Consider the following 44,145-nt stretch of genomic DNA (forward strand, 5'->3'; position numbering starts at 1 on the left):
AGCCGTCATTCCGGCAGCAGGGCTTGGCACGCGATTCTTGCCAGCGACAAAAGCGATGCCGAAGGAGATGCTCCCTGTCGTCGACAAGCCCGCGATTCAGTACGTCGTGGAAGAGGCCGTCGCGTCCGGTCTGAGTGACATTCTGATGGTGACGGGCCGCAATAAGAACGCCCTCGAGAACCACTTCGACCGCATGACAGAGCTCGAAGCCATGCTCGAGCGCAAGGGTGACCACTCCCGCCTCGCCAAGGTACGAGAGGCCACCGAGTTGGCCGACATCCATTACGTGCGCCAGGGGGACCCGCGTGGGCTCGGCCACGCCGTTCTTCGTGCTCGCATGCACGTGAACCACGAGCCCTTTGCGGTTCTTCTCGGTGACGACATCATCGACGCCCGCGACACGCTGCTGACCACCATGATCGACGAACAGGTGAAGCGCAACACCAGCATCGTCGCCCTCATGGAGGTTGACCCGTCGATGATTCACATGTACGGCGCCGCGGCTATTGAGGCCACCGACGACCCGGATGTGGTGCGCATCACGGGGCTCGTCGAGAAGCCCAGTGCCGAGGAGGCCCCCTCCAACCTGGCGATCATCGGCCGTTACGTGTTGCGTCCCGAGATCTTCGACATTCTCGAGCACACCGAGCCGGGCAAGGGCAACGAGATCCAGCTGACGGACGCGCTTCAGGAAATGGCGGTCAACCCCGAGGAGACCGGTGGCGTGTATGGCGTGATCTTCCGTGGTCGCCGCTATGACACGGGGGACCGTCTGGACTACATCAAGGCCATCGTGCAGCTTGCCGTTGATCGTGACGACCTCGGCCCCGACCTGCGCCCGTGGCTGCACGACTTCGTGGGCACGCTCGACAAGTAAGCTTTTCTCGAACCCGTCCGGGCAACCCCGGACTCATCGGAATCTCCCAGCCCAGAAGCGGCCGGGTCAGCTCCATGCAAACAGACAGGTCATACGTGCCACTCGCCATTCCCACCCTCAGGGAGGGCCTCGTCACCCTGAGACCAGTGCGCCTGCGTGACGCGAAGGTTCTCGAGGGTGAATTGCTTGACAACCGATCGTGGCTGCGCAAGTGGGAGGCGACCAACCCCTACGCGCCGATGTCCTTCGACTCGCGGGCGAGCATCCGTGGTTTGTTGTCGCATGCGCGGGCCGGCAACGGGCTGCCGTTCATTGTGGAGTACGACGGCCAGCTGGCCGGGCAGCTCAACGTGTCATCGATCGCGTGGGGCTCCCTCTCGTCAGCGAGCGTGGGCTACTGGGTGGGGGAGCGGTTCGCCGGAAAGTCGGTCACGCCCACGGCCGTCGCCCTCGCCACCGATTACTGCTTCTACCAGCTCGGCCTGCACCGCATGGAGATCTGCATTCGCCCGGAGAACGCGCCGTCCCTGCGGGTGGTCGAGAAGCTCGGCTTCCGTTACGAGGGCCTGCGTCGCCGTTTCATCCACATCAACGGCGATTGGCGCGACCACTTCTGTTTCGGCCTCGTGGCCGAGGAGCTCGATCAGGGTGTGATGCGGCGCTGGAAGGACGGCCGGGTTCCGGCCGATGCGGCCACGGTTTCTGAGGCGGACCGGGAGCGTTCGGCGCATCCGTTGGCCGTGAAGACGCGTTAGTCGTTGTACAGATACAAATTATGTCAAATATCGAGGACACACCACCCGTAATCATGCCCGGATCGCACGCCAACTCTTACCGTTGTGAACATGACTGGTGAGGCTCTGGGTGGTGGAGTGATGGTAGCGGTGGCTGCTGTGCTCTGGGTGGCGTATCTGATGCCCACCTGGTCGCGTCGACGGGAGTACCTGGCGACAGAGCGAAATGCGGTGCGGCTGCAGCAGACGCTGCGCATTCTGGCGGAGACGGCCGAGGTTCCCCGTCAGGTTCGGCTGGAAGCGAACGCCCGCACCGTGGCCGAACAACAGAAGATTCTCGCTCAGACCGAGTCAGCGGCGCGCAGTGCCGCCCGCGCCGCAGCGCAGGCGAAGGCCAAGTCCGAAGCCGAAGCCCACGCGGCCGAAGAGGAGGCCGCGGCTGCGGCTCGCGGCGTCGCCGCGGCCATCGAGGCTGCCAATCGCGTGCCCGTGCCGGTGTCACCCGCGAAGATCATGCGTCGGCTGCGTCGCGGACGCGCCCTCAGCTCCCTCGTGCTGCTGACGGGAGTGCTGTGCCTGCTGGGCGGCATCGTGCCCGTCGTGGCGACCGGATCCTGGTTGCTGCTCGGAATGGGGGTGGCCACAATTCTGGCCGCCTTCCTCACCCTTTCCCGCCTCGCGAAGGTGGCGCGCACGGCCCGTGTCGTGCATGTGTCGGCGCCCGAACGCGTTCGTCTCACCGGTCAGCCCTTCGAGCCCGTTCACTTCGAGGAAGACGCTCCCGCTGTGGCCCAGACGTGGACCCCTCGGCCGCTCCCTCGCCCAATGCACCTCTCGCGCGGCTCGATCGCCCAGACCGCCATGGCCTCCGTCGACGCGGCGGCCCAGCTGCGTCGTGCGGCCATCGAGGCGGACATCGAGCGTCGGGCGTCGCAGATCACGGCCGGTGCCGCCCCCGGCGCCGCGCCCGCGCCCGCTCCCGGTTCCGGTCGCTGCGCCCGCCGCGGATAGCCGCTTCGCCGCGATGGGCATCGTGGGCGAGACGGAGCCGGGCATGACCGACCTTGACGCCGTGCTGCGTCGTCGTCGCGCGGTCGGCTAGACCCCCGACGGGTAGGTTGTGGTCGCATGAACGGCCTAGTGGCAACGACGAGGTGCCCGGCCGTGATATTCTGCATAGGCAGTCAGGGGCTATGGCGCAGTTGGTAGCGCGTCTCGTTCGCAATGAGAAGGTCAGGAGTTCGAATCTCCTTAGCTCCACCACTGTCACGACACCGATGGGCCGGCATCCGCGAGGATGCCGGCCCATCTGTGTATTGGAATCTGTGCGTCTGTCAGAATCTGTGCGTCCGTCAAAATCTGTGTGTCTGCCGCGATTAGTGCCGGTGCTCCGTTGTGACCGGCTCCTCAGCGCCCTGGTCGAGCCTGAACGGCGGGTACTCGTCGCGCAGCAGGCCCACGTAGGTGATCACGCGGAAGATCCAGCGGTTGATGCCGAGCACCAGGCCGAACAGTCCCGGCAGATATCGGCCCGTGAACAAAAGCGCGATGGCGGCGATCAACACGAGCAGTCCGATCAGTGACAGGTCCCAGCCTCCCCGGTACGTGTTCCAACCCCCGTACGCGGCGGCCGTGAAGGCGGAAACGATCAGCAGATGGGGGATCGCCAGCAGCCAGGACTTGACGAAGATCAGGCCACGCGACAGGTGTTCCGGATAGTCCACGTCGAAGTCGGCCGGGTAGTCGGTCTTCTCGAGTGTGAAGGGCGGGTACCGGTCCGTGCCGAGGGCAGCGTAGCCGTAGTAGCTCACGCGCCAGCTCCACCGCAGCACTCCCACCGTAAAGGCGAAGAGGGACCGGGGATAGCGTCCCGTGAAGAGGATGGCGAACCATGCGATGACCGTGACAATCCACACGGCAGTCCAGAGGAAAGCCAGGAGCAGCAGATGGGGAATCAGGAGGAACCACTTGAACAGCCACAGCCAGCGGGACAGCGTCGGATCGAGATGACCGACGAGCAGCGCGGGATAGGCTGCCACGATCGTTGGAGCGGTCCGTTCGGGAACGGTCCCTTCAACGCCGGGGCTGCCCGGTGTGTCTTTTGGCTGACGCCGTCCTAGCGAGGTCGCGGCGACCACGATGAGGGCAATCCCGATCAGCAGACCGATCAGGCCCCCGATGATGAGCGCGGCGGCGAGCGGCGCGAAGAGGTCGGATCGCAGTCCGGCATTCGCGACCACGTCAACGCCGGGGCTGGCGTCCTCGTTCATGATCACGATCGTCCAGTTGTCGGCCGTCATGCCGTCGCCGGAATCCCAGATGAGCTGCTGCGTTCCCGTGCCGGCAATCGAGATCTGCCAGAAATCCTGCTCACCGGGCGGGGCGGGTGTTTCGCTGCCCGGGAGCACGCGGTAGACCACAGACCCGGGGATGCTGTTCAGGCTCGCGACTTCCGAGTGCCGCACCGCCTCCAGGTAGCCGTTGACGTCGGACGTGCGGGCGATTCCCATAAAGATCGGTTGATCTGCTTGCAGCGATGCCGCCTGCACGCGCAGGGTCGCGAAGCCGTCGGCCGTTGCGGTCATGCCGGCGGTCTGAATGGGTTCGGAGGTGATCGCGTAGGACGCCACCGACAGCGTCGTGGAGGGGCTGTTGAGAAACCCGTTTTCGCCCTGCTGGGCGGTGACCAGAGCCGTCACCGTTCCGCCCAGGAGTGTGCCCAGGCCGATTGACGTGATCAGCGATCCCACAATGATCAGTGCGAGGAAGGCTGCTCTCGCACCGCGTGAATATCGGGGTGGCTGTGAACCTATCGTTGACATTGACATCCGCATGGCCTCGGCATTCGCTCGTGGGGAATAGCTCGTGGGTTCTAGCTTCGTGGGATTCTAGCGTCGGTGGGGATGAGCTCTGGTGGGGGGCTAGGTCGGTGTGGGCGGGGTCAGTTGGGGTTGCTCGATGGGTGAGCGCGGGCGGCGCCGTCCCGACGCGGCCATGTGCAACGATTGTGCCCCGAAACGCCCGGTTACGGGGCGGCAGACCCAGGAAATCTGAAACTTCCTACCGATTCGGGTGTTGCAGCTTCTGCGTGATCTTATGGGCCTCGTCGAGCAGCATCTGCCCCAGGTACGGCTGGCGGCCCGCGCGGAACCGTGGCTCGATTCCGGTGAGGGAGAGCGCCCAGGCGGGGCGGTTGGCGCGGTCGAAGATGGCTGCGCCCATGCCCCAGCTGCCCTCGAGGATGAGCTCGGGGTTGACCGCGTAACCGGTGGCCCTGGTCTGCTCGATATGCGCGCGGATCGCGTCGGGGGAGTGCTGCTCGCCCCAACGCTCAATGAAGGCTTCGTCTTGCACGAGCAGCTGGTCGACTTCATCGGCCGACAGGTAGGCCATGATCGCGAGGCCGGCGGATGCGACGCCCAGCGGAAACCGCACGCCCTCGTGCAGCACGAACGAGCGAATAGGAAAGCTGCCCTCCTCGCGCACAAGACAGATTGTCTCGCTTCCCCGCCTGATGGAGAGGAAGGCGCTCTCTCCGGTTTCCTCGGCCAGCCGCCGCAGGCTCGGCCGGGCCAGGTCTTCAATCGGATACGACTGTGCCGCAACGGAGCCCATGACGAAGATTTCGGGCCCGTACCGCCAGGTACCGGTGCTGGAGTCGTGGTCAAGTAGGCCTTCGCCGAGCATCGACGTGAGCAGTCTGTGAACCGTCGGCCGGGTGAGCCCGGATTCGCGCACGAGCTGAGCGAGGGGCCTGCCCGCTGGGTTCTGGCCGACGAGGCGCAGGAGAAGGGCCACTCGGCCCACGACCTGGGCGCCCTGCACGGGGCCGGGCGAGCCGGACGGTGCTGGGGTGGCCATGGATATCCGCTTTCCGCCGCTGAATCGTCTGATGTCCATCATATGGACATTTAGCACCCCGGCGACCACTCGGTGGATCATTTCCGCGAATGGCAAACGCGATGCATTGACAGGGACAAGGCGATCGCGGTTGTCTAGAGGGAGAATCAGCGTGGTCCACAAGATGGACGCGACCTGAAACCGCAGTCCACTCAAAGAGGAGATCCAGTGACCCAGGTGCACACAAGCGCGGCCGATGCCCTCGGCGGCCTACTGACAGACGGCATGGTGCTCGCGGTGGGGGGTTTCGGCATCAGCGGCATTCCGTCCGACCTCATCGACGCGGTGCGGGACTCCGGTGTCCAGAACCTCACGGTGGTCTCCAACAACCTGGGCATCGACGGCAAGGGCCTCGGTGTGCTGCTCGAGGCCGGCCAGGTGCGCAAGGTGATCGCCTCGTATGTGGGCGAGAACAAGCTATTCGCTGAGCAGTTTTTGGCCGGTGCACTCGAGGTGGAATTCAGCCCCCAAGGGACGCTCGCCGAGCGTCTGCGCGCCGGCGGCGCCGGCATCCCTGCCTTTTACACGAAGACGGGCGTGGGCACGCTGATCGCCGAGGGCAAGCCGCTCGCCGAGTTCGATGGCGTGACGTACCTGCAGGAACGCGGAATCGTGGCGGATGTCGCGCTCGTGAAGGCGTATATGGCCGACACCCGCGGCAACCTCGTGTACCGCTATACCGCGCGCAACTTCAATCCGGTCGTCGCGACGGCCGGCCTGGTGACCATCGCCGAGGCCGAGCACATCGTGCAGCCGGGCGACATTGAGCCTGACCACGTGGTGACCCCCGGCGTCTACGTGCAACGGCTTGTCCAGTCGTCCAACCGGGTCAAAGACATCGAACAACGCACCGTGCGCACCCGCCCGGCTGCGGCCATGACAGCAGCGGCATAAGGAGAAGTGACATGACCTGGACACGCGACGAAATGGCCGCGATTGCGGCCGAAGAACTGGCCGACGGCGACTACGTGAACCTGGGGATCGGAATTCCGACCCTCGTGGCGAACAACCTGCCGGAGGGTATCTCCGTGACGCTGCAGAGTGAGAACGGCCTGCTCGGCATGGGCCCGTTCCCCTTTGAGGGCGAGGAAGACGCCGACCTCATCAACGCCGGCAAGCAGACCGTCACGGTGCTGCCGGGCGGGTCCATCTTCGACTCGGCCGCCTCGTTCGGCATGATCCGGGGCGGGCACGTGAAGGTCGCCATCCTCGGGGCCATGCAGGTGGCCGGCAACGGCGACCTCGCCAACTGGACCATCCCGGGCAAGATGGTGAAGGGTATGGGCGGCGCGATGGACCTCGTGGCCGGCACCCCGCGCGTGGTCGTGCTCACCGAGCACGTGGCCCGCGACGGTTCCGCCAAGATCGTCACGGAGTGCACCCTGCCACTCACCGGCCTCGGCGTGGTCGACCGCATCATCTCCGACCTCGCCGTCTTCGACGTGACCGGGAACGGCCTCGTGCTGCAGCGCCTCGCTCCCGGCGTGAGCGTCGCCGAGATCGCCGAGAAGACCGAGGCGGCGTTCACCGTGGCCGCCGAGCTGCAGGAGGCTCTCGTATGAGCCTCCGCGAACAGTTCGGCCGGGACGTGCTGCTCACCGGCTGGGGTCACAGCCGCTTCGGCAAGCTCGCCGACGACACTCTCGAGACCCTCATCGTGCAGGTGGTCACCGAGGCCATGACGAACGCCGGCGTCGACGCATCCGCTATCGACGAGATCTATCTCGGGCAATTCAATTCCGGGCTCGTGCCGCTCGGCTTTCCGTCGTCGCTCGTGCTGCAGGCCGATGCGGGCCTCGTGAACGTGCCGGCCACCCGCGTGGAGAACGCGTGTGCCTCCGGTTCGGCCGCGCTGCAGCAGGGCGTGAAGTCGATACTGGCCGGAACCGCGCGCACCGTGCTCGTGGTCGGCGCGGAGAAGATGACGCATGCCCCGTCCGAGCTCGTGGGCTCGGCGCTGCTCGGTGCCGACTACGACATGGCCGGCCGGCACTCCACCGCCGGCTTCACCGGCCTGTTCTCGCACGTGGCGCGCGAATACGCGGGCCGCTACGGCGCGATCGGCGACGTGCTCGGTTCGATCGCCGCGAAGAACCACCGCAACGGCGTGGCCAACCCCTACGCGCAACTGCGGAAGGACCTCGGTGAGGAGTTCTGCCAGACGGTGTCGGACAAGAACCCCATGGTCTCCGACCCGCTGCGTCGTACGGACTGCTCGCCGGTCTCGGACGGCGCGGCCGCCGTGGTGCTCACCTCGGCTGGCTTCACAACGGATGGCGCAGCCACCGACCCGGTGCGCCTCGCCGGTTTCGCGCAGGCGAACGATTTCCTGCCCGCTGCCCGCCGTGATCCCACTGCATTCGCGGCCACCCGGGTGTCGTTCGAACGCGCGCTGGCCATGGCGGGAGTGGGACTCGACGACCTCGACTTCGCCGAGGTGCACGACTGCTTCACCATCGCCGAGCTCATCATGTACGAGGTGATGGGGCTCACTCCTCCCGGCGAGGGCCGCCGCGCCATTGCCGAGGGCTGGGTCTACCCCGACGGCAAGCTCCCCGTGAATGTGTCGGGCGGGCTCAAGGCCAAGGGGCATCCGGTGGGCGCCACCGGCGTCTCTCAGCACGTGATCTCGGCCATGCAGCTCACCGGAACGGCCGGGGATATGCAGCTGCCCGTGGCCCGACGCGCGGTCGTGCAGAACATGGGCGGTGTGGGTGTGGCCAACTACGTGAGCGTGCTCGAGGCGATGTAACCGCCGTGTGGTGGGCATCGGTCGCTGCGCGGGATGACGGTAAAATAGGAAGGATTGTTGAACAATCGGCTTAAGTAGGGCATTCTTGAGGGAAGAATTTTCTCGAGACGGAAGGCGACGATGCCCACCAGCGACCGAAACACCAGCGATCTGAACAGCATTGATTTGAACAGCGATGTTGGAGAATCCTTCGGCAACTGGACCTTTGGCGACGACGCCGCCATCATCGCCTCCGTGTCCAGCATCAACGTTGCCTGCGGATTCCATGCAGGTGACCCGAGCACCATCCGCGCCACCTGCACGGCCGCCGCTGCCGCCGGCGTGACCGTCGGCGCCCACCCCGGCTACCGGGACCTGGCCGGCTTCGGCCGCCGGTTCATCGACATGAACCCCGCCGAGCTCACCAACGACGTGGTCTATCAGATCGGCGCGGTGCAGGCCCTGGCTCGGGTCGCGGGCACCGAGGTGCGCTACGTAAAGCCGCACGGCGCGCTGTACAACTCCATCGTGCACCACCCGGCTCAGGCTCGCGCGGTGGTCGAAGCCGTGCTCGACGTTGACGCGAACCTGCCCGTGATGGTGCTGCCGAATTCGGAGATCGAGCGCGCTGCCCGCGCCGCCGGACTGCGCACCGTGGCCGAGGGTTTCGCCGACCGGGCCTACAACGCCGATGGCACGCTCGTCTCCCGGGCGCTGCCGGGAGCGGTGCTGCACTCGGTCGAGGCCGTCACCGAACACGTGCTGCGCCTCGTCGGTGACGGTCAGGTGCGCGCCGTCGACGGCTCGCTCATCTCCATCAACGTGGAGAGCATTTGCCTGCACGGCGATACCCCCGGCTCCGTCGCGCTCGCCGCGTCCGTACGCGCAGCCCTCGTCGCCTCCGGCGTCACGATCTCCAGCTTCATCTAAACGGATGTCCGACCACATTCACGAGATCAGGCCGGCGGGAGACCGCGCGGTGCTGGTGCAGCTCGGCAGCCTCAGTGACGTGTTGCGGCTGCAGCACGCGCTCGCGCAGCATCCGCTCGAGGGCCAGGTCGACGTGGTTGCCGCCGCGCGCACCGTTCTCGTGACCGGGGACTCCGTGCGCACCGCGCGCCGCTTCGCTGACGCCCTCCGCGGCCTCGACATCGGTGCGGAGGCTTCGGCCGACGATGCCCTCGTGACCCTCGACGTGATCTACGACGGCGATGACCTCGACGATGTGGCCACGGCCACCGGGCTGAGCCGCGACGCCGTGATCACGGCGCACACGGGCCAGGCCTGGACAGCGGCTTTCGGCGGATTCGCCCCCGGATTCGCCTACCTGGTGGGCGAGAACGATACCCTGACCGTGCCGCGGCGCGACACCCCGCGCAAGGCCGTTCCCGCCGGTTCGGTCGCCCTCGCCGACAACTACTCGGCTGTGTATCCGCGGCAGAGCCCCGGCGGCTGGCAGCTCATCGGTCGCACCGACGCCGTCCTGTGGAACCTCGACCACGAGCGACCGGCCCTCGTGCAACCCGGCAACCGCGTGCAGTTTCGGGCCGTGCGAGAGTTCATGCTGGCCGCGCCCGTTGCCGCCGAACCTGTTGTCGCAGTGGCTGTCCCGGAGGTCAGCGGCGGAGTGCTCGTCGTCGACCCGGGCGTGCAGACCACCATCCAGGACCTCGGCCGGCCCGGCTACGCCCACCTCGGCGTCACCGGCGGCGGCGCCCTCGATCGCGGCGCGCTGCGTCGTGCCAACCGGCTCGCGGGCAACGAAACGGATGCCGCGGTGCTCGAAAACGCGCTCGGCGGCCTGTGCCTCGAAGCCGTCACCGACCAGGTCTTCGCGGTCAGCGGCGCCGGCGGTGACCTCAGCATTGTGGGTGTCGCATCCAAGACCGCCCGGGAGTCCACAGACCGTCAGGTGCCGCGGGATGCTCCCTTCGCACTGCTCGCGGGGGAGCGGCTCACGCTCCACGCACCCGAGTGGGGCGTACGCAGCTACCTCGCCGTGCGCGGCGGCATCGACACGCCCCTGATCCTCGGCAGCCGTTCCACCGACACACTGTCGGGCGTCGGTGCGGCGCCGCTCAGGCATGGCGACGCGCTCGTCGTCCATGAAGCGCCGCCCACGAGTATCGTCGGCAACCCGGAGCCCTCGCCGGCCGAGCCCGCCGAGGTCACCGAGGTGCGTTTCGTTGCCGGGCCGCGCGCCGACTGGTTCGGCGCCGAATCGCTCACGCGGCTGAGCGCCGTCGAGTGGACCGTGACCGCACAGTCCAACCGCATCGGCCTGCGGCTCGACGGCGAACCGCTCGAACGCTCACGCCCCGGCGAACTGGCCAGCGAGGGAACCGTCGCGGGGGCGATCCAGGTGCCGGCCTCCGGCCTCCCCGTGCTGTTCCTCGCCGACCACCCCGTGACCGGCGGCTATCCCGTGGTGGGTGTCGTCGTGGCGAGCGACCTCGACCTGGCGGCGCAACTTGCCGCGGGCGCGCGCATCCGTTTCATACCCGTATCAGAACAGACAGTAGAGAGCTGACCCCGTGCAGAAAGTATTGATCGCCAACCGTGGCGAAATTGCCGTGCGCATCATCAGGGCCTGCGACGACGCCGGCCTCGACTCCGTGGCCGTGTACGCCGATGTGGATGCCGATGCGCTGCACGTGGCCGAGGCTACCGAGGCCTACGCCCTCGAGGGGAACAGCCCCGCAGACACGTACCTCAACGTGAACAAGCTGCTCGGGATCGCCATGCGTTGCGGCGCCGACGCCGTGCACCCGGGTTACGGGTTTCTCTCCGAAAACGCTGACTTCGCCCAGGCCGTTCTGGATGCCGGGCTGGTCTGGATCGGCCCGACACCCGAGAGCATCCGAATTCTTGGTAACAAGGTGTCCGCCCGTGAAATCGCCATTCGAGTGGGCGCTCCGCTCGTGGCCGGCTCGGAGGGCACGGTCGAATCGGGCGCCGAGGTTCGCGCCTTCGCAGAAGAGCACGGCCTTCCGGTGGCCATCAAGGCTGCGTTCGGCGGCGGCGGTCGCGGCATGAAGGTGGTCTGGAAGCTCGACGAGGTGGAGGAGGCCTTCGACTCCGCCGTGCGGGAGTCCCAGGCCGCGTTCGGCCGCGGCGAATGCTTCGTGGAACGGTTCCTGCACGAGCCGCGCCACGTAGAGGCGCAGATCCTTGCCGACGGCGCTGGAAACGTCATCGTCGTCGGAACCCGCGACTGCTCGCTGCAGCGCCGCAACCAGAAGCTGGTCGAAGAGGCACCCGCGCCCTTCCTCACGCCCGAGCAGCGCGAGCGGATCTATACCTCGGCCAAGGCCATCTGCCGCGAGGCCGGCTACACCGGGGCCGGCACCGTGGAATACCTGCTCGGCCAGGACGGCAGCGTGTCCTTCCTCGAGGTGAACACCCGGCTGCAGGTGGAGCACCCGATCACCGAGCAGACCTCCGGTATCGATCTCGTGCTCGCCCAGCTGCAGATCGCGGCCGGCGGCCCGCTCCCGGTGGACAGCGACCCCGAGCCGCGCGGACATGCCTTTGAATTCCGCATCAACGCCGAGGATCCCGGTCGAGGCTTCCTGCCCTCACCCGGCACGGTCACCCGATTCGTGACCCCCACCGGCCCCGGCATCCGGGTTGACTCGGGGGTGCGAGAAGGTGGCATTGTTCCGGCGCAGTTCGACTCCCTGCTGGCCAAGCTCATCGTGACCGGTGCGGACCGCCAGCAGGCCCTCCGCCGTGCCCGCCGTGCGTTGAAGGCTTTCGAGATCGAGGGGCTGCCGACAGTGCTGCCCTTCCACCGCGCGGTCGTCGAGACCGAGGCTTTCAGCAGCACCGACGGCCTCGGCGTGCACACCGGCTGGATCGAGGGCGACTTCGCGGAGACCATCCAGACCGATCCCGCCTTCCACCCCGTGGCACCCGAGTCCGAACGCCGCACGATCTCGATCGACCTCGACGGCAAGCGGATGTCCCTCGGCCTGCCCGCTGCCCTGCTCGCGGGTCTCGCTCGCGGGGCCGGAGCGGACGCCGTGTCCGCGGCCTCGCCCGCCGCCGAGGAGACCGTCGACCCGACGTCGCTCCGCGCCACGATGGGCGGAACCGTCGTGAAGTGGCTCGTGGAGGAGGGCGAACCCGTGGCCGAAGGCGAAGCCGTTCTCGTGCTCGAGGCCATGAAAATGGAGTCCGTAGTGGTGGCGCACCGCAGCGGCGCCCTCACGGGCAAACTCGTGCAGGTGGGGGACGCGGTTGCGGCACACGCGGCCGTCGCATCCGTTGTCGATTGAGCAGCGCGGCGATTGAGCGGCGCGTCGGCTGAGCAGCGTGTCGACTGAGGGGTGCGGTGAATGCGCCATCGGCTGAGGTGTCGATCCCATAGGTTGGGACTATGACTCTCGACGATATTCTGCAGGACCTGCGTCGACAGAGCCCGGACCCCAAGCATGCCGAAACCGGAATGTGGGTCGCTTCCCTGCTGCGCGAGCGCATCGCGGCCGGCCAGCTCGCTCCGGGCGCGAAACTTTCTGAGCAGGCGCTCAGTGAGGTGCTCAGCGTTTCACGCAACACGCTGCGGGAGGCGTTTTCCACGCTCGCTTCCGAGCACGTGGTGGTGCGGCTGGCGAACCGGGGCGTTTATGTGGCGCGGCCGTCGATCGACGACATCCGCGAGATGTATCGCGTACGGCGGTTTCTCGAGCCAGCCGCTCTGTTGTGGTCGCCGGCGGGGGACACCGCGCCTCTGCACGCCGCCGTGGCACGTGCCCGCGAGTCGAGAGAGATCGGGTCGGTTCCGGACATGGCGGATGCGAACCAGAAATTCCACGCGGCCCTCGTGGCGCTCACCGGCAGCGAACGCCTGGTGCTGCAGATGACCCAGGTGCTTGCCGAGATGCGGCTGGTCTTTCACTCCATGGTGGCCGACGCCGGGTTTCACGCGCCCTACATCGAAGAGAACGCCCGCATCGTTGAGCTCCTCGACGCGGGATTTCGCACCGAGGCTGCCGAGGTGATGACCGAATACCTGCACCGCGCCGAGCAACAGCTCGTGACGGCCGTGAGTCAGCCGACCGGCTGATTCCCCGTGTTGATGCTGAAATGTATTGATATTCATCGATATATAGGGCCATACTGGTTACATCGATCGTAATCGATATAACCAGAATAAGGAGAACGCCGTGGCTGTCATTCGAATCTACGAGCCGGCACTGTGCTGCGATACCGGGGTATGCGGCGTCGACGTCGACCAGTCTCTGGTGGAGCTGACTGCCGCGGTTCGCAGCCTGCGCGAGCGCGGCGCGGATATCGAACGGCACAATCTGGCCACCGATCCGATCGCCTTCACTACCGACGACACCGTTCGCGCATTCATGCACGTTGTGGGATCGTCCGGCCTGCCGCTCACCATCGTCGACGGTGTCACCGTCGCGACCGGCGCCTACCCGGCACGGTCGCAACTGCTCGCCTACGCTGGTCTCGCTCCGGCCGGTCTCGCTCCGGACGACGAGACTCCGGTGGAGCGCCCACAGCTGGGGCTGACCGAGTCTCGGCCCGACCGCAAGGCCGAGAGCGGATGCTGCAGTGCCTCCGCTGCCTCCGCTGCCTCCGACGGCTCCGGCTCCTGCTGCTGAGGCACGTCGTGAAATTTCTCGACGACCCGCCCCGTTTCCTGTTCTTCACCGGCAAGGGCGGGGTGGGCAAGACATCCGTCGCCTGCGCCACGTCCATTGAACTCGTTGGCCGCGGTCTGCGGGTGCTGCTGGTGAGCACGGACCCGGCATCAAACATCGGCCAGGTTTTCGGTCGCTCCGTCGGCAATACCGTGACGCCGATCGATGAGATTCCCGGGCTGTTCGTTCTGGAGATCGATCCCGAGCAGGCAGCCGACGCGTATCGGGAGCGCATCATCGCGCCGGTGCGGGGGTTGCTGCCCGACAGCGAGCTCGCGAGCATCGCCGAGGGTCTCTCTGGCTCGTGCACGACCGAGGTCGCGTCCTTCGACGAGTTCACGAATCTGCTGACCGACGACGGCCTGCTGGAGCAATATGACCACATTGTGTTCGATACCGCTCCCACCGGCCACACCATTCGACTGCTGCAGCTTCCGGGCTCCTGGACCGAATTCCTCGACGCGGGAAAGGGCGACCCGTCGTGCCTCGGACCGCTCTCCGGTCTGGAAAAGCACAAGACGGTGTACGCCGAGGCTGTAGCGGCGCTGGCTGACCCGGCGCGCACACGGCTTGTTCTCGTGGCCCGTGCCAGGTGTCTTCTCTGGGGGAAATCGACCGTACGTTCCTCGAACTGCAACAAATCGGCATTCAGGGTGGCTTCGTCGTCATCAACGGGGTACTGCCCGCCCTCGCAGGCGCTGAGTCGATTGCGGCGGCGGTGCGCGCTCGGGAGTCCGAGGCGCTGGCGACCCTGCCGAGCGCGATTGCGGGGCTTCCTCGCGATGTCCTCGAGTTGAAGGCCGACAATATGATGGGCATCGCGGCCCTGAGCACGCTGTTCCACGACTCGCCGCGGGTTCCGTCGGAGTCGGTCGGTCGGGCCGTCGTCCCTATGCCTGATGCGCCGCTCGGTCGATTCGTGGACGAGCTGGAGCAGGCCGGACATGGCCTCGTGCTGTGTATGGGCAAGGGGGGCGTGGGCAAAACCACCGTCGCCGCCGCGATCGCGGTCGCCCTGGCCCAGCGCGGTCATTCCGTGCACCTCACCACCACGGACCCTGCCGCGCACCTCGCCGAGACGCTCCACGGGAGCGTTCCGGGCCTCCGGGTCTCGCGCATTGATCCGGAACAGGCGATCCGGGAGTATCGGGATCACGTGATGGCGACGAAGGGGAAGAACCTCGACGAGCATGGGCGAGCCGCCCTGGCCGAAGACTTGATGTCGCCGTGCAGCGACGAGGTTGCGGTCTTCCGGCAGTTCTCGAAGGCCGTATCCGAATCGCGCCGGGAGTTCGTCATCGTCGACACCGCTCCCACCGGCCACACGCTGTTGCTCCTGGATGCCACCGGCTCGTATCATCGCGAAATCTCCCGGCAGATGGGCGACAGCATGTCGTTCGTCACCCCGCTGATGAGGCTGCAGGATCCGGCGTTGACCCGGGTGATCCTCGTCACTCTGGCCGAGACCACACCGGTGCTGGAGGCTCAAGGATTGCAGGACGACCTGGAACGTGCCGGTATCCATCCGTGGGGCTGGGTCGTGAACAACTCGATCGCGGCGGCGCATCCGGAAACGCCGTTTCTGCGGGCCAGGGCCGCGAACGAACTCGAACAGATCGAGACGGTTCGCGCCTGCGCGGAGCGGGTCGCGATCATCCCTCTGCTCGCGAGCGAACCGATCGGGGTACACAAGCTCGCCGCGCTCACTGCGAAGGCGGATCAGCCGGTCTGAGTGCCGGTCGCTAGGCTGGGGCGCATGGTCACGCGTTATTGGAGGGTCTCGGTCGCGGGGATGATGCTCGGCTTCATTCTGGGAGTCATGATGTTCTTGCTCGTGTTGGCGCCACAGTCTGACGGCGCCGCGTATGCCAGGGGTTGGGATGCCGTGCGGTCGGCGATCTCGTACGGTGTCGTCGGCCTCATCGTTGCCGCGGCGGCCTGGGTCGGTGGATGCTCGGCGGTTGCGCTGCGGGACCACCGATTGAAGAGGGAGCCGGGTGCACGAGCCGCTGCAGCCGCAGTCGGAGCGGCGGCGGGTACGGTCGTGCTCGTCGTCGTGTTCGTTGTCGTCATTAGTGGAGCGACTCCAAATTCTGCACCGGGGTTCTACCCGGGGTTTGTGGGGCTGGCCTTCGTACTAGCCGTGATCTCGTCGATAGCGGCGGCAGCATTGGTCCACTATGCCGAGAAGCCTCGACGAGCCGGTCGCGTGAAGTCATCCCCGCCGATTCGTGAAAGCCGCTGGACCACCTTCTAGCCGACCACCTTCTAGCCGACAGCCGACAGCCGACAGCCGACAGCCGACAGCCGACAGCCGAAAGCCGACAGCTGAAAGCGGAAAGCGGACGGCCGGCAGTAGGCAGCTCAAGCGGGGGAGGGGTGCAGTGTCGACCGGGATGTATTCCAATTGACCGCGTAAGGCCCCTTCTCTCGGCGGCTAGAAGGGTGCGGTGTTGATGCCTGTGTTGGGGATCTTCCAGGGGTCGAGCCAGGTGTTTGGTTTCGATGCTGGTTCGGTCGTGGGGATGGTCGGTCTGATTCGGGTGGCGGGGTGGGTGGCGTAGTGCTTCCCGGCCGGGCTGGTCCAGTTCAGGGTGCCGTCTGCGCCTTGTTCAACCGCCCATCCCGTTTCGTGCTTGACCCGGTGGCTGCGTTTGCAGAGGTTGGCGAGGTTCGAGAACACGGTTTCACCGCCTGATTCCCAGGGGATGGTGTGGTCAATGTCGCAGTCCTGCGCCCGCCGGTTACACCCGGCCGCGCGGCACGATCCGTCGCGCAGTTGCAGCCAACGCCGCAGTTCTGTCGGCACCTTGTACTTCGTGCGTCCGAAAGACAGCACCGCGCCCGTCTCGGGGTGGATGAGGATGCGGGTGAAGCTGCTCGCGGTGCCGGCGATTCGGCGGGCGGTTTCCGGGTCGATCGGCCCGAACCCCTCCAAGGTGCCGGGTTCCTCACTCTTACCCATCAGCGTGAGCACCGGGACGGTCACGTACACGTTGCCGCGAATCCCGGCGCCGAGCCCCGTCGCGGTAACGCCGCCCAGGAGCAGGTCGACGGCGACGTCGGTGCGCAGTTGCGGGAGGGTGCGGGTTTCGACAGGCTCAACCAGCGATGATGACTGGAGGTTCTTCGCCATCGCCTCAACCCGGTCCCTGATCGCACTGGCATCCTCATTGCTCAGGGTCATCTCCAGGTACGCCATACCGTCACGGCCCGGGCCGACAAAGAAACACCGATCAGCCAGGGCGCGTTTGTGCCGCACGGTGATCGACTCCGGGTGGGTCAGCTCCCGAATGCGGATGGCTTTCTTCTTAAATTGCGGCACCGTCAGGGTCTCACTCTCAGTGAGAGCCTCTCGTTCGAAGTCCTGCCAGGCCTCATCGGGGAGGGCCAGAACGTTGTCGATGATGACCTCGACGTGACGGTAACTGATGTCCCCCCGGCGGAGGGCCTCTCTTGTCGCGGGCAGCTTGTGCTGGAGAAGTTCGCTGTGGCACATGAGGTTGCGGGTGCAATTCTCTGTCAGCGTCAGCAGGCACGCGAGTTCAGCGACGAGGCCCTCGTGCGCGGCCGTCATCGACGACCACTCCACGTACCCTTTCCTTCCACGAGCGGCCGTGGTGGGTCGGCCGGTCTCGGCCGTCGCCTGGGTCCAGCGCACGATCTCATCGACCGCGGCCGCCCGCGCGGCCTGCGCCGCACAGATCGCCCGGTCGTGCTCTTTCACCGCATCGAGCAAGCGGAGCTGGGTGTCGGCCGTCTCACGCTCTGCGGGCGTGAGGCCGACGGGTTCGGGCGGGCTGCTGCCCGCGGCATCCTCCGGTGGAGGAACTTCATTGGTGTTCTCCATGACTAAATTTTCCCATGGACCACTGACACTGTTCGAGAAAACCTCACCATTGTGGAGAAGTTATTCGAAGCATTATTCGCAGCGCGGGTGGCGAGATCGGCTCGCGAGGTCTCGAGACGCGCCGTAGACGGCGCTCCTCGACCGGCGGGAGGGGCGCTCCTCGACCGGCGGGAGGGGCGCTCCTCGACCGGCGGGAGGGGCGCTCCTCGACCAGCGCTTGGGTCGGGACCGGCGGGGTGAGGCGGGGCAGAGGAAAGCGAGAATTTCTCGAAAACTCGACGTGCGCACAGGCCCTGAATCTACAATGAATACGGAGTTGACATTCGTGACGCCTCGCATGAGTTTCCGCAGGCCCGCCTCGCCGCTCGACACACGTCGGCAGGGCGATTTCGGATACCTGCAACCCGGCGAGATCTACCTCGACGCCGCCTGCCAGAGCCTGCGCCCGCAGCCCGTGATCGACGCATTGACCGACTACTACACGACCTACAACGCGTGCGGCGGACGCGTGAAGTACGCCTGGGGAGTGAAGGTCGACGAGCAGGTGTCCGATACCCGCCGGGCCGTGCTCACCCTGCTCGGCCTCTCCCCGCGAAGTTATGCCACCTCCTTTACCCTCAACACCACCTACGGTCTCAATCTGCTGTTGCAGCAGCTGCCGATGGGCCGTGTGGGGCGGATCGTGACCAGTCACATCGAGCACAACTCGGTGTTCCTGCCCACCATGACGGCCGCCCGACGACTGGGCGTCGAACGACTGGTGCTGGACCGCGCCACAGACGGCGCGTTGCTCTATGAGCCCGCGCAGCTGGAGAAGGCCGTTGTCGTCGTCAACTCGGCCTCCAACATCGACGGTCGACAGCTCACCAACCTCGCCGAGCTCGTGCACGACACCCACGCTCGCGGCGGCATCGTCGTTGTCGACGCGGCGCAGTCCATGGGGCACGGTCGGGCGTTGCTGCAGGAGACGGAAGCGGATGCGATCTGCTTCTCCGCGCACAAGATGTACTCCGCCAGCCTCGGCGTCGTCGTGGCCCGCCACGACCTGCTCGCCGCCCTTGACCTCTCTTTCGTGGGTGGCGGCATGGTGGCCGACGTGCGCGAGGAGGATTTTGACCTCGTGCATGGCGACCCGGCGTCGGTGCTGGAACCGGGGCTGCAGGCCTGGGGCGAGATCATCGCGCTCGGTCGGGCGATCGAATGGCTCGGCAGCATCCGCCCCGGCGGACTCGCGCCCGCCGAGCACCTCACGCGGCTGTCCCGGCGACTCTACGACGGGCTCGCCGATATTCCCGGACTCACGTTGGTCAACACGGAGGCCAGTCCGGTGATCAGTGCCTACGCCCCTGCCCAGGACTCACACCGGCTCGCGGTGTTCCTGTCGCACTCGCAAATCATGGCGCGCAGCGGATACTTCTGCGCCCACCACTACCTCAAAGAACAGCTCGGGCTGCCCCCGTTGCTGCGCTTCTCCCTCGGACTGCACTCCACGGAGTCGGACATCGACGCGGCCACTCAGACCCTCGGGCGGCTGGTGAAGGGTTTGCACTAAGTGTTCTGTATCGCGGCGTTCATCGTTCTGGTCGTCATGGCCATATTCTCGGCGCGCTACCGGCGCTACGTGGGCAAAGCCTGGACCTGCACGTGGCGTCGGGTCACCTTCCGGCCCTGTGACACGACGTTCAAGCAAGACGTCAAGGACCACCTGCTCGCACCGATCGCGGCACGCCGGCCTGGTCTGGTGCGCCCGGCGAGCATCACTCTCGAGGTGCTTGCGGTGCTGGTGATCCTCACCACCGTCTGGTCGGGGTACACCGTGGTGAAGAGTGCCGCAAACCTGTACGTCTACGGCACCTGCAACAAACAAGACTCGGCGTCCTGCAGCCTCGGTGCCGAGGCGTGCTCGGTCACCGACGAAACGCCCGACTTCATGTCATCCCTCGGAGCGTTCGACGTGATCGGAGCGTTCGGTAACGAGTTCAGCAGCCTCGGCGAGACCTTTGCCGCCATCCCCGCCCGCTTCCGCACCTGGACGGCCGAAGAGTACCTACCCGCCAACGCCAGCTATCTCACCGAGAATGCCGCGAACCCCATCGCCGTCGAGGTCATCGACCCCGGCTGCCCCACCTGCAAGGCCCTCCTGCAGAACATTGAGGATTCCGGCTTTGCCCAGACCCACAACCTCACGTACATCGCCTACCCGATTGAGGGTGCCGACGGTTACAAGTTCCCCAACTCGCTGCTCGTGACCCAGTATCTCGAGGCACTGCGGCTGCACCCCCTGGCTGGCGCGGACACTCCCGTGGACTGGCAGGTGATCGAGCGCCTCTTCACCGAGAAGACGGATACCGGCCTGCCCTGGCAATCCGCCCTCAAGTCGATGGACACGGCTGAGGCCACCGCGACTCTCGCCGGCTGGCTCGAGGAGTTTGGCCTCTCCGCCGACCAGATCGACGTCGTCGTGGCGGAGGCGGGGTCTGACGCCGTCGCCGACATCGTCGCCGCCAACAAGACTCTGGTGGAAGACAAGATCGCCACCGTGAAGATCCCCACGATCATCTTCGATGGGCGCCGCCACGACGGTCTGGTCTCGGTCGACGGGCTTCGGTAGCGGTCTGCGACAGCTGTCGTGGAGTGAACGGGTTCTTTTTACACCGTGACCAGGTAGTCCGAGTCGCGAGCATCGGTGATGAGCATGTAGCCGGGGGCGTGTCCGATCGCCAGCGTCGGTCGCGACTCCATGACGGCGGCTTGCGGGGTGACTCCGCAGGCCCAGAACACGGGTACCTCGCCGGGCGCTACGACGACCGCGTCGCCGAAGTCGGGCCGGTCAAGGTCTATTCCGAGAGCGGCAGGGTCGCCGACATGTACCGGGGCGCCGTGCACCGCGGGGTACTGGGACGTGATGCGCACGGCATCCGCTACCCGGTCCGCCGCAATCGCCCGCATCGACACTACGAGCGGACCCGCCAGCTCCCCAGCCGGGGCGCACCGCACGTTCGTGCGATACATCGGCACGTTCGTGCCCTGCTCGATGTGCGAGATGGCGATCCCGGCCTTCTGTAGCGCGGACTCGAACGTGAAGCTGCACCCCACGATGAACGTCACGAGGTCGGGACGCCACCACTCGGTGAGGTCGCTGGGCTCGGCGACCAGCGCGCCGTTCTCATAGACCCGATACCGGCCGAGGTCGGAACGGATGTCCCCGCCGGCCAGCAGGGGACCGCTCGTCTCGCCCGCATCGAGCACGCCCAGAATGGGGCACGCCTGAGGATTGCGGGTGGCGAACAGCAGCACGTCGAAGGCCTGCGCCCGGGGCACGATGATGAGGTTCGCCTGGGTGAAACCGGCAGACCAGCCCGCGGTCGGCGTGGCCAGGCCGTTGCGGAACAGGGCGCGAGCCTCCGCGGGGGTGACGACGGCCGGGGTGACGACGGGCGGATCGACGGGCGAACCAGCGGGCGCAACAGGAACAGCCATGGGCACTACACCCACAGCTTGGCGAGGCCACCGAGGGACTGGTAGCCGAGGAACACGGTGAGAAGCCAGGCGAGAACGCCGATGATGAGCAGCCACTTGGGATACACGTAGCCGCCGAGCAGGTCGCGGCGGCGCCACGCCACCCAGATGATCACGGCAAAACCGACCGGAAGGATGAGTCCGTTCACGGCGCCGGCCATGATCAGCAGCGTTGCGGGGGCCTGCCCGATCAGGCTGAAGACCAGCGTGGACACGGCAATGAAGACGCAGGTGGCGATGCTGCGTACCCGCGGGGAGGTCTTCTGTGTCGTGACGAAGGAGATCGATGTGTACGCCGCACCGATGACTGAGGTGATCGACGCCGCCCACAGGATGACGCCGAAGACACGGAAGCCGAGCTCGCCCGCCGCGGACTGGAATGCCTCTGCCGCGAGGTTGTCGCTTGTCAGGGCCACGCCGCCGGCGACGACCCCGAGGATTGCGAGGAAGAGCAAGACGCGGATGACGCCGGTGATGATGATGCCCAGCACCGAGCTGCGGGTGATTTCGCCCACGTTTTCGGGGCCGGAGATACCCGCATCGATCATGCGGTGTGCGCCGGCGTACGTGATGTAGCCGCCAATGGTGCCGCCGATGAGTGTGGTGATGATGAGGAAGTCGATGTTGTCGGGGATGACGGCATTCTTGATCGCCTCGCCGAGCGGCGGCTGCGACACGATGGCGACGTAGCCGATGAGGATGATCATGATCGCGCCGAGCACAACGACGATTTTGTCGAGGGCGAGACCCGCGCGCTTGCTCAGGAAGATCGCGATGGCCACGGCGGCCGACAGGATTCCACCCAGCAACGGATCGATGCCCAGCAGCACGTTCAGACCCAGACCGGCGCCGGCCACATTGCCTACGTTGAAGACGAGGCCGCCGAGGAAGATCAACGCGGCGAGGAACCAGCCGGCGCCCGGGAGCACCGTGTTGGCCAGCTCCTGGGCGCGCTTGCCGCTCACTCCGATGACGCGCCACACGTTCAGTTGCACGGCGATGTCGACAAGAATCGAGACCAGAATGGCGAAAGCGAAGGCCGCGCCGAGCTGAACAGTGAACGTGGTCGTCTGCACGATGAAGCCCGGCCCCACCGCACTCGTGGCCATGAGGAACATGGCTCCGAGCAGGGCGCCGCGGTGCTTGTTCTTCAGTCGCTTGGTCTTGTCGGGCTTGACCGTCGTTGGTGAAACCGAGGGGGACATGGTGCTCGCTGTCTGTGAGGAACGGAACCAGCGACTGCGATCACCGATTGTTTTGTGACAGCCTACGATTGTTGAACAATCATTACAAGGTTTTTATTGAGCGTGGCGCGCCGCAGCGGGGGTGATGAGCTGGGCCTCTGTCCCGCTGATCAGGCCTTCCTCGGTGGCGCTCGGGGCGGCATCCGGGGGAAAACTCTCCGTCATCGTGAGGGGCATCTGCTCGTTGCGGTAGTACAGGCCCGGTCCTGGCCGCCAGAATGCCGGTGTCGGATCGGGCACCGCGCGCAGAAACCCACCGGTGTTGACCTCGACGCGCATGCCGCTCGGGTCTCGCAGATACACGTAGTTCTGCTCGCCGATGGCGTGGATGCTCGCCCTGAACTCCACGTGTGTGCTGGGACCGTGTTCGGTGCGCACGCCCGCCCGCACCAGCGCGGCGGCCCCCGCGAACAGCTCCGCTCGGCTGTCCACCCGGTAGGCGAGATGATTCACCCGTGCGGGTCTGGTGGAGCTGTCCAGCACGACCCCCAGATCGTGCGCGGTGTCGCTCGTGCCGAGCACGGCGTAGACCGTTGTGCCCTCCTGTTGGAGCACGGTGCGCGGCCGCACCTGCAAGCCCAGAACGTCGCCGTGCCACTCGAGGAAGGCGGCGACATCGGGTGCGGCCACCGTGACGTGGTCGAGTTGCCGCACCTCCATCGTGGGCGCCCCCACCGTCGGTGCGTCGTCGTCGGCACTCGGTGCGGGGTCCGGCGCATGAAATTTGTTGCCCTGGGAGAAGAGCTCGATGGTGTGCCCCCACGGTCCCGTGAAGAGATAGGAGCGTCCGTGCCCGAAGGTGCGCTCGCGCCACCGACCCTGCACGCCGGCCGCTTCGACCCGGTGGGCGGCCTCGGTGAGGGCCGCGTCGCTCACCGTGCGCCAGGCCATGCGCACCACGGCTGGTTCAGGGCCGCGCTCGATCACGAGGCTGTAGAGGTAGTAGTCGTCGCTCGTGCGCAGGTACACCGACGACTCATCGCGGTGTACCTCATGCATTCCCAGCCGGTGCTCGTAAAAGGCAACGGATGCCGCAACATCTCCTGCCGCCAGTCGCACGTGCGACAGGTGGGACAGCAGCTTGATCATGGGGGCAGGGCCAAACGTTAGAGCGCGCGCATGCGGTTGTTTCGGGCGTTGTGCTCGAGTTCGGCGAGGCCGAGCGCCTCCATGAGCGGCGGAATGTACATGCCGAAACGTCCCCGCAGCCCCTTCTTCAGACCGTACCAGCCGCCGACGGGGTTCGACTGCGCACGGCCCCAGGCCTCGACCGTGCCGTCCTTGGCGGGTTTCTGTTCGTCGGCGCTGCCGAGCTCCACCCAATCGCCGGCCGCCACAAGCATGGCGTGCAGGTCGTCGAGGCAGCGCAGCCGGTACCGAAGCGTGGTCGTGCCCACCACGCACACCAGAGTCGGCGGGTCAGCGGCCTCGTCACGGTACATGTGGTATCCGGACGTTCCGGGCGGGGTGCGCAGCACCCAGGGGTCGTCACTCGTTCCGGTTCCGGTGGGGTCAGTCATCGTCGTCTCCTGTGGTCTGGGTGTCTTCATTGTGGCCCAGCCGGAGGCGGAGTTCTTCCCCTGACGAAGAGGCGTACGTGTGAGTATGCTTCCCGCTGTGATCGACAAGGCCGAAAACTCCCCGGGCGTTGAGGTGCTCGTGGTGGGTGCCGGGCCGACGGGGCTCGCGCTGGCCGTGGAACTGGCCCGATACGGCATCCGCTTTCGTATTATTGACCAGGCTCTGGATCGCGCACACGAGTCCCGGGCGCTTGCCATTCAGTCGCGCACGCTCGAGGTCTTGACGGCGAGCGGAGTGGCCGCGGACCTCGTGGAGGCCGGTAACCGTGCCGTGCAGGTGCGGATGCATGTGCGACACCGGGTGATACCTCTCCTGCTGTTCAACATCGGGGTGAGCGACACTGCGTTTCCGTACCTTCTCTTTCTCTCGCAGGCCGAGACGGAGCGGCTGCTTGCGGCGCATCTGGCCCTGCGCGCCGTCGCGGTCGAACGAGGCCTCGAGTTGCTCGCCCTGCGCCTGGGCGGCGACGGAACCGTCGCGACAATCCGTCACGATGACGGCCACATCGAAACGGTGCACGCCTCGTATGTCGTGGGTTGTGATGGCGCGCACAGCACCGTACGGCAGCTTGCCGGCATCGAATTCGAGGGCAGCGCCTACCCCCAGGCCTTCGTCCTGGCCGACCTCGAAGCCGAGGGGCTCGAGGCGGGTGCGGTGCACACCTTCCTCTCGGACCACAGCCTGCTCTTCTTCTTTCCCCTGGGGCGACCGGCCACGTGGCGCCTGATTGCCATGCGGGCGCCCGCGGATGCGCCGTCCGGCGAAGGGGAGGTGACACTCGCCGACGTGCAAGCGCTGGTGGATGCTCACTCCGACCTGCCGATTCGACTGCATGATCCCGTGTGGATGACCAATTTTCACCTGCAGAACCGAGGCGCGACCCAGTATCGCTCCGGGCGTGCCTTTCTTGCCGGGGACGCCGCGCACATCCACAGTCCGGCAGGTGCGCAGGGCATGAATACCGGGATTCAGGATGCCGCAAATCTCGGCTGGAAGCTCGCGCTCGCCGTGCGTGGCGACGCCCCCGCGGCGATTCTGGATACCTATGAGGCCGAGCGGGCTCCCGTGGGTCGCGCCGTACGCCACTTCACCGACCGGGCATTCCTGGCCGTGACATCGAGCAGCCCGGTCACTCGTGTGTTCCGCACACGCGTGATGCCGCGCATCCTGCCGCTGGCGCTCTCGTTCCGCGCCGGGCGCAGGTTCGCCTTCCGGTCACTATCCGAACTGGGCATCACGTACCGGGGGAGTGTGCTCGCCAGCGCGGGCGCGGGCTCACGTCGAGCGCCGCGACCCGGTGACCGCTTGCCGGACATGCCGCTCACCCGGCAGCAGGGCACCGCGCGAACCCGCATTCACGCGCTCGCACCGACGTCGTTGCATGCCTTGGTGGCGGCCCCGGGCTGGCACCTCTTGCTCTGTGGACGGGGGTGGACCGCGTACGCCGACGAGGACGTCACCGCCGGGTTCGGGCAGCTCGTGCGCGTGCATCGCCTGAGCCAGAAGCAGACGCTCGGGCGGCTCGGTGTGGGCGCGCGCGGCACGGCGCTGTTGCTCGTGCGGCCCGACGGCCGTGTCGCCTATCGATCTGGCGGCGTGGATCTCACCGGGCTGCACGCGTACCTCGACCAGTGGATGGTGACGGCCGCGTCCCGGGAGAGCAGCCGACCCGCCGGGGTTGTCCCATTCCCCAACGTGTGGTGATTGCGGCAGAGACACGCGGTGTGACGCGGGTCAGTTCTCTGACGCGTCCGCAGCATTCATGGGACTGTTCAGCTCGTCGATGAGCGCCAGGCCTCGCTCGGCCCACTCGATCTCGTGCTCGGCCCGCGCGATGAGGCCCTCATAGGTGTACCGCTTGTAGGCGCGGATGCTGGCGTGCTGGCTGGACGGCGCGTGGGCGAGGCGTTTTTCGAGCATCGTGCTCGTTCCGGTGTCGATCTCTCGCACCTTGTCGAGCCAGTCCGCTCGGCGCTCGGTGTAGTTCGCGAGGTGGGCGCGCAGGTGAGCGCGCGCTGACTCGGGTTCAGCCCACTCGAGGTAGGCGGCCTTGAGGTGCGCCGGATCACGTTCGCGGGTATAGCTCAGCGGCTGGTTCATCCAGGCTCGAAAGGCCGCCAGGCCTTCTTCGGTGATGTGATACTCGCGCTTCTTGCCGCGCGGCCCCCAGGGCACCTCGGTGCCGACAAGCAGGCCCTCGGCTTCCATGCGGCGCAGTTCCGGGTAGATCTGCGAGTCGGGGGCATGCCAGACATGAGAGACGGATGCCTGAAACGCCTTCGAAAGGTCATAACCGGTCATCGGTTCCACGGTCAGCAGCGCCAGCAGGGCATGTCGAAGGCTCACGGCGTTCCTCTCTCCATCTTGTAAATACCTACCAGCATAGATACTCTGAGGCGTGCGCTAACTATCTATGGGGATAGGTAGCTGACCGGAGGATTTCAATGACGATTATCCAGACCACCAGTTCGACCACGAACAAGGTGCTCAACTACCCGCTCAACACCTGGTACGTCGCAGCCTGGGACCACGAGGTTACCCGCACGCTGATCTCCCGCACGGTAGCCGACAAGCCACTCGCTATCTACCGCACCGAAGACGGCCGACCCGTGGCGCTCGCCGACGCCTGCTGGCACCGCCTCGCGCCGCTGTCGCAGGGCAAGGTGCTCCCCGGAGACGAGATCCAGTGCCCGTACCACGGCATCGTCTACAACTCGGCCGGACGCTGCGTGTCCATGCCCGCCCAGGAGACGCTCAACCCCAGTGCGACCGTTCCCTCTTACCCGGTGGTCGAACGTCACCGCTTTCTGTGGGTGTGGCTGGGCGATGCAACGCTCGCGAACCCCGACACCATTCCGGACATGCACCAGATGGACCACCCCGACTGGGCCGGCGACGGGCTGACGATCCCGGTGACCTGCAATTACCAGCTCGTGCTCGACAACCTGATGGACCTCACGCACGAAGAATTCGTGCACGGTTCGAGCATCGGTCAGGCCGAACTGAGCGAATCCGACTTTGAGGTCATGCACGACGATACGACCGTCACTGTCTCCCGTTGGATGCACAACATCGACGCGCCGCCGTTCTGGCTCAAGAACATGCGTGACAAGTTTCCGGGTTTCTCCGGCAAGGTCGACCGCTGGCAGATCATCCATTTTGAGGCTCCCTCGACGATCTGCATCGATGTGGGCGTGGCCAAGGCCGGCACCGGAGCGCCCGAGGGCGACCGCAGTCAGGGTGTTAACGGCTACGTCATGAACACCATCACTCCGAAAACGGCCCGCAGTGCGCACTACTTCTGGGCCTTCATGCGCAACTACCGCCTCGAGAGTCAGCTCATCACCTCGCAGCTGCGCGCCGGTGTTTCCGGAGTATTCAAAGAAGATGAGGACATGCTGCTGGCCCAACAATCTGCCATTGATGCCAACCCCGACTACGAGTTCTACAACCTCAACATCGATGCCGGCGGGCTCTGGGTGCGCCGCCTGATCGAACGGATGCTCGAGGCCGAGGGCCGACCGGTCTCCGCCGGCCGTGCCGGCCGGGTGAGTTCCGCCACCTAGGCGGGCACGATCATGGCAGCAACCAATATTGAGGTGTGGCAGCAGGCGACGGTCATTGAGACCGAGGATGTCGCCACCAACATCCGACGCATCGTGCTGGCGCCCGCTCTGCCGAAACGGGCCGAACCGGGTTCGCACCTCGACCTGTTCGTGACGATCGACGGGGAGCGACACAAACGCTCGTACTCCGTTGTCGACTCGACAGAGGACGGCTCACGAGTGGCGATCAGCGTGCTCAAGGCGCCGCTGTCCCGCGGCGGCTCGATCTTTATGCACACGCTCCAGCCGGGCGATGCCCTCGAGATCACCCAGCCCCTGCAGAACTTTCCGCTGCGCATCGGCGCCCCCCGCTATGTTCTGCTGGCGGGCGGCATCGGCCTGACCGCCATCGTGAACATGGCCCGGGTGCTGAAGAATCTCGGGGCGAACTACACCCTCGTCTACGCGGCCCGCACGCGCGAGCGCATGGCGTACCTGCCCGAGTTGCGTGCCCTGCACGGTGAGAACCTGCAGGTGCACATCGACGATGAAGGCACCGCACTGTCGGTCCCCGACCTCGTGGGCAGTGTCGACCCGAGCTCCGAACTCTACATGTGCGGGCCGATCCGGCTGATGGACGCCGTGCGCCGTGCCTGGACCGAACGCGAGCTCCCTGCGCCGAACCTGCGGTTTGAGACGTTCGGCAACAGTGGCTGGTACGACCCGGAGGAATTCATTGTGCGCGTGCCGCGTCTCGTTGTTGAGGCGCGCGTGCCCGCCGGGCGCTCCATGCTCGAAGCCCTGGAAGACGCGGGTGTCGAGATGATGTTCGACTGCCGCAAGGGTGAGTGCGGCCTGTGCGAGGTGAAGGTGCTCGCTCTCGAGGGTGCTATCGATCACCGCGACGTGTTCTACAGCGAACGTGAGCAGCACGCCGCCGAGAAGATGTGCTGCTGCGTGTCCCGAGCGGTCACCTCGCCCACCGGTCTGGCCGCGAATGCCGCGCGCGGCGGGCCGGCGATCGTCACGATCGGTGTCTCGTAGCCCCAGACAGGCGACAAGCGGATGCCCCGGTGACTGTCACCGGGGCATCCGCTTGTCATGCGTCGATTCAGGCCCGGGTGGTGGTGCGCTGCGCCGCGATCTGCTCGGTGACGGGGCCGGCCTTGGCCCGCTGGATCTCCGCGTAGACATGAGACCGCAGTTCCATGAAGCGGGGGAGGGCTCGGGTATTCAGCTGGTCGCGTTCTGCCGGCAGGTCGATTTTCAGATCTTCCTGCACAACCGTGGGGGAGCTCGACAGTACGATCACGCGTTCGCCGAGGTAGACGGACTCGTCGATGTCGTGGGTGACGAAGAGGATCGTCACACCGAGCTCCTTCCAGATGGTGCGGATGAGGTCTTCGAGATCCGCGCGCGTCTGCGCGTCGACAGCGGCGAACGGCTCGTCCATGAGCAGCACCTGAGGGCGGTAGGCGACGGCGCGGGCGATAGCCACACGCTGCTGCATTCCGCCGGACAGCTGCCACGGGTAGCTCTTCGGCACGTGGTCGAGGCCGACCGATTTCAGGGCGGCGTCGACGAGCGCGGCGCGTTCGGCCTTGGGAACCTTCTGGTTCTTGAGGGGGAGCTCGACGTTGGCGCGCACGGTCATCCAGGGGAACAGGCTGCGGCCGTATTCCTGGAAGACGACGGCCATGGACTTCGGCGGCCCGGTCACCGTGCTGCCGGCGAGTTCGACGGTGCCGCTCGTCTGTTCCATCAGGCCGGAGATGCACTTGAGCAGCGTGGTCTTGCCGGAACCCGAGGGACCGACGAGGCAGACCAGCTCGCCCTCGGCAAGGTCGAAGGTCAGGTCGCGCACGGCCTCGACATCGCCGCCGGGCACCTTGTAGATCTTCTGCAGTCCGCGAACCGAGAGCATCGGCACGGTCTTCACGGTCTGGTCCAGGGTGGTCGCGCTAACTGTCATGAGTGATCTCCTTCAGACCGTGGTACCAGTGCAGTACCCGTCGTTCGACGAATTGGAAGATGATGGCCAGGCCCAGGCCGATCAGGCCGAGCACGACGATGCCGCTCCACATTTCGGGGATGGCGAAGTTGCGTTGGAATTGCACGATGGTGAAACCGAGACCCGAAGACGACGCGAACATTTCGCTGATCACCATGAGAATCAGCCCGATTGACAGCGATTGCCGCACGCCGGCCATGATCTGCGGCGTGACCGCGGGCAGCACGAAATAGCGGATGCGGGCGAAGCCGCGAATCCCGTAACTCCGGCAGCTGTCGTTGAGCACGGAGTCGACCGCGCGAACGCCCTCCACGGTGTTCAGAAGCACCGGCCAGATGGCGCCGGAGATGATGACGGCGACCTTCATGCTGTCGTTGACGCCGATGAGCAGCATCAGCAGGGGCACGAGAACGGGCGGCGGAATCGCGCGAAAGAATTCGAGCAGCGGTTCGAGCAGGTTGCGCAGCCAGCGGGTGGAGCCGATAAGCAGTCCGAGTCCGATGCCGAGGGCGATGGCGAAGAACAAGCCGATCGCGAGGCGGCCGAGGCTCGGCAGCACGTCTTCGACGAAGCGTTCGCCGATCCAGGTGGTCCAGAGTGTCTGGGCGAGTTCGATGGGTTTCGGCACGAAGAAGTTCGTGGATCCATGGGACAGCGCCCACCAGAGCACGATGAGCAGAATGGGCAGGCCGAAGAAATAGGCGATGCGTTTGAGGGGACTCACAGTACGACCTCTCCTCTCACGGAGGGATGCCACGACAGCACGCGCTTTTCCACGATGCGGGCGGCGAGGTTGATGAGCACGCCGATGATGCCGGTCGCCAGGACCAGGGCGTACATCGAGGAGATGGCTCCGCCGGACTGGGTGAGGGCGATCTGCTTACCGAGCCCGGGGGTACCGATGATGAGCTCAGCGGTGATGGCGAGGATGAGGGCGACGGCCGCGGCCAGTCGCAAGCCCGTCATGAGGTAGGGAAGCGCGGTCGGCCAGACGACGTAACGTATCCGTGCGAGCCGGCCGAGGCCGTAGCTCTTTGCCGTGTCGTTGGCGACGGCATCGACGTCGGCAATGCCGTAGAGCAGCTGAAGCAGCACCTGCCAGAAGGATGCGTACACAACGAGCAGCAGGGTCGACTCGATGCTGGTGCCGAAAATGAGCACGGCAAGGGGAATGAGGGCAACCGAGGGAATCGGCCGGAGGAACTCGATCGTGGTGTGGGTCGCGCGCCGCAGGAATCGGCTGGATCCGATGATCAGACCCACGATGATCGCGGCGACGGTGGCGATCAACAGGCCGAGGGCCCAGCTGGTCATCGTGTCGGTGACATCAGTCCAAAATGCGGCCTCGGTGAGGTACTGGCCGAGACGCACGAGAACCTCGCTCGCCGGCGGCAGATATCGGTCGCTGACCAGGCCGAGACGGGGAGCGGCCTCCCAGATCAGGAAAAACAGGATGATTCCGCTGAATCCGAGGCCCAGTGCTTTCGCCTTGGGCCCGGCAGTGGTCGGTTGCTTTCTCATGCTGGGAAGCCACTTCCTCGTGGTCGGTGCGGTTTCTGCAGGGGGTCGGTGCGGGTTAAGGCAGGAAGGTGCTCATATCGGGCGCGGTCTCGACCACGCCGTACTTGAGAGCCGCCTCGCCGAGCGCGGTGACGGCATCCACGTTGAACTCGGTCGGGAACTTCGGCAGAACGATCTTCGCCAAGACGTCGGCCGGGGTCTTGGTGTACGTCGCGATGATTGCTCGCACCGCGTCAGGGTTGGCCTGCGCATACTCCAGAGACTTCGTCATCGCGGTCTGGAACTTGGTGACGAGCTCCGGGTCGTTGGCAACGGTGTCCGCCGAGGAGAAGTAGGCAGCGACGTCGAGGTTGACGTTGAAGTCGGCGTAGCCGTAGGAGATAACGCGCTGGCCACTCTCGATGGCCGCGGTCACGAAGGGTTCGACGACGAAGGCCGCATCGACCTGACCGTTTTCAACGGCGGCACTGGCATCCGGGAACGGCACCTCGACGAAGGAGATCGACGACGAGTCGCCACCGAGACGATCGATCGAGCTGCGCATCACCGTGTCGACGATGTTGTTGAGGCTGTTGCCCGATACGGTCTTGCCGTCGAGGTCGGCGAGCGTCTGGGCAGGCGAGTCGCCCTTGACGATGACAGCGCCGAAGTCGCTCCCGACATCGCCCGTTGATGCAACGGCAGCGTTCACGACCTGGAGGGGGAGTCCTTTGTCGTTGGCGACCATGAGCGAGATCAGGTTGCTGAAGCCGAACTGGTAATGGCCGCTGACGACGGCGGGAACGATGGCGGCGCCGCCCGTCGCGGTCTCAATGGTGAGGTCGAGTCCTTCGTCTTCGAAGAAGCCCTGCTCGAGCCCGAGGTAGAGCGGTGCGGTATCCGCAATGGGGATGACGCCGACCGTGACGGGGATGAGCGCGTCGCTTCCTGCTTCGGTCGCCGGTGCTGAACTCGAGCAGGCGCTGAGGGCAAGTACCGATACTGCGGCGATGCCGAAAAGTCCTAGTTTTCTCATGTCACTCCTTTGTGAGCTGTGCTGTGCGGGTGCGTGAACATCAGTGATGCCTGATTCGGATGTTATCCAGCGGCAACCCCGCTCCAGGATTCACTTCCGCTGAGTGGAAGGAAATGCGGAACTCGCGTATGGTGGCGTGCAATGTCCGGAAAACCAGCCCTCAGGACGATCGCCAGCGACGGGTCATCGTCGTCATCGTCAAGCCCGGCGGCAGACACGCGCTCCGTTGCCGCTCGCATTTTCGCCATTCTCGACGCGTTCGCGGCACCCGCCGGGGTGACGTCGCTCACCCTCACGCTCACCACCCTCGCCCAGCGCGCCGGGCTGCCGCTCTCGACGACCCATCGACTCGTTGCCGAGCTGGTGCAGTGGGGCGGCCTGACAAAGCAGGAGAACGGGCAGTACTCGCTGGGTATGAAGCTCTGGGAGCTGGGCGTGCAGATGCCGACCGCTCGAAATCTGCGCACGATCGCCTTGCCGTACCTCGAGGATCTCTATGAGACGACGCGCGAGCATGTGCACCTGGCCATCCTCGACGGCCGGGACGCCCTGTATCTGGAGAAGCTGTCCGGTCACCACGCGGTGCGACTCATCTCGCGGGTCGGCTCCCGGCTGCCGCTCCACTCCACCGGGGTAGGGCTCGTCCTGTTGGCCTATGCGCCCACCGAGGTGGTGCAGGACTACCTGTCAGTGTCGTTGCAACGTTTTCTGCCCCGAACCGTCACCTCTCCGGACGAGGTTCGCAAACGCCTCGCGACGATTCGCGCCCTCGGTGTCGCCTACATGTCGGAGGAGATGACGGCGGGATCGAGTTCGACGGCCGCTCCGATCCGGGATCGCACCGGCCAGGTCGTCGCCGCCGTGTCGATCGTCACACGCACCACGCCCGAGCCGGACCCAGCCCACGAACAGGCGGTTCGGGTGGCCGCCCAGGGCATCAGCCGCGCGCTCGGTTATCGACGCGCGGCCGGCTGAGCATCCGTCATGAGTTTCACTGAGTGGAATAACCTGACCGGCGATCTCACCGTGGCAGCACACTGAACACATCCACCTGTCATCGTCGCTAGGAGAGCCTGTGTCTCACGAGAAAACACCCGTAGTCATCATCGGTGCGGGCCCGGCCGGCCTCCTGCTCAGCTGGGCGCTGCGCGACGCGGGCATCGACTCCATCGTCGTGGAGAACCGGTCGCAGGACTACGTTCTCGCCCGCATTCGTGCCGGGGTGCTCGAGCAGGGGTCGGTGGAATACCTCACCCGTCTCGGCCTCGGGGAGCGACTCAAGGCCGAAGGCCTGGAGCACGATGGCATCTACCTGCAGTACGGCGGCGAGCGACACCGCATCAACTTCAACGACCTCATCGGCCGCACGGTCACGGTGTACGGCCAGCAGCAGGTTGTGAAAGACCTCGTGACGGCGCACGAGAACGCCGGGTCGACCATCTACTACGAGGCGACGGATGTTGCCGTGCACGACCTCGACTCGGCCGCGCCGAGCGTCACGTTCGGGCACGGCGGTGAAAAGCACACGGTCTCGGCCGATTTCGTGGTGGGCGCCGACGGATTCCACGGCATCTGCCGGTCCGCCATCCCGGCGCACGACATCACGCTCTTCGACCGCAGCTATCCGTTCGCGTGGCTGGGCATCCTGGCCGATGTCGCCCCGTCATCTGACGAGCTCGTGTACGCCCTGCACGAAGACGGCTTCGCGATGCTGTCGATGCGGTCGCCCGAGGTCTCTCGGCTCTACATTCAGGTCGACCCCGCCGACGATATCGCCCGGTGGTCGGACGAGCGCATCTGGGGTGCATTGCAGACTCGTCTCGGCGTTCCCGGCTGGACGCTCACCGAGGGCCCGATCACCGACAAATCGATCACACCCATGCGCAGTTTTGTGGCGTCGACGCTGTCGTACGGCACCCTCTTCCTGGTCGGCGATGCGGGCCACATCGTGCCGCCGACGGGGGCGAAGGGTCTCAACTCGGCGATCTCCGACGTGACCCAGCTCGCGGAGGCACTGGCCGCGCATTACCGACAGGACGATGCCCTGCTCGCACGGTACAGCGAGACCGCCCTCGCCCGACAGTGGCGGGTTCAGCAGTTCTCCCGGTGGATGACCGACATGCTGCATCGCAGCCCCGGCGACCTGCAGTCGGATGCCTTCGACTATCGCAGTCAGGTCGGCCAGCTCGACTATGTCACCCACTCGCCGCACGCGCAGCGCATGCTCGCCGAGCAGTACACCGGCCTGCTGCTCTGAAAACAGCCGGTACCCCACCCGTAGGCTGAATCCATATCGTTGCTAGGAGAGACCGTGCCCCACGACACACCGCTCGTTACCCCGGGTCAGGAGACCCAGCGTGCCATCAGCGCCGAGATCGGCGCCATCGAAGCGGATGCCGCCCGCCTCGTGCAGCAGGGCGGCGCGCCGGAGTTGCATCCCCGACGCGACTACCCGCCGTACCGCAGCTCCCTGCTTCGCCACCCCACGCACGAACTCGTGCGCGTCGACCCCGAAGAAGTCGAGCGCGTGTCGCCCGCGTTCGGGCACACCGATGTGAACGTGCTGGAGAGCGACCTCACGATCCAGCACGTGGGGGAGCCGCTGGGCGAACGCATGACCGTGAGCGGACGGGTGCTCGACGGCGAGGGCCGCCCGGTGCGCCATCAGCTGATCGAACTCTGGCAGGCCAATGCCGGCGGCCGCTACGTGCACAAGCGCGACCAGCACCCGGCCCCGCTCGACCCCAACTTCACCGGGGTCGGCCGAGCGATCACCGGTGACAACGGCGAATACTCGTTCACGACGATCAAGCCGGGTGCCTACCCGTGGAAGAACCACGTGAACGCCTGGCGACCGGCGCACATCCATTTTTCTCTCTTCGGCACGGCGTTCACCCAGCGACTCATCACCCAGATGTACTTCCCGGGGGATCCGCTTTTCGCGCTCGACCCGATTTACCAGTCCATCGCCGATCCGGCGGCTCGAGCCAGACTCGTGGGAACCTACGACCACGACCTCAGCAGGTCTGAATGGTCGCTCGGGTATACCTGGGACATCGTGCTCACCGGGCCCAAGGCCACCTGGATGGAAAGTGAGGAAGCCCATGACTGATCTCGCGCAGACCGCGTCGACCGCAGCCGTTCCCGCCGCCGCCGACGCGGGCGCCCTCGTGCAGACCCCCGCGCAGACCGTCGGGCCGTTCTATGGCTACGCTCTGCCCTATGACAAGGGTGCGGAACTCGTGCCCGGGCACCACCCGCACGCCATCCGTCTGCACGGCACCGTCACGGACGGTGCCGGTGAGCCCGTGCTGGATGCCCTGCTCGAAATCTGGCAGGCCGACGCCACGGGAACCCTCAGCCGTGACCTCGGCAGCCTCGACCGTGACGGGTTCACGTTCACCGGCTTCGGTCGCGCCGCCACGACCATCGCCGGAAACTACACGTTCACGACGGTCAAACCAGGCTCGGTCGCCGGGCACGCCCCGTACGTGCTCGTCACGGTATTTGCGCGCGGCCTCACCCATCACCTGTTCACCCGGGCGTATTTTCCCGCGGATGCCGCGGCTCACGCTTCCGACACCGTGCTCGCCCGAATACCCGCCGACCGTCGCGACACCGTGATCTGTGTGCAGGACGGCGCAGCGTCCTACCGTTTCGACATCCGCTTGCAGGGCGCGAACGAGACAGTGTTCCTGGATTTCGATGCCTGAGCGCACCGAGCCTGGGAAGACCGAGACCGTGAGTGCCGAGGCGTGGCGCAGGCCCGTCGTTGACGTCGGGCTGCTCAACCCCCTCGGCCACGGAACCATGGAGGCCCTGCTCACGAGCGACGCCGCTTGGTTGCAGGCCATGGTCGACGCCGAACTGGCTCTCACCCGCGCCCTCGTCGACGCGGAGCTCGCGCCGGACTGGATGGGTCCGGTCTGTGACGAGCTCACCGACGCGGCACGCCTCGACCTCGCCGCGATCGCGGAGCAGGGCAGGGGAGGCGGTAATCCCGTCATCCCGTTCGTGAGGCACCTCGGTGCCGCCGCGGAAGCCGCCCGAGCCGGGGCATCCGACCATATCCACGTGGGAGCCACGAGCCAGGACATTCTCGACACGGCAGCCATGCTGATCGCTCATCGGGTCACCGCCGAGGTGAGCACGCAGCTGAGGGACCTGGCCGGAACCCTCGCCCGTCTGGCCGACGATCACCGCGACACCGTCATGGCGGGTCGCACCCTCGGCCAGCAGGCCTCGCCCACGAGCTTCGGTTTTGTCGCGGCCGGGTGGCTCGATGCCGTGCTGACTATCCTGCACCGGGTTGATGGCCTCCGCGGAACCCTCCCGGTGCAACTCGGCGGAGCGGTCGGAAACCTGGCCGTGCTCACCGAGGTCGCTTGGTCCAGGCGCTCCGCCGTGCCGCCGCACGACACGATCGAACAGGTGGTGCAGGGCTTTGCCCGGCACCTGGGGCTCGCGGTGCCGAGCATGAGCTGGCACACGAATCGGGTGGCGATCTCGGAGCTCGCCTCCGTTCTCGCCTCCGCCACCGGAGTGGCCGGAACCTTCGCCCTCGACGTGGCCGTACTGTCCCGCACCGAAATCGCCGAGGTCAGCGAGCGTCTCGCCGCCGGTGAGGGCGTGTCCTCCGCCATGCCCCACAAACGCAACCCGGTGTCGTCGGTGCTCATCGTGGCCGCCGCCCGGCAGACGCCGGGCCTTGTCTCCACCCTCTACGGGAGCATGCTCGCGGAAGACCAGCGGCCGAGCGGATCCTGGCATGCGGAATGGCAGTCGCTGCGGGCGCTCGAGGGGCTCACCATCTCGGCCGTGACGGGTGCTGCGTCGCTGGCCGCGCGCCTGGACATCGATGCCGACCGCATGCGCGCCAATCTGGACCTCACCGACGGCCTGGTCTTCAGCGAACGGGTCACCACGATTCTGGCCGAGGCCCTCGGCAAAACGGTCGCCTTCGATCTGGTGCAACGAGCCGCGCAGGAGGCATTCGAGACGAACCGCCCCGTGCAGGTCGTGCTGTCCGGCGTTCTTGCCTCCGAGGGGTGCGACGACGAGCTGCGTTCGCAGATTTGGGCAGCCTTCGCGTATGGCTGCGACCTGGGCCAGTCCACCGCGGGCATCGATCGGGTGCTCGAGCGCTACCGCGCCCAGTGCGTAGACGTGATCGGTGCGTCGAACCGATGATTACCCCTGAACCCGTGAGGACTCACCCCTGATGTCTCTGCCCCTGTCGACCGTGCCCACCCTGATCGGAACCGTCACACCCGTACGCCGGCCGGCGCCCGCCGCGCCCCTCGTGGTGCTCGGCTCCTCACTCGGCACCACGACCTCACTCTGGGACGGCGTCGTGGGTCCGCTCGCCGAGAACCACCGGGTGCTGCGCTTCGACCTGCCCGGTCACGGGGCCAGCCCGGCCGCTTCGCAGCCGTTCACGGTTGCCGACCTGGCCGACGCCGTGATCACCCTCGTGGACTCGGTCGGCGGAGGTTCCTTCCATTACGCCGGCATTTCTCTGGGCGGCGCGGTCGGGCTCGAACTCGCCGTGCGCCACCCGGACCGGCTGCTGACCCTCGGCGTGATCTGCTCCGGCCCGAAGATCGGCACCGCGGACGGATGGCTGGAACGCGCCGCCCAGATACGCGGCAGCGGCACCCCGAGTGTCGTCGTCAGCAGTGCCCAGCGGTGGTTCGCGCCCGGCTTCCTCGACCGCGATCCTGCCGCCGGTTCCGCCGCGCTGAACGAGCTGAGCGCCGTCGACGACGAGTCGTACGCGCTGTGTTGCGAGGCGCTCGCCGGGTACGACGTGACGGATGCTGTGGGAGGCATCCGAACAGCCACTCTGTGCGTGTCCGGCGAGTTCGACGTGGCCACACCCACGGAGATGCTCGTCACCCTGGCCGCGTCGATTCCGGGCGCCCGCCACGAACTCGTGCCGGGTGCCGCCCACCTGCCGGCCCTGGAACGCCCGGCCGAGGTCGCCGCCGTACTGGTGGGGCTGTTCGGGTCCGGCGTCGCCTCTCGCACGGCGGCCGAGGCCTACGATGACGGCATGGTCGTGCGCCGGGCGGTGCTCGGTGACACGCACGTCGATCGAGCGACCGCCGCCATCACGCCCGAAACGGCCGATTTTCAGGACTTCATCACCCGCTACGCCTGGGGAGAGATCTGGACGAGGCCCGGCCTCGATCGGCGCACCCGGAGTTTTCTCACGATCGCCGCCCTCGTAACCGGGGGCCATGAGGGCGAACTCGCCATGCACGTTCGGGCCGCACTGACCAACGGGCTCACTCGCGCCGAGATCAGCGAAGCCATCCTGCACACGGCGATCTACGCCGGTGTTCCGGCTGCGAACGCCGCCTTCGCCGCCGCCCGCGACACCTTCGCAATCCTCGACGCCGACGCCGCCACCACGAACCCCACCAGCTAGAGGACCCGTCACATGGACAAGACCTACTCTTCCGCAGCAGCCGCCGTTGCGGACATCCCCGACGGGGCCTCGATCGCCGTCGGCGGATTCGGACTGGTGGGCGTGCCGATCGTCCTGATCCGTGCACTGCTCACGCTCGGCAGCACCGACCTGCACGTCGCCTCGAATAACTGCGGCGTCGACGGCTGGGGACTCGGCGAGCTGCTGCGCGAGGGGCGCATCAGCCGGGTGATCGCGTCGTACATCGGTGAGAACAAGGACTTCGCCCGCCGCTACCTCGGCGGCGAGCTGGAGGTGGAGTTGACGCCGCAGGGCACCCTCGCCGAGCGTCTCCGCGCCGGCGGCACCGGAATTCCGGCGTTCTTCACGGCGAGCGGCGTGGGCACGATGGTCGCCGACGGTGGGCTGCCCTGGCGCTACGGGCCCGACGGAGAGGTGCTGGTGTCGTCCCCGCCGAAAGAGACCCGCCGCATCAGCTCACTCGGGTCGGAGAAGGAATACGTGCTCGAGGAGGCGATCGTCACCGACTACGCCCTCGTGCGTGCCGCCAAGGGTGACCGCCACGGCAACCTCGTGTTCGAGAAGTCCGCCCGAAACTTCAACCCGGTCGCCGGCATGGCGGGCCGCATCACGATCGCCGAGGTCGACGAGCTCGTGGAACCGGGGGAGATCGACCCGGATCAGGTTCACCTGCCCGGCATCTACGTGAACCGCATCGTGCAGCTCGGTGCCGCGGATGCTGCGGACCTGCCGATCGAGAAGACGACGACACGCGCTCGCCCGGACGCATCCGCTCACCGGCCGTTTGCGAACCCGAAAGGAACGATCTGATGGCCCTCACTCGCGACGAGATGGCGGCCCGCGCCGCGCAGGAACTTGCTCCCGACTCGTACGTCAATCTCGGTATCGGCCTGCCCACGCTCATTCCCAACTTCCTGCCGGAGGGCGTGCATGTGGTGCTGCACTCCGAGAACGGTGTGCTCGGAGTGGGACCGTACCCGTGGGAGGGTGAGGAAGATCCCAAGCTTATTAATGCCGGCAAGGAGACCGTCACCGTCAACGCGGGGGCCGCGTACTTCGACTCGGCACAGAGCTTCGGCATGATCCGCGGCGGCCTGATCGACGTGGCCGTGCTCGGCGCCATGCAGGTGTCGGTGTCCGGCGACATCGCCAACTGGGCGGTGCCCGGCAAGATGATCAAGGGCATGGGCGGGGCGATGGACCTCGTGCACGGCGCTGACACCGTGATCGTGGTGATGGAGCACGTGACCAAGACCGGAGAGTTCAAGATCAAGAACGTCTGCGACCTACCGCTGACCGGCAAGGCCGTGGTGACGCGCATCATCACGGACCTCGCCGTGATCGACGTGACCCCGGGGGGTCTCGTGCTGCGCGAGATCGCACCGGGGACCACCGTGCAGGAGGTGCAGTTGGCCACCGAGGCCACCCTGCTCGTGCCGGAGCCACCGACCACGATCAGAACGCTGCTGACCGAAGCGGTGGTCGCATGACCGCCCTGCGCGAGGTGGTCATCTGCGAGCCGTTGCGCACCCCGATCGGCCGTTTCGGCGGTGCGTTCACGACGGTGGCACCGGCCGACCTCGCCGCGGCCGTGATCGCCGCGCTGATGGAGCGCACCGGTCTCGACGGTGCGCTCGTGGACGACGTGATCTTCGGCCAGGCGTATCCCACGGCCGAGGCGGCCCCCGTCGCCCGGGTCGCGGCCCTGAACGCCGGGCTGCCCGTGACGGTCGGCGGCGTGCAGGTCGACCGCCGGTGCGGCTCCGGCCTGCAGGCGGTACTCGATGCCGCCATGCAGGTGCAGACCGGCGTCAGCGACCTCGCCATCGCGGGCGGCGTCGACGTGATGAGTCAGGCCCCTTTCTACACGGTCGATTCCCGCTGGGGTGTGGGCGGCACCGCCGGCATGCTGCTGCGCGATGCTCTCGGCCGCGGCCGCGAGACCGCCGGCGGTCGCCGGTTTCCCGTGCCCGGCGGCATGCTGGAAACGGCCGAGAATCTACGCCGCGACTACTCGATTGACAGGGTCGAGCAGGACGAACTCGCCGTGCGCTCCCAGCAGCGCGCCCTCGCCGCCGTTGCCGACGGACGCTTCATCGACGAAATCGTGCCGATCACGGTCCCCGGCCGTAAAGGACCGGTCGTGGTGTCGGCCGACGAAACCCCGCGGGAGACGAGCCTCGAGGCGCTGGCCGGGCTCAAGCCCATCCTGGGTAAAACGGATGCGGCATCCACCGTCACGGCCGGAAACGCCAGCGGGCAGAACGACGCGGCCGCGGCGTGCATCGTGACAACGCCGGAGCGGGCAGCTGAGCTCGGGCTCACCCCCCTGGTGCGGCTGCGATCATGGGCCCGCGCCGGCGTCGATCCGTCCCGGATGGGCCTCGGGCCGGTGCCCGCAACAGCGAAGGCCCTCGAGCGCGCCGGGCTCACCCTGGCGGACATGGACGTGATCGAGCTCAATGAGGCCTTCGCCGCGCAGGTGCTCGCCGTGTCCCGCGAGTGGAACTTCACCGCCGCCGACTGGGACCGCACCAATGTGAACGGCTCGGGCATTTCCCTCGGGCACCCGGTGGGAGCCACCGGCGCCCGCATCCTCGCCACGGCCGTCCGGCACCTGCAGCGCACCGAGGGCCGATTTCTGCTGGAAACCATGTGCATCGGCGGTGGTCAGGGCCTCGCCGCCGTCTTTGAACGCCTGTGAAGGCCACGATCGCGGCCGCTTGATCCCGAACGGTGGCTGTCCGTTTTCTGCCGCGAAAGGGGAGGGGCAACGACAGCGGATACCGGCTTAGGCTGTATCAGTGAATAACGTCGGATTCCGCTCACAGCGCGGCCCCATCCTCATCTCCCTCATGGTCTCCACCGGGCTCGTGGCGATCGACGCCACCATCCTCGCCACCGCTGTGCCCACGATCGTGGGCGACCTCGGGGGCTTTGCGCAGTTCCCGTGGCTGTTCTCTGTTTACCTGCTCGCCCAGGCCGTATCGGTTCCGCTCTACGCCAAACTCTCCGACACGGTGGGCCGCAAACCCATCATCCTCGTGGGGATCGCCCTGTTCCTGCTCGGGTCGATCCTCTGCGGACTGGCCTGGAGCATGCCGGCCCTGATCGCGTTCCGGGCTGTGCAGGGGCTCGGTGCCGGCGCCGTCCAGCCGATGGCCGTCACCATCGCCGGCGACATCTACACCGTGGCTGAACGCGCCAAGGTGCAGGGCTACCTCGCGAGCGTCTGGGCGGTGTCCTCCGTCGTGGGCCCGACCCTCGGCGGAGTCTTCTCGCAGTTCCTGTCCTGGCGCCTGATCTTCTTCGTAAACATTCCCCTCTGCATCCTCGCCGCCGCGCTGCTGATGCGCACGTTCCACGAGTCGATCGAACCGAGGCGGCACCGGGTCGATTACCTCGGTTCCATCCTGCTCACCGGGGCGCTCACCCTGCTCATCCTCGCCGTGCTGGAGGGCGGGCAGTCCTGGGCCTGGAACTCACCCCAATCGATCGGCGCTTTCGCCATCGGCAGCCTGCTGCTGGCCGGGTTTATCTGGGCCGAGACGAAGGCCGCCGAGCCGGTGCTCCCGCTCTGGGTAATCTCCCGCCGGCTGCTGCTGTCCACCTCGCTGATCGGCCTGGGCGTGGGAGCCATCCTGATCGGCCTGACCTCCTTCGTGCCCACCTACCTGCAGGGCGCGCTGAGCGTGTCGCCGCTGGTCGCCGGACTCACCCTCGCCGCGCTCACCATCGGCTGGCCCATCTCGGCCACCCTGTCCGGGCGGATCTACCTGCGCTTCGGATTCCGCACCACCGTGCTGCTCGGTATGATCCTCGTGCTGAGCGGCTCGATCCTGCTTGCCGCCTTCGGCGGCCAACCCACTATCGTGATCGTGGGCCTGAGCTGCTTCGTGATCGGGTTGGGCCTCGGCCTCGTCGCCACACCGAGCCTGGTGGCGGCGCAGTCCAGCGTGCCCTGGAACGAACGCGGTGTCGTCACCGGCACCAACCTGTTCTCCCGCTCGATCGGCAGTGCCGTGGGGGTAGCCATCTTCGGCGCCGTCGCGAACGCCATCTTTGCCGCCTACGGAACCGGGATGCCCAGCCCGGCCGCGGTTGAGGCGGCATCCACGAGCGTCTTCATCGCCATCGTGATCGCCGCGCTGGGCGTGCTCGCCGCCGCCCTCTGGATGCCCGACGTGCGCGCCACTACCCTGCCGGTGGCCGCGCGCAGCGCCCCTCGGCCCGCCGAGGACTAAATCCCGGCTTCACCGACGGTGGTGACCATCGTGAGCACGCTCGTGCCGTCCACATCGCTCGTGAAGAGGGCCACCCGCACCGTACCCAGCTGAGCGAGGGCCGTCACGTGCGTGCCGCCGCACGGGATGCGGGCCGGCCGCCCGGGAAGCGCGCAGGCCCAGTACCGACGGTCCGTGAGACGATCGCCGTCGCAGTCGATGTGCACGGCAGCATCCGTGGCCACCCAGTCGGCGAGAGTGGCATTGATGGCGGCGGTGAGCGCCGGCCGGGCGTCGTCAATGCCCTCGGTCAGGAAACCCTTCTTGCGCAGGGACTTGCCGAGCCGGTACGTATCCGTGGAGGTGTTCTCGCCGATGAGAGACACGTCGATGGCGGTGCCGTCGAAGTCGGGGTTGCCGAGCGCGTCGGCGCGCGGCTCCTTCTTCCAGCGGTCCGCGACGGCCAGATTGAGAGCCAGCGACGCGAGGTGGCAGGCCGTATGGCCCGCGGACGTGCGTGCGCGGATGCCGGCGTCGACCGAGGCCGACACGTGGTCGCCCTCGGCGAGTGCGGCATCGCCGGCGACAATGTGCACCGCCACAAACGCCCAGCCGTCGGTGCCCTTCGGCACGGGGATCTCGCGGCCGAGGTGCAGCGCCGTGCCGTCGGTCGCGCCCACAATGCAGTCCAGCACCGGGATGTCGGAGCTGCCGGCGCGCAGGATGGCCTCGTCGGCGCCCTGGTCGGGCCAGCCGGCGTCGATCGGGTGCACGCACGTGGTGTCGAGGAGCACGGCCCGGCGACCATCCGGCAACTGTTCCACATGCAGAACGGTGGCGTCGGTCTGCAGGGCGCCCGAGGGGTAGGTGACGACGGTGTCGGTGACGGGGTAGGTCATGTGATGCGGGCCTTTCACGGGTGATGCGGGCTGGGCAGGGGAGAACGACAAAAAGGTGCCGCCACAATCGTGGCGACACCTTCGATGCTATGTCAGGGAGAGGAACCTAGCTCTTGCGAGCCCTGGAGGCGCTTTCTTCAGACTTGGCCTTCTTGTCGGCCCTCTTCTCCTTGAGCGACTTGTCGGCAACCTTCTTGGTTGCGTCCTTCTTGGGTGATTTGTCAGCCATGTGCACTCCTTCGCAGTGAGCCTTACCGTGCGGCCCCATCTCTTGAAGAATACGCGGTAACGTCCGTCAGGGCACCACCCCCGGCACAAGAAAGCACTGATGAAAGGCACTGAATGTGCTCCGAAGTTGCGGATGTGCCCCCTGAGCTCTGT

The 44,145-nt window shown here is 66.6% G+C and carries 41 protein-coding genes, 1 tRNA gene and 1 pseudogene; 29 read left to right on the plus strand and 14 right to left on the minus strand.

The genetic code is table 11. The features are described 5' to 3' along the window. The 4 genes from galU to JF66_RS03400 form a co-directional block, all read left to right on the plus strand. A partial coding sequence (gene galU / locus JF66_RS03385; protein ID WP_231556274.1) for a UTP--glucose-1-phosphate uridylyltransferase GalU occupies window positions 1–877 on the plus strand: 877 nt, incomplete at its 5' end. 74 nt (window positions 878–951) lie between these two features. Next, window positions 952–1,632: a GNAT family N-acetyltransferase gene (locus JF66_RS03390; protein ID WP_051973070.1), complete on the plus strand. Its 681-nt coding sequence runs from the start codon at window positions 952–954 to the stop codon at window positions 1,630–1,632. Window positions 1,633–1,722: 90 nt separating this feature from the next. Further along, window positions 1,723–2,622, plus strand: a complete 900-nt coding sequence (locus JF66_RS03395; RefSeq protein ID WP_231556275.1) for a hypothetical protein — start codon at window positions 1,723–1,725, stop codon at window positions 2,620–2,622. A 176-nt stretch (window positions 2,623–2,798) separates the two neighbouring features. Next, window positions 2,799–2,874 (plus strand) — tRNA-Ala (locus JF66_RS03400). A 113-nt stretch (window positions 2,875–2,987) separates the two neighbouring features. Here JF66_RS03400 and JF66_RS03405 read toward each other — a convergent pair. Both JF66_RS03405 and JF66_RS03410 read right to left on the minus strand, forming a co-directional pair. Beyond that, a complete protein-coding gene (locus JF66_RS03405; RefSeq protein ID WP_051973072.1) occupies window positions 2,988–4,433 on the minus strand; it encodes a DUF4389 domain-containing protein in 1,446 nt (481 codons plus the stop codon). A gap of 238 nt (window positions 4,434–4,671) precedes the next feature. Beyond that, window positions 4,672–5,472, minus strand: a complete 801-nt coding sequence (locus JF66_RS03410) for an IclR family transcriptional regulator (RefSeq protein WP_051973073.1) — start codon at window positions 5,470–5,472, stop codon at window positions 4,672–4,674. 264 nt (window positions 5,473–5,736) lie between these two features. Here JF66_RS03410 and JF66_RS03415 point away from each other — a divergent pair, with 264 nt between their 5' ends. The 10 genes and pseudogenes from JF66_RS03415 (at window position 5,737) to JF66_RS03460 (ending at window position 16,159) form a co-directional block, all read left to right on the plus strand. Next, window positions 5,737–6,405 (plus strand): CoA transferase subunit A, encoded by a 669-nt coding sequence (locus JF66_RS03415; protein WP_369797940.1) that lies wholly within the window; start codon window positions 5,737–5,739, stop codon window positions 6,403–6,405. Window positions 6,406–6,416: 11 nt separating this feature from the next. Further along, on the plus strand, window positions 6,417–7,073 hold the full coding sequence (locus JF66_RS03420; RefSeq protein WP_035875245.1) for a CoA transferase subunit B: 657 nt from the start codon (window positions 6,417–6,419) through the stop codon (window positions 7,071–7,073). After that, window positions 7,070–8,263 carry an acetyl-CoA acetyltransferase gene (locus tag JF66_RS03425; protein WP_035875249.1) on the plus strand — a complete coding sequence of 398 codons (1,194 nt, stop codon included), beginning with the start codon at window positions 7,070–7,072 and terminating at the stop codon, window positions 8,261–8,263. Before JF66_RS03420 ends, JF66_RS03425 begins: the two co-directional genes overlap by 4 nt. A 150-nt stretch (window positions 8,264–8,413) precedes the next feature. Then, the gene (locus JF66_RS03430; protein ID WP_035875310.1) at window positions 8,414–9,172 is read left to right on the plus strand and encodes a LamB/YcsF family protein; all 759 of its coding nucleotides are present in this window, start codon (window positions 8,414–8,416) and stop codon (window positions 9,170–9,172) included. 4 nt (window positions 9,173–9,176) lie between these two features. Then, on the plus strand, window positions 9,177–10,772 hold the full coding sequence (locus JF66_RS03435) for a 5-oxoprolinase/urea amidolyase family protein (protein WP_035875251.1): 1,596 nt from the start codon (window positions 9,177–9,179) through the stop codon (window positions 10,770–10,772). A gap of 4 nt (window positions 10,773–10,776) precedes the next feature. Further along, complete coding sequence (locus JF66_RS03440; RefSeq protein WP_035875253.1) at window positions 10,777–12,522, plus strand: biotin carboxylase N-terminal domain-containing protein; 1,746 nt, start codon at window positions 10,777–10,779, stop codon at window positions 12,520–12,522. 101 nt (window positions 12,523–12,623) lie between these two features. After that, window positions 12,624–13,310, plus strand: coding sequence for a GntR family transcriptional regulator (locus tag JF66_RS03445; protein WP_035875255.1), 687 nt, complete (start codon window positions 12,624–12,626; stop codon window positions 13,308–13,310). A gap of 100 nt (window positions 13,311–13,410) precedes the next feature. Continuing rightward, the gene (gene arsD, locus JF66_RS03450) at window positions 13,411–13,863 is read left to right on the plus strand and encodes an arsenite efflux transporter metallochaperone ArsD (protein ID WP_035875257.1); all 453 of its coding nucleotides are present in this window, start codon (window positions 13,411–13,413) and stop codon (window positions 13,861–13,863) included. 8 nt (window positions 13,864–13,871) lie between these two features. Then, window positions 13,872–15,634: pseudogene (gene arsA, locus JF66_RS25205) on the plus strand (arsenical pump-driving ATPase). Between the two features lie 24 nt (window positions 15,635–15,658). Continuing rightward, a complete protein-coding gene (locus JF66_RS03460; RefSeq protein ID WP_156109631.1) occupies window positions 15,659–16,159 on the plus strand; it encodes a hypothetical protein in 501 nt (166 codons plus the stop codon). A 180-nt stretch (window positions 16,160–16,339) separates the two neighbouring features. On the opposite strand, the gene JF66_RS03465 is transcribed toward JF66_RS03460, so the two are convergent. Beyond that, window positions 16,340–17,752 (minus strand): HNH endonuclease signature motif containing protein, encoded by a 1,413-nt coding sequence (locus JF66_RS03465; protein ID WP_051973074.1) that lies wholly within the window; start codon window positions 17,750–17,752, stop codon window positions 16,340–16,342. A 337-nt stretch (window positions 17,753–18,089) separates the two neighbouring features. On the opposite strand from JF66_RS03465, the gene JF66_RS03470 reads away from it, so the two are divergent. Next, a complete protein-coding gene (locus JF66_RS03470) occupies window positions 18,090–19,304 on the plus strand; it encodes an aminotransferase class V-fold PLP-dependent enzyme (RefSeq protein ID WP_231556276.1) in 1,215 nt (404 codons plus the stop codon). Further along, window positions 19,305–20,363: a hypothetical protein gene (locus JF66_RS03475; protein WP_035875263.1), complete on the plus strand. Its 1,059-nt coding sequence runs from the start codon at window positions 19,305–19,307 to the stop codon at window positions 20,361–20,363. Between the two features lie 38 nt (window positions 20,364–20,401). Here the strand turns inward: JF66_RS03475 and JF66_RS03480 are convergent, their stop codons facing one another. From JF66_RS03480 to JF66_RS03495, 4 genes are all read right to left on the minus strand, one after another. After that, the gene (locus JF66_RS03480; RefSeq protein ID WP_051973075.1) at window positions 20,402–21,232 is read right to left on the minus strand and encodes a putative hydro-lyase; all 831 of its coding nucleotides are present in this window, start codon (window positions 21,230–21,232) and stop codon (window positions 20,402–20,404) included. Between the two features lie 5 nt (window positions 21,233–21,237). Next, window positions 21,238–22,476, minus strand: a complete 1,239-nt coding sequence (locus JF66_RS03485) for an NRAMP family divalent metal transporter (protein WP_081882115.1) — start codon at window positions 22,474–22,476, stop codon at window positions 21,238–21,240. Between the two features lie 93 nt (window positions 22,477–22,569). Continuing rightward, window positions 22,570–23,604 carry a VOC family protein gene (locus tag JF66_RS03490; protein ID WP_035875265.1) on the minus strand — a complete coding sequence of 345 codons (1,035 nt, stop codon included), beginning with the start codon at window positions 23,602–23,604 and terminating at the stop codon, window positions 22,570–22,572. 17 nt (window positions 23,605–23,621) lie between these two features. Next, window positions 23,622–24,035, minus strand: a complete 414-nt coding sequence (locus JF66_RS03495; protein WP_035875268.1) for a DUF6855 family protein — start codon at window positions 24,033–24,035, stop codon at window positions 23,622–23,624. Between the two features lie 85 nt (window positions 24,036–24,120). Between JF66_RS03495 and JF66_RS03500 the strand changes: the two genes are divergently transcribed. After that, window positions 24,121–25,800: an FAD-dependent monooxygenase gene (locus JF66_RS03500; RefSeq protein WP_081882116.1), complete on the plus strand. Its 1,680-nt coding sequence runs from the start codon at window positions 24,121–24,123 to the stop codon at window positions 25,798–25,800. Between the two features lie 30 nt (window positions 25,801–25,830). Here JF66_RS03500 and JF66_RS03505 read toward each other — a convergent pair whose 3' ends face one another. After that, the gene (locus JF66_RS03505; protein ID WP_035875271.1) at window positions 25,831–26,442 is read right to left on the minus strand and encodes a helix-turn-helix transcriptional regulator; all 612 of its coding nucleotides are present in this window, start codon (window positions 26,440–26,442) and stop codon (window positions 25,831–25,833) included. A 98-nt stretch (window positions 26,443–26,540) separates the two neighbouring features. Here JF66_RS03505 and JF66_RS03510 point away from each other — a divergent pair, with 98 nt between their 5' ends. Beyond that, window positions 26,541–27,662 (plus strand): aromatic ring-hydroxylating dioxygenase subunit alpha, encoded by a 1,122-nt coding sequence (locus JF66_RS03510; RefSeq protein WP_035875274.1) that lies wholly within the window; start codon window positions 26,541–26,543, stop codon window positions 27,660–27,662. 12 nt (window positions 27,663–27,674) lie between these two features. Continuing rightward, window positions 27,675–28,685, plus strand: coding sequence for a PDR/VanB family oxidoreductase (locus tag JF66_RS03515; protein ID WP_035875277.1), 1,011 nt, complete (start codon window positions 27,675–27,677; stop codon window positions 28,683–28,685). A 67-nt stretch (window positions 28,686–28,752) separates the two neighbouring features. Here JF66_RS03515 and JF66_RS03520 read toward each other — a convergent pair whose 3' ends face one another. Genes JF66_RS03520 through JF66_RS03535 form a run of 4 tightly spaced genes read right to left on the minus strand, consistent with a single transcriptional unit; the run spans window position 28,753 to window position 32,188 of the window. Then, entirely contained in the window at window positions 28,753–29,613 is an 861-nt protein-coding gene (locus tag JF66_RS03520; protein ID WP_051973076.1) for an ABC transporter ATP-binding protein, read from the minus strand. Further along, window positions 29,603–30,376 (minus strand): ABC transporter permease, encoded by a 774-nt coding sequence (locus tag JF66_RS03525; protein ID WP_156109632.1) that lies wholly within the window; start codon window positions 30,374–30,376, stop codon window positions 29,603–29,605. The genes JF66_RS03520 and JF66_RS03525 overlap by 11 nt, the downstream gene beginning before the upstream one ends. Continuing rightward, entirely contained in the window at window positions 30,373–31,173 is an 801-nt protein-coding gene (locus JF66_RS03530; RefSeq protein WP_051973077.1) for an ABC transporter permease, read from the minus strand. The genes JF66_RS03525 and JF66_RS03530 overlap by 4 nt, the downstream gene beginning before the upstream one ends. 55 nt (window positions 31,174–31,228) lie before the next feature. Beyond that, window positions 31,229–32,188, minus strand: coding sequence for an ABC transporter substrate-binding protein (locus tag JF66_RS03535; RefSeq protein ID WP_035875284.1), 960 nt, complete (start codon window positions 32,186–32,188; stop codon window positions 31,229–31,231). 141 nt (window positions 32,189–32,329) lie between these two features. Between JF66_RS03535 and JF66_RS03540 the strand changes: the two genes are divergently transcribed. The 10 genes from JF66_RS03540 to JF66_RS03585 all read left to right on the plus strand — a co-directional run bounded on the left by JF66_RS03540 (window position 32,330) and on the right by JF66_RS03585 (window position 42,886). Next, window positions 32,330–33,163: an IclR family transcriptional regulator gene (locus JF66_RS03540; RefSeq protein WP_081882117.1), complete on the plus strand. Its 834-nt coding sequence runs from the start codon at window positions 32,330–32,332 to the stop codon at window positions 33,161–33,163. A gap of 100 nt (window positions 33,164–33,263) precedes the next feature. Then, entirely contained in the window at window positions 33,264–34,445 is a 1,182-nt protein-coding gene (locus tag JF66_RS03545) for a 4-hydroxybenzoate 3-monooxygenase (protein WP_035875287.1), read from the plus strand. Between the two features lie 54 nt (window positions 34,446–34,499). After that, complete coding sequence (gene pcaH / locus JF66_RS03550; RefSeq protein WP_231556277.1) at window positions 34,500–35,300, plus strand: protocatechuate 3,4-dioxygenase subunit beta; 801 nt, start codon at window positions 34,500–34,502, stop codon at window positions 35,298–35,300. Then, window positions 35,293–35,901 carry a protocatechuate 3,4-dioxygenase subunit alpha gene (gene pcaG, locus JF66_RS03555; RefSeq protein ID WP_081882118.1) on the plus strand — a complete coding sequence of 203 codons (609 nt, stop codon included), beginning with the start codon at window positions 35,293–35,295 and terminating at the stop codon, window positions 35,899–35,901. Before pcaH ends, pcaG begins: the two co-directional genes overlap by 8 nt. Then, window positions 35,894–37,378: a lyase family protein gene (locus JF66_RS03560; RefSeq protein ID WP_051973078.1), complete on the plus strand. Its 1,485-nt coding sequence runs from the start codon at window positions 35,894–35,896 to the stop codon at window positions 37,376–37,378. The genes pcaG and JF66_RS03560 overlap by 8 nt, the downstream gene beginning before the upstream one ends. Window positions 37,379–37,409: 31 nt before the next feature. Next, complete coding sequence (gene pcaC, locus JF66_RS25210) at window positions 37,410–38,621, plus strand: 4-carboxymuconolactone decarboxylase (RefSeq protein ID WP_051973079.1); 1,212 nt, start codon at window positions 37,410–37,412, stop codon at window positions 38,619–38,621. A 12-nt stretch (window positions 38,622–38,633) separates the two neighbouring features. Then, a complete protein-coding gene (locus JF66_RS03570; protein WP_051973080.1) occupies window positions 38,634–39,452 on the plus strand; it encodes a CoA transferase subunit A in 819 nt (272 codons plus the stop codon). Beyond that, window positions 39,452–40,132 (plus strand): 3-oxoacid CoA-transferase subunit B, encoded by a 681-nt coding sequence (locus tag JF66_RS03575; RefSeq protein ID WP_035875293.1) that lies wholly within the window; start codon window positions 39,452–39,454, stop codon window positions 40,130–40,132. The genes JF66_RS03570 and JF66_RS03575 overlap by 1 nt, the downstream gene beginning before the upstream one ends. Then, window positions 40,129–41,346, plus strand: a complete 1,218-nt coding sequence (locus tag JF66_RS03580) for an acetyl-CoA C-acetyltransferase (RefSeq protein WP_231556279.1) — start codon at window positions 40,129–40,131, stop codon at window positions 41,344–41,346. The genes JF66_RS03575 and JF66_RS03580 overlap by 4 nt, the downstream gene beginning before the upstream one ends. A 151-nt stretch (window positions 41,347–41,497) precedes the next feature. Continuing rightward, window positions 41,498–42,886 (plus strand): MFS transporter, encoded by a 1,389-nt coding sequence (locus JF66_RS03585; RefSeq protein WP_081882119.1) that lies wholly within the window; start codon window positions 41,498–41,500, stop codon window positions 42,884–42,886. Here the strand turns inward: JF66_RS03585 and JF66_RS03590 are convergent. Together JF66_RS03590 and JF66_RS24940 are read right to left on the minus strand one after the other, a co-directional pair. Beyond that, window positions 42,883–43,764, minus strand: a complete 882-nt coding sequence (locus JF66_RS03590) for a hypothetical protein (protein WP_035875297.1) — start codon at window positions 43,762–43,764, stop codon at window positions 42,883–42,885. The genes JF66_RS03585 and JF66_RS03590 overlap by 4 nt on opposite strands. A 106-nt stretch (window positions 43,765–43,870) precedes the next feature. Continuing rightward, window positions 43,871–43,993, minus strand: a complete 123-nt coding sequence (locus JF66_RS24940; RefSeq protein ID WP_255351502.1) for a hypothetical protein — start codon at window positions 43,991–43,993, stop codon at window positions 43,871–43,873. Window positions 43,994–44,145: the final 152 nt, after the last annotated feature.

Source organism: Cryobacterium sp. MLB-32 (genome assembly GCF_000738085.1).
Taxonomy (GTDB): Bacteria; Actinomycetota; Actinomycetes; order Actinomycetales; family Microbacteriaceae; genus Cryobacterium.

What these genes read in the sequence shown, in the direction of transcription:
- JF66_RS03510 (WP_035875274.1), top strand. Translation starts at nt 26,541, where the DNA reads ATGACGATTATCCAGACCACCAGTTCGACCACGAACAAGGTGCTCAAC.
- JF66_RS03425 (WP_035875249.1), top strand. Translation starts at nt 7,070, where the DNA reads ATGAGCCTCCGCGAACAGTTCGGCCGGGACGTGCTGCTCACCGGCTGG.
- JF66_RS03585 (WP_081882119.1), top strand. Translation starts at nt 41,498, where the DNA reads ATGGTCTCCACCGGGCTCGTGGCGATCGACGCCACCATCCTCGCCACC.
- JF66_RS03520 (WP_051973076.1), bottom strand. Translation starts at nt 29,613, where the DNA reads ATGACAGTTAGCGCGACCACCCTGGACCAGACCGTGAAGACCGTGCCG.
- JF66_RS03445 (WP_035875255.1), top strand. Translation starts at nt 12,624, where the DNA reads ATGACTCTCGACGATATTCTGCAGGACCTGCGTCGACAGAGCCCGGAC.
- JF66_RS03495 (WP_035875268.1), bottom strand. Translation starts at nt 24,035, where the DNA reads ATGACTGACCCCACCGGAACCGGAACGAGTGACGACCCCTGGGTGCTG.
- JF66_RS03485 (WP_081882115.1), bottom strand. Translation starts at nt 22,476, where the DNA reads ATGTCCCCCTCGGTTTCACCAACGACGGTCAAGCCCGACAAGACCAAG.
- JF66_RS03490 (WP_035875265.1), bottom strand. Translation starts at nt 23,604, where the DNA reads ATGATCAAGCTGCTGTCCCACCTGTCGCACGTGCGACTGGCGGCAGGA.
- JF66_RS03415 (WP_369797940.1), top strand. Translation starts at nt 5,737, where the DNA reads ATGGTGCTCGCGGTGGGGGGTTTCGGCATCAGCGGCATTCCGTCCGAC.
- JF66_RS03580 (WP_231556279.1), top strand. Translation starts at nt 40,129, where the DNA reads ATGACCGCCCTGCGCGAGGTGGTCATCTGCGAGCCGTTGCGCACCCCG.
- JF66_RS03560 (WP_051973078.1), top strand. Translation starts at nt 35,894, where the DNA reads ATGCCTGAGCGCACCGAGCCTGGGAAGACCGAGACCGTGAGTGCCGAG.
- pcaG (WP_081882118.1), top strand. Translation starts at nt 35,293, where the DNA reads ATGACTGATCTCGCGCAGACCGCGTCGACCGCAGCCGTTCCCGCCGCC.
- JF66_RS03540 (WP_081882117.1), top strand. Translation starts at nt 32,330, where the DNA reads ATGTCCGGAAAACCAGCCCTCAGGACGATCGCCAGCGACGGGTCATCG.
- JF66_RS03410 (WP_051973073.1), bottom strand. Translation starts at nt 5,472, where the DNA reads ATGGCCACCCCAGCACCGTCCGGCTCGCCCGGCCCCGTGCAGGGCGCC.
- JF66_RS03500 (WP_081882116.1), top strand. Translation starts at nt 24,121, where the DNA reads ATGCTTCCCGCTGTGATCGACAAGGCCGAAAACTCCCCGGGCGTTGAG.
- JF66_RS03575 (WP_035875293.1), top strand. Translation starts at nt 39,452, where the DNA reads ATGGCCCTCACTCGCGACGAGATGGCGGCCCGCGCCGCGCAGGAACTT.
- JF66_RS03535 (WP_035875284.1), bottom strand. Translation starts at nt 32,188, where the DNA reads ATGAGAAAACTAGGACTTTTCGGCATCGCCGCAGTATCGGTACTTGCC.
- JF66_RS03435 (WP_035875251.1), top strand. Translation starts at nt 9,177, where the DNA reads ATGTCCGACCACATTCACGAGATCAGGCCGGCGGGAGACCGCGCGGTG.
- JF66_RS03470 (WP_231556276.1), top strand. Translation starts at nt 18,090, where the DNA reads ATGAGTTTCCGCAGGCCCGCCTCGCCGCTCGACACACGTCGGCAGGGC.
- JF66_RS03515 (WP_035875277.1), top strand. Translation starts at nt 27,675, where the DNA reads ATGGCAGCAACCAATATTGAGGTGTGGCAGCAGGCGACGGTCATTGAG.
- JF66_RS03420 (WP_035875245.1), top strand. Translation starts at nt 6,417, where the DNA reads ATGACCTGGACACGCGACGAAATGGCCGCGATTGCGGCCGAAGAACTG.
- JF66_RS03465 (WP_051973074.1), bottom strand. Translation starts at nt 17,752, where the DNA reads ATGGAGAACACCAATGAAGTTCCTCCACCGGAGGATGCCGCGGGCAGC.
- pcaC (WP_051973079.1), top strand. Translation starts at nt 37,410, where the DNA reads ATGTCTCTGCCCCTGTCGACCGTGCCCACCCTGATCGGAACCGTCACA.
- JF66_RS03590 (WP_035875297.1), bottom strand. Translation starts at nt 43,764, where the DNA reads ATGACCTACCCCGTCACCGACACCGTCGTCACCTACCCCTCGGGCGCC.
- JF66_RS03395 (WP_231556275.1), top strand. Translation starts at nt 1,723, where the DNA reads ATGACTGGTGAGGCTCTGGGTGGTGGAGTGATGGTAGCGGTGGCTGCT.
- JF66_RS03405 (WP_051973072.1), bottom strand. Translation starts at nt 4,433, where the DNA reads ATGTCAACGATAGGTTCACAGCCACCCCGATATTCACGCGGTGCGAGA.
- JF66_RS03530 (WP_051973077.1), bottom strand. Translation starts at nt 31,173, where the DNA reads ATGAGAAAGCAACCGACCACTGCCGGGCCCAAGGCGAAAGCACTGGGC.
- JF66_RS03480 (WP_051973075.1), bottom strand. Translation starts at nt 21,232, where the DNA reads ATGGCTGTTCCTGTTGCGCCCGCTGGTTCGCCCGTCGATCCGCCCGTC.
- JF66_RS03570 (WP_051973080.1), top strand. Translation starts at nt 38,634, where the DNA reads ATGGACAAGACCTACTCTTCCGCAGCAGCCGCCGTTGCGGACATCCCC.
- JF66_RS03460 (WP_156109631.1), top strand. Translation starts at nt 15,659, where the DNA reads ATGGTCACGCGTTATTGGAGGGTCTCGGTCGCGGGGATGATGCTCGGC.
- JF66_RS03390 (WP_051973070.1), top strand. Translation starts at nt 952, where the DNA reads ATGCAAACAGACAGGTCATACGTGCCACTCGCCATTCCCACCCTCAGG.
- JF66_RS24940 (WP_255351502.1), bottom strand. Translation starts at nt 43,993, where the DNA reads ATGGCTGACAAATCACCCAAGAAGGACGCAACCAAGAAGGTTGCCGAC.